The organism is Pseudomonas sp. 37 R 15, from assembly GCF_900004865.1.
Lineage (GTDB): Bacteria > Pseudomonadota > Gammaproteobacteria > Pseudomonadales > Pseudomonadaceae > Aquipseudomonas > Aquipseudomonas fluorescens_AM.
The window spans coordinates 115532-157626 of record NZ_CVTV01000059.1 but is presented as its reverse complement, the minus strand read 5'-3'; the positions used below and the strand labels follow the sequence as shown (position 1 = coordinate 157626).

Annotated in this window: 39 protein-coding genes (1 of these 39 cut by a window edge); 7 read left to right on the top strand and 32 right to left on the bottom strand. The window is 62.4% G+C overall.

The window, feature by feature from the left end; genetic code table 11:
- Window positions 1-36: 36 nt before the first annotated feature.
- The 3 genes from BFQ04_RS24400 to BFQ04_RS24390 form a co-directional block, all read right to left on the bottom strand.
- On the bottom strand, window positions 37-873 hold the full coding sequence (locus BFQ04_RS24400) for an IS3 family transposase (protein ID WP_065949523.1): 837 nt from the start codon (window positions 871-873) through the stop codon (window positions 37-39).
- On the bottom strand, window positions 870-1172 hold the full coding sequence (locus BFQ04_RS30565; RefSeq protein ID WP_065949522.1) for a transposase: 303 nt from the start codon (window positions 1170-1172) through the stop codon (window positions 870-872). Before BFQ04_RS30565 ends, BFQ04_RS24400 begins: the two co-directional genes overlap by 4 nt.
- A gap of 167 nt (window positions 1173-1339) precedes the next feature.
- Window positions 1340-7612 (bottom strand): non-ribosomal peptide synthetase, encoded by a 6273-nt coding sequence (locus BFQ04_RS24390; protein ID WP_065952986.1) that lies wholly within the window; start codon window positions 7610-7612, stop codon window positions 1340-1342.
- A gap of 488 nt (window positions 7613-8100) precedes the next feature.
- On the opposite strand from BFQ04_RS24390, the gene BFQ04_RS24385 reads away from it, so the two are divergent.
- Window positions 8101-8895, top strand: coding sequence for a helix-turn-helix transcriptional regulator (locus BFQ04_RS24385; protein ID WP_065952985.1), 795 nt, complete (start codon window positions 8101-8103; stop codon window positions 8893-8895).
- Window positions 8895-10319 carry an AdeC/AdeK/OprM family multidrug efflux complex outer membrane factor gene (gene adeC / locus BFQ04_RS24380; protein WP_065952984.1) on the top strand — a complete coding sequence of 475 codons (1425 nt, stop codon included), beginning with the start codon at window positions 8895-8897 and terminating at the stop codon, window positions 10317-10319. Before BFQ04_RS24385 ends, adeC begins: the two co-directional genes overlap by 1 nt.
- A 7-nt stretch (window positions 10320-10326) precedes the next feature.
- Here adeC and BFQ04_RS24375 read toward each other — a convergent pair whose 3' ends face one another.
- Complete coding sequence (locus BFQ04_RS24375; protein WP_065952983.1) at window positions 10327-10587, bottom strand: hypothetical protein; 261 nt, start codon at window positions 10585-10587, stop codon at window positions 10327-10329.
- 552 nt (window positions 10588-11139) lie between these two features.
- On the opposite strand from BFQ04_RS24375, the gene BFQ04_RS24370 reads away from it, so the two are divergent.
- Window positions 11140-11415: a DUF6124 family protein gene (locus BFQ04_RS24370; RefSeq protein ID WP_065952982.1), complete on the top strand. Its 276-nt coding sequence runs from the start codon at window positions 11140-11142 to the stop codon at window positions 11413-11415.
- Between the two features lie 111 nt (window positions 11416-11526).
- On the opposite strand, the gene BFQ04_RS24365 is transcribed toward BFQ04_RS24370, so the two are convergent.
- The 8 genes from BFQ04_RS24365 to BFQ04_RS24330 all read right to left on the bottom strand — a co-directional run bounded on the left by BFQ04_RS24365 (window position 11527) and on the right by BFQ04_RS24330 (window position 18831).
- The gene (locus BFQ04_RS24365) at window positions 11527-12459 is read right to left on the bottom strand and encodes a pyridoxamine 5'-phosphate oxidase family protein (protein WP_065952981.1); all 933 of its coding nucleotides are present in this window, start codon (window positions 12457-12459) and stop codon (window positions 11527-11529) included.
- A gap of 79 nt (window positions 12460-12538) precedes the next feature.
- Complete coding sequence (locus BFQ04_RS24360; protein WP_065952980.1) at window positions 12539-13423, bottom strand: LysR family transcriptional regulator; 885 nt, start codon at window positions 13421-13423, stop codon at window positions 12539-12541.
- Complete coding sequence (locus BFQ04_RS24355; protein ID WP_065952979.1) at window positions 13423-14343, bottom strand: LysR family transcriptional regulator; 921 nt, start codon at window positions 14341-14343, stop codon at window positions 13423-13425. Before BFQ04_RS24355 ends, BFQ04_RS24360 begins: the two co-directional genes overlap by 1 nt.
- A 16-nt stretch (window positions 14344-14359) precedes the next feature.
- On the bottom strand, window positions 14360-14989 hold the full coding sequence (locus tag BFQ04_RS24350; protein WP_065952978.1) for a glutathione S-transferase family protein: 630 nt from the start codon (window positions 14987-14989) through the stop codon (window positions 14360-14362).
- Window positions 14990-15131: 142 nt separating this feature from the next.
- A complete protein-coding gene (locus BFQ04_RS24345; RefSeq protein ID WP_065952977.1) occupies window positions 15132-16379 on the bottom strand; it encodes an ATP-grasp domain-containing protein in 1248 nt (415 codons plus the stop codon).
- Window positions 16376-17293, bottom strand: coding sequence for an EamA family transporter (locus tag BFQ04_RS24340; RefSeq protein WP_256544617.1), 918 nt, complete (start codon window positions 17291-17293; stop codon window positions 16376-16378). Before BFQ04_RS24340 ends, BFQ04_RS24345 begins: the two co-directional genes overlap by 4 nt.
- Window positions 17294-17321: 28 nt before the next feature.
- On the bottom strand, window positions 17322-17882 hold the full coding sequence (locus tag BFQ04_RS24335; protein WP_065952976.1) for a phosphoribosyltransferase family protein: 561 nt from the start codon (window positions 17880-17882) through the stop codon (window positions 17322-17324).
- Complete coding sequence (locus tag BFQ04_RS24330) at window positions 17860-18831, bottom strand: cysteine synthase family protein (protein WP_065952975.1); 972 nt, start codon at window positions 18829-18831, stop codon at window positions 17860-17862. The genes BFQ04_RS24335 and BFQ04_RS24330 overlap by 23 nt, the downstream gene beginning before the upstream one ends.
- 410 nt (window positions 18832-19241) lie before the next feature.
- Between BFQ04_RS24330 and BFQ04_RS24325 the strand changes: the two genes are divergently transcribed.
- The 3 genes from BFQ04_RS24325 (at window position 19242) to BFQ04_RS24315 (ending at window position 21735) form a co-directional block, all read left to right on the top strand.
- Window positions 19242-20318 (top strand): aldo/keto reductase, encoded by a 1077-nt coding sequence (locus BFQ04_RS24325; RefSeq protein ID WP_065887222.1) that lies wholly within the window; start codon window positions 19242-19244, stop codon window positions 20316-20318.
- A 69-nt stretch (window positions 20319-20387) separates the two neighbouring features.
- Window positions 20388-20630 carry a hypothetical protein gene (locus BFQ04_RS24320; RefSeq protein ID WP_083218063.1) on the top strand — a complete coding sequence of 81 codons (243 nt, stop codon included), beginning with the start codon at window positions 20388-20390 and terminating at the stop codon, window positions 20628-20630.
- 268 nt (window positions 20631-20898) lie between these two features.
- Entirely contained in the window at window positions 20899-21735 is an 837-nt protein-coding gene (locus BFQ04_RS24315) for a 5'-nucleotidase, lipoprotein e(P4) family (protein WP_065952974.1), read from the top strand.
- A gap of 24 nt (window positions 21736-21759) precedes the next feature.
- Here BFQ04_RS24315 and BFQ04_RS24310 read toward each other — a convergent pair whose 3' ends face one another.
- The 20 genes from BFQ04_RS24310 to BFQ04_RS24215 all read right to left on the bottom strand — a co-directional run bounded on the left by BFQ04_RS24310 (window position 21760) and on the right by BFQ04_RS24215 (window position 41000).
- Window positions 21760-22533, bottom strand: a complete 774-nt coding sequence (locus BFQ04_RS24310) for an OmpA family protein (RefSeq protein ID WP_065952973.1) — start codon at window positions 22531-22533, stop codon at window positions 21760-21762.
- An 11-nt stretch (window positions 22534-22544) separates the two neighbouring features.
- Entirely contained in the window at window positions 22545-22937 is a 393-nt protein-coding gene (locus tag BFQ04_RS24305; RefSeq protein ID WP_065952972.1) for a DUF4398 domain-containing protein, read from the bottom strand.
- Window positions 22938-23115: 178 nt separating this feature from the next.
- A complete protein-coding gene (locus BFQ04_RS24300; RefSeq protein WP_065952971.1) occupies window positions 23116-23538 on the bottom strand; it encodes a RidA family protein in 423 nt (140 codons plus the stop codon).
- 51 nt (window positions 23539-23589) lie between these two features.
- Window positions 23590-25173 carry a flavin monoamine oxidase family protein gene (locus BFQ04_RS24295; protein ID WP_065952970.1) on the bottom strand — a complete coding sequence of 528 codons (1584 nt, stop codon included), beginning with the start codon at window positions 25171-25173 and terminating at the stop codon, window positions 23590-23592.
- Window positions 25174-25184: 11 nt separating this feature from the next.
- Window positions 25185-26108, bottom strand: coding sequence for an ABC transporter substrate-binding protein (locus tag BFQ04_RS24290; protein ID WP_065952969.1), 924 nt, complete (start codon window positions 26106-26108; stop codon window positions 25185-25187).
- Window positions 26109-26126: 18 nt separating this feature from the next.
- Window positions 26127-26900: an amino acid ABC transporter ATP-binding protein gene (locus tag BFQ04_RS24285; protein WP_065952968.1), complete on the bottom strand. Its 774-nt coding sequence runs from the start codon at window positions 26898-26900 to the stop codon at window positions 26127-26129.
- On the bottom strand, window positions 26893-27864 hold the full coding sequence (locus tag BFQ04_RS24280; RefSeq protein WP_065952967.1) for an amino acid ABC transporter permease: 972 nt from the start codon (window positions 27862-27864) through the stop codon (window positions 26893-26895). Before BFQ04_RS24280 ends, BFQ04_RS24285 begins: the two co-directional genes overlap by 8 nt.
- 19 nt (window positions 27865-27883) lie before the next feature.
- Window positions 27884-30277, bottom strand: coding sequence for a TonB-dependent receptor plug domain-containing protein (locus tag BFQ04_RS24275; protein ID WP_065952966.1), 2394 nt, complete (start codon window positions 30275-30277; stop codon window positions 27884-27886).
- Between the two features lie 436 nt (window positions 30278-30713).
- Window positions 30714-32954, bottom strand: coding sequence for a type II secretion system secretin GspD (gspD, locus tag BFQ04_RS24270; RefSeq protein WP_065952965.1), 2241 nt, complete (start codon window positions 32952-32954; stop codon window positions 30714-30716).
- Window positions 32951-33475: a general secretion pathway protein GspN gene (locus tag BFQ04_RS24265; RefSeq protein WP_065952964.1), complete on the bottom strand. Its 525-nt coding sequence runs from the start codon at window positions 33473-33475 to the stop codon at window positions 32951-32953. Before BFQ04_RS24265 ends, gspD begins: the two co-directional genes overlap by 4 nt.
- Window positions 33472-34083: a type II secretion system protein GspM gene (gspM, locus tag BFQ04_RS24260; protein ID WP_057721904.1), complete on the bottom strand. Its 612-nt coding sequence runs from the start codon at window positions 34081-34083 to the stop codon at window positions 33472-33474. Before gspM ends, BFQ04_RS24265 begins: the two co-directional genes overlap by 4 nt.
- Complete coding sequence (locus tag BFQ04_RS24255) at window positions 34058-35101, bottom strand: PilN domain-containing protein (protein ID WP_065952963.1); 1044 nt, start codon at window positions 35099-35101, stop codon at window positions 34058-34060. The genes gspM and BFQ04_RS24255 overlap by 26 nt, the downstream gene beginning before the upstream one ends.
- Window positions 35098-35823: a general secretion pathway protein GspK gene (locus tag BFQ04_RS24250; RefSeq protein WP_065952962.1), complete on the bottom strand. Its 726-nt coding sequence runs from the start codon at window positions 35821-35823 to the stop codon at window positions 35098-35100. Before BFQ04_RS24250 ends, BFQ04_RS24255 begins: the two co-directional genes overlap by 4 nt.
- Complete coding sequence (locus tag BFQ04_RS24245) at window positions 35820-36449, bottom strand: prepilin-type N-terminal cleavage/methylation domain-containing protein (protein WP_065952961.1); 630 nt, start codon at window positions 36447-36449, stop codon at window positions 35820-35822. Before BFQ04_RS24245 ends, BFQ04_RS24250 begins: the two co-directional genes overlap by 4 nt.
- Window positions 36446-36808 carry a type II secretion system protein gene (locus BFQ04_RS24240; RefSeq protein ID WP_065952960.1) on the bottom strand — a complete coding sequence of 121 codons (363 nt, stop codon included), beginning with the start codon at window positions 36806-36808 and terminating at the stop codon, window positions 36446-36448. The genes BFQ04_RS24245 and BFQ04_RS24240 overlap by 4 nt, the downstream gene beginning before the upstream one ends.
- The gene (locus BFQ04_RS24235; protein ID WP_065952959.1) at window positions 36805-37236 is read right to left on the bottom strand and encodes a type II secretion system protein; all 432 of its coding nucleotides are present in this window, start codon (window positions 37234-37236) and stop codon (window positions 36805-36807) included. The genes BFQ04_RS24240 and BFQ04_RS24235 overlap by 4 nt, the downstream gene beginning before the upstream one ends.
- A 9-nt stretch (window positions 37237-37245) precedes the next feature.
- A complete protein-coding gene (gene gspG / locus BFQ04_RS24230; RefSeq protein WP_065952958.1) occupies window positions 37246-37671 on the bottom strand; it encodes a type II secretion system major pseudopilin GspG in 426 nt (141 codons plus the stop codon).
- Between the two features lie 20 nt (window positions 37672-37691).
- On the bottom strand, window positions 37692-38894 hold the full coding sequence (gene gspF, locus BFQ04_RS24225) for a type II secretion system inner membrane protein GspF (RefSeq protein ID WP_065952957.1): 1203 nt from the start codon (window positions 38892-38894) through the stop codon (window positions 37692-37694).
- Complete coding sequence (gene gspE, locus BFQ04_RS24220) at window positions 38891-40621, bottom strand: type II secretion system ATPase GspE (RefSeq protein ID WP_083218062.1); 1731 nt, start codon at window positions 40619-40621, stop codon at window positions 38891-38893. Before gspE ends, gspF begins: the two co-directional genes overlap by 4 nt.
- A gap of 154 nt (window positions 40622-40775) precedes the next feature.
- The gene (locus BFQ04_RS24215; protein WP_065952955.1) at window positions 40776-41000 is read right to left on the bottom strand and encodes a hypothetical protein; all 225 of its coding nucleotides are present in this window, start codon (window positions 40998-41000) and stop codon (window positions 40776-40778) included.
- A 509-nt stretch (window positions 41001-41509) separates the two neighbouring features.
- Between BFQ04_RS24215 and BFQ04_RS24210 the strand changes: the two genes are divergently transcribed.
- Window positions 41510-42095 carry the 5' portion of a beta-glucosidase gene (locus tag BFQ04_RS24210; RefSeq protein WP_065952954.1) on the top strand. Its footprint extends 2165 nt past the window's final position, so the window shows 586 of its 2751 coding nt (coding positions 1-586); it begins with the start codon at window positions 41510-41512; its stop codon lies off the right edge, out of view.

Here is a 42095-nt window from a genome sequence, read left to right as displayed (position 1 = left end):
TGAACTGGTCAAGTAATCTTGGACACTGATTAAGGTTCACGCCGCCAACCTTTCCTTCACGACCGGCGACCGGTAGTCGTTGTAGCTATGAGGCCTGCTGATGTTGTAGCGCGAGACATAGCGCTGCACGTCTGCTCGGGCCTCATGTTCCAGTTTGTAGCCCGTTTCAGGCACCCACTCTGATTTCAAGCTGCCAAAGAAACGCTCCATCGGGGCGTTGTCCCAGCATTCGCCTTTACGGCTCATACTCTGCCTAAACCCCTGTTTCAGCAGCTCGTTTCGGAATTTATGACTGGTGTACTGACAACCTTGGTCAGAATGAAACAACACATCCTGGGGATGGCCGCGTAGCTCAACCGCCATGCGTAGCGCTTCGCAGGTCAGGTTGGCATCAGAAATCATCGAGAACGACCAGCCCACGATCCTGCGAGCGTACAAATCCAGAACGGCGGCGAAGTACATCCACCGCTTGCCGACCTTGATATATGTCACGTCGCCACACCACACCTGATTAACCGCCGTCACATCAAATTTTCGCTTGAGCACGTGCGGCGCCACCAAGGCCTCCACGCCCGGCGACCTGTACTTATGGCGCCTGCGCTGACGGCTGGCGATGCCAGCTTCGCGCATCAAACTGCGAGCCATATAACGCCCGATACGATGCCCTTTGGCTTGTAGCTCCTTGGACAACGTACGTGCACCGGCCGACTCTCTGGACGCCTTGTGGTGCCTGACCAGCGCGGCTTTGAGCTTATCCCTCTCAGGATTTGCTCTGCCTTGGCGCTGGCGCCAGGCGTAGAAGCTACTGCGGTTGACCCCAAACGCCTGGCAACACCTTTTAACGCCGTACTGCTCGTCCAGCTCATCGATCAACGTGAATGATCTTTGGCGTCCAAAAGCAGGAGAGCACTGGCCTTTTTTAGAATTTCGATATCCAGGTCTTTCTCTCTGAGCAGAGCTTTGAGCCTCTGGATTTCTCGTTGATCAGCAGTAATCGCCTTGGCCCCTACCGGGGTCGAGCCCAAGCGTTCTTTTTGCACTTGATCGACCCAGCGGCGCAGGGCTGTGGGGCCGATATCCAGGGTGGCACACACCTCGGTAACCGGCTGACCTTCATCCAACACCATGCTGGCAGCCTTGAGCTTGAACTCACTCGAATAAGATTTACGCATAACCAAACACCTCAGATTTGGGCGCTATCATAGCGCCCGATTGAAGTGTCCAAAATCATTAGGCCAGTTCAGCTTGCCCCCGATGGCGGTGGGTCAGCTGATGCATCTGCTGCTGACACTCCATCATCGGGGGCAAGCCCCCTCCCAAAGTGTCCGCGTTCCACTGCTCAGATTCGGCGGCGGCGGTTGAGTTGGGGGATGGCGGTTTGCGCAACTTCCACCTGCGGTGCTTGCGGCACCGTGCGCGCCGCCAGTTGCGCCAATGTCGGCTGGCTGAACAACGTCCGTGCATCCACCTCCAGCCCGGCCTTGCGCAAGCGTGCCACCAGGTTGACCGCCAGCAACGAATGCCCGCCCAGTTCAAAGAAGTGGTCGTGCCGCCCTACCCGTTCCAGTTTCAGCACTTGTGCCCAGATCGTGGCCATCAGGTGTTCCACCTCGCCCTGAGGCGCTTCATAGGCGCGGCTGACCACCGCCTCCAGCCCCGGTTCCGGCAAGGCCTTGCGGTCGAGTTTGCCGGCAGGGTTGAGCGGCAGGCTCTCGAGTTGCACGAAAGCAGCCGGCACCATGTACTCAGGTAACTGTTCCAGCACATGGGCGCGCAACGCGTCCAGGCTGGGGGACTGCTCGCGCAGGGTGAAATAGGCCACCAGGCGCTCGTCGCGAATCAGCACCGCCACCTCCCGCAAGGCGGGATGAGCGGCCAGGCACGCTTCGATCTCGCCCAGTTCCAGGCGCACGCCGCGCAGTTTGACCTGGAAGTCATTGCGCCCGAGAAATTCCAGGTTGCCGTCCGGCAGGTAGCGCACCAGGTCGCCGGTGCGATACAGCCGGTCGCCGGCGACGAAGGGGCTGTCGATGAAGCGTTCGGCAGTCATCTCGGCCAGGCCCAGGTAGCCACGGGCGACACCGACACCGCCAATGTGCAACTGCCCGCTGATGCCCATCGGCACCGGCCTGTCATGTTCATCCAGCACATACAGCCGAGTATTGTCGATCGCCCGGCCGATCGGCAGTTGCAGCGCGGGCACCGGCGCGCCCGGCTCCAGGGTCCACGCGCTGCTGTCCACCGTGGCTTCGGTGGGCCCATACACGTTATGCAAGCGCACGCCAGGCAAGCGCGCCTGCACCCCGCGCGCCAGGGCCTCGGTCAGCTCGCCACCGCCGCACAGCACGTCGGTCAGGCTGGTGCACAGGGCTGACGCTTCCAATTCAAGAAACTGCTGCAACATCGCCGGCACGAACTTGATCACGCTGATGTGCTGCTCGCGGATCACCTGCGCCAGGTACGCCGGCTCGCGATGCCCGTCGGGCCGCGCCAGCACCAGGCGCATGCCCTGGGTCAGCGGCCAGAACAGCTCCCACACCGAGCCGTCGAAGCTGAACGGCGCGCGTTGCAGCAAGGCACCGCCCGCGGTCGGCGGGCACAGCCGCGAGCCCCAGTGCATGAGGTTGCCCAGGCCGCGATGCTCGATCATCACGCCCTTGGGGGTACCGGTGGAGCCGGAGGTGTACATCACGTAGGCCAGGTGGTCGACAGTCAAACCCGGCACCACCGGGTTGTCGGCCGGAGCCTGGTGCCAGGTGCAGTGGTCGAAATCGATCACCGGCACCGCCACCTCCTGCACACAGTCACGGGTGGCGGCCTGGAGCAGCAGCGCCACCGGCTGGCTGTCTTGCAGCATGTAGGCCAGGCGTTCGCGGGGGTAGCCCGGGTCCAGCGGCACATAAGCGCCGCCGGCCTTGAGAATCCCCAGCAAACCCACCACCAGGTCCAGCCCGCGCTCGACGCACAGCGCCACCCGCGAATCCGGCTTTACACCGTGTTCGCGCAGGTGAAAGGCCAACTGATTGGCGCGTCGGTTGAGTTCGCGATAGGTCAGTTGCTGCGTGCCTGCCTGCACCGCAACGGCATCCGGCAGTTGCCGCGCCTGGGCCTCGAACAGCGCTTGCACGGTGAGGGTTTCGGGATAGGCGGTGACGGTGGCGTTGAAGTCCACCAGGAGCGCCTGCAATTCACTGGAGGGCAGCACCTGCAGATCGCGCACCGGGCTGGCCGGCGCCTGTTCCAACGCCTCGACCAGACCGTTGAGCGCTGTGTCGAGGTAACCCAGCACGCGTTCGGCCCCCACGGTGCGTGGCGCCTTGGCCTTGAGCCGGAAGCCGCTGGCGATGTCGTCCGCCGTAAGCATCAGCGGATAACTGAGAATGTCCTCGCTGCTGAGCATGGCGATACCCGGCACCAGGTTCAACGCCGGCTCGGCGCGGGTATGACGGTAATTGAGCAAGCTGTTGAACAGCGGCGCGGCGCTGCTGCAGCGCTGGGCCAGGGCCAACGAGGCTTGCTCATGCACGAGCAAGGCGCTCAGTTGCTGGTGGGTGTCGGTCAATGCATCCACCACGCTTTGCCCGGCCAGGCGCACACGCAGCGGCAAGGTGTTGATGAACATGCCCAGGGCGCGATCGGCGCCCTCGCCCGCTTGCAGGCGACCGAGCAACACCGTGCCGAACACCACGTCTTCGCGGCCGGCCACGCGGCTGAGCACCTGCGCCCACGCGAGGTGAAACAGGCTGGCGGCACTGACCCCAAACGCGCGAGCCTGGGCACGCAGGCGTTGGTTGAGTGATGCATCGAGCGCCTGCACGCACTCTTCGATTTCAGCCCGATCCGCCTGGCGCTCCTGCAAGCCGAAAGCGAGGGTCGGTTCATCCACGTCCGCCAGGCGCTCGCGAAAAAACGCCTCGTGGGCCGCTTGCCGCTGCGCTGAACGGGTCTGCGCGACCACGTTGCGGTACGGCACCGGCACCGGCAACTGCGCCTGTTGACCGAGCAGATGGGCGCGGATTTCGTCCACCAGCACGGTGGTCGAGGTGGCGTCGTTGACCAAATGGTGAAAGCGCAGCCTGGCCACCCAGCGCTGGTGGTGTGGCTCTTCGGCGTAGTCCAGGGCCATCAGCGGCGCGTGGCGCAGGTCCAGCGGCCGGGCGGGTTCACGCAGCGGTTCGAGCGGCAACCGCGCGTGCCGCCACACCACCTGCATCGGCTGTTCAAGGGCGTCCCACACCAGGCTGGTGCGCAGGATGTCGTGACGGTCGATCACCTGTTGCAGCGCCTGGGCAAACGCGTCCAACTGCTCGCGGCGCGCAAAGCTGAACATCGCCTGCTGCTGGTAGGGATCGCGCTCGTCGGTGATGTGGTGATAGAGCAGGCCTTCCTGCAGCGGCGCCAGCGGGTAGATCTCCTGCACATTGCCGGCGCCACCGGGAATGCCGGCGACGATGCGGTCCAGGCTGGGCTGGTCGAGGTCGGCCAGGGCAAGCATGTCCGGCGTAATCCGCGTGCAACCGGCCGGGATGCGATTGGCCGGTACCGCCACTTCGCTGCCGTCACTGGCCGCCGCCAGCGCTGCCAGGGTGGGCTGGCCGAACAACACCTGCACGTCGGCCTGCAGGCCCGCCTCGCGCATGCGCTGCACCAGTTGCACCGCCAGCAGCGAGTGCCCGCCCAGTTCGAAGAAATGGTCGTGCCGGCCGACCTGTTGCACCTGCAGCAACTCGGCCCAGATCTGCGCCAGCGTGGTTTCGACGCCCTCGCGGGGCGCCTCATAGCGACGGGTGACAAAGGCCGCCTGGGTGGGCGCCGGCAAGGCCTTGCGGTCGAGCTTGCCATTGGCGGTCAGGGGCAACGCCTCGAGGTGAACGTAGGCCGCCGGCAGCATGTAATCGGGCAGCGAGACGTGCAGATGGGCGCGAAGCGTTTCGATGTCCACCGGGTGATGCGCGATGAACCAGGCCAGCAATTGCCCTTCGCGATATTCCACCACGCAGGTCTTGATCGATGGGTGCGTCGCCAGGGCTGCTTCGATTTCCCCCAGCTCGATACGCACACCCCGAATTTTCACCTGGTCGTCATTGCGCCCCAGGTATTCAAGGTTGCCGTCCGAAAGCCAGCGCGCCAGGTCACCGCTGCGGTACATACGGCCGCCGTTGAAGGGGTCGTCGACGAAGCGTTCGCCGGTCAATTCGGGACGATTCAGGTAGCCCCGCGCCACGCCCTGCCCACCGATATACAGCTCCCCCACGACGCCAATCGGCACGGGCCGTTGTTGCGCGTCCAGCAGGTAGATAAGGGCATTGGCGATGGGCGCGCCGATGTGCAACGGCTGGCCGGCGTCTACGCGCCCGGAGGTGGCGACCACGGTGGCTTCGGTCGGGCCGTAGTTGTTGATGACGTTGAAGGTTTGCGCCCGGTTGAACCCGCGCAGGCGGTCGCCGCCGATCAGCAAGGTGCGCAAGGTGGGGTGCGCCAGGTGCTGGCTGAAAGCGTATTCGGCCACCGGCGTGGGCAGGAAACACACGTCCAATGGCTGGGCGCGCCACCACTGGAGCAGCGCATCGATATCTTCCGCACCGTCGTGGGCGGGCGGTAGATGCAGGGTCGCGCCGACGCACAGCGCCGGCCAGACTTCCCAGGCCATCGCATCGAAACCAAACCCGGCGACACTGGCGGTATGGCTGCCCGCGTGCAGGTCGAAGGCCTGGCAATGCCAGTCCACCAGGTTGGACACGCTGTGGTGCTCGACCATCACGCCCTTGGGCAAGCCCGTGGAACCGGAGGTGTAAATCACATAGGCAAGGTGGGACGGCATCACCGCGACCTGAGGATTGCTCTCGGCGCCGTGGTCACTGGACCCGTCCAACGCAAGCACCGGCACATCCAGGGCCGGCAGGCGATGCAACAGGTCGCGCTGGGTCAGCACCGCCACGGGCGCGCTGTCGTGCAGCAGATAATTCAAGCGCTCAGTGGGATGGGCCGGGTCTATCGGCACATAGCAGGCGCCGGCCTTGAGCACCGCCAACAACCCGGCCAAGGTCTCCAGGCCGCGTCGCGCCAGCACCGCGACGCGGTCATCCGGCTGCAGGCCGTGGGCCAACAGTTGATGGGCCAGCGCATTGGCCTGACGGTTGAGTTGCGCGTAAGTCAGTTGCCGTCCCTGATACACCGCCGCGACGGCGTGCGGCGTGCGCGCCACTTGAGCCTCGATACGCCCATGCAGGGTCTGCGGTGTGGTGTTGGGTTGCGCCGTGGCATTCCATTGCTGCAGCCGGGCCTGGTCCTGTGGCGTCAGCAACGCAAACTCGCCCACCGTCAGCGTCGTGTCTGCCAGGCCCTGCTCCAGCAACCCGGTGAGGCGCTGTGCCAACGCCTCTACGTCGCCCTGCTCAAAGTACGCCTCGTTATAGACGCAATGCAGGCACGCCGTGTCCTGGTAACGGTTGCTGCGCAAGTGGATCGCCAGCGGCAGCGGCTCATGGTGGTTGGACACCTTGACCGCACGGGCCTGCACCTGGCCGTAGCGCAGGTCGTGGTCGTCCTGCTCGAACGACACCGACAGGTCGAACACCTGTTCGCGATCCGTACGCCGCAGGCCCAGCTCGCGGTTCATCTCACTGAGGGGGAAGCGCTGGTGGCGCATGTCCTGCTTGAGCTGATCGCGCACCCCGCGCACCAGTTCACCGAAACTCAAGGCTTCGCTGAACTGCAACCGCACTGCGCTGACCTGGGCGAACAAGCCGACCGTGGCGCGAAAGCGCGCGTTGGAGCGGTTCAGAATCGGCAGGCCCACCACCCATTCATTGCGCTGGCCGGTACGGGTGAAATACACATACAGCGCCGCCAGCAACACATGGAACGCCGAAGCCTGGTAACGGTTGGCCACGTGTTCCATACGGTTGAGCAGCGCCACCGGAAAGGGTTGCACGCACGTGTTGCTCGCGGCCTTGGCGGTGTGCCGTGGTGTGAGCAGCGGCTCGGGCAGCACCTGGTATTTGTCCAGCCAATACTCACGATCACGGGCGTAGCGGGCCGATTGCCGGTAGCGCTGGTCGCTGTCGATGAAGTCGATATAGGACGGTGCCAACCCGTCTGCTTGTCGGCCGTGCTGCACGGCGGTGTACAGGTGGGCAAGGGATTGCAGCATCTGGCCGAACCCCCAGCCGTCGAGGATCAGGTGATGGGCCTGGGTGCCAAGGCGGTAATGGTCGTCGTCGAGTTTGACCAGGAAAAAACGATACAACGGCTCGCCGCTCATGGCGTAGGGCCGGGCCATTTGCGCCTGCATCAAGGACTGGGCGGCGGCCTTGGGGTCGGGCACGCCGCAGAAGTCGTACTGCGCCACGTCCACCGTCCATTCGGCGGCGAAGGTCTGCCGGGGCAAGCCATCGGCGCCGCTGTGCAGTTGGGTGCGCAATGCGTCGTGCCGGGCCACCAGCAGCTCGATCGCACGCTGGATCCATTCGGGTGCGATGGCGCCGGGCAGATCAACGTAACCGCCGATGTTGTACAACGGCGAGTGACCCACGCGCAGTTGGTCGAGCCAGATGTCCTGTTGCGCGGCGGTAAGGGGAAAGCTGTCCGGCGGGCTGGAAAGTTGCGTCATAAGATCCTTCTCATGGGGGTCAGGCACTGGCCGCGCAGGGTCGCCCATTACCACGAATTGACCGGATTTGAGCATGGTGAAGCGAGGGCGTCTGACACCCGAAACCCGGACATCCAAACGGATAGAGCGGGCTTGGCGGAGGGTTCACTGCTGAAACGATGAAAGCCTTGTAGGAGATTGGCTATATGTGTCCGACGTTTAATTTGAAAAATGTTTTTCAATTTTTGTGTTTTCTTTAACTATCAATAGGTTAATCACATTTAAAGATTCACCTTTCGTCCTCGTATGCTGAGTTAACTGTGAGAAACGTCGAATTAATGACGCGGATTTTATGGCAGCTTGTGTCCCTCGATTCCGCTACATACGTAGGACAAATCGCTATGGCTAAATGAAATCTCGAACGCCGAGTTACGTTCACGCAGTACGGAATGCCCCGAACAGACCCAGGGCATCCGTTGACGGTTTTCGACATCAAGGATGAGATGGCTATGAGTCTGCCCCCTAGTATTACCGATACCCAGAGCCCACATTTCTATGCCGAAATGGGCGCGCTTATTTCCAGCAGCGGCCAAGAGAATTTCGCCGCGAACATGCTGCATCTGGTGGATAAATGGATACCGGTTCATCTGGTGGACCTCAGCGAGTGGTGCCTCGATGAACTGCGTGACAGCGTGCTGGATATCCAACTGCTGGGCAGTGCGGGCCTGAACGAAGACCTGCCCGCGCCCCAGACACTGCACTCGCTTGACGACCACCCCCTGCTGCGACAGATGCTGCGCATGCAGGACCCGCTGCTGATCCAGATGAAAGCCAAGGCCGACAGCGCACACCCGCGTGGCAGCTCGCACCAGTGCAACCTGGTTTCGCGCCAGGGTCATCGACGCTGTGTGATTTCGTTCTATCGCCCACCTGCCGAGCGCGGGTTTTCCCTGGCGGAACTGTCGTTTCTCAAATGCCTGTCCGAGACCTTGCTGCCGTTGATGGAGCGTCACGTGCTGATCCTGCGCCAGGCGCCGCACGCCGAGGCGGAGCCTGGGCACAACGGGCTGGAGCAGTCGCAATTGCAGCGTGAGTTCTACAAGCGCCTGGCGCTGAGCGACATCACCCTCTCGGCCCGCGAGCAGGAAGTGTGCCTGGGCCTGTTGACCGGCGGCACCGTGCCGCAGATCGCGGAAAAACTCAGTGTGAAAAACAGCTCGATTGAAACCTACCTCAAGCGCGCCGCCGCCAAGCTCGGTGTGAGTGGCCGACACGGCCTGGCCAAATGGATGGTGGGCGCCTGATGCACACACGGACCCTTGCCGCCGTTGGCGTAGCCTGGATGCTCGGCGGGTGTTCGCTGATCCCCGAGTATCAGCGGCCCGACGCGCCCGTGCCGGCCCACTATCCCCACGACGGTGTGTACCGCCAGGCGCAGGCCGGCGCGCTGCCCGACGCCGTGGACTGGCGCCAACTGTTCCACGACCCGGCACTGGCGCCGTTGATCGACGCGGCATTGGTCAACAACCGCGACCTGCGGGTCGCCGCACTGAATGTGCAGGCATTCCAGGCGCAGTACCGCATCCAGCGCGCCGACCTGTTCCCGGCGGTGTCCGCCACAGGGGCCGGCAAGCGTCAGAAATTGCCGGAGGGTGTGACCGGCACCGGTAAGTCGGCGATCACCTCCAACTACTCCGCCACCCTGGGCTTGAGTGCCTATGAACTCGACCTGTTCGGCCGCGTACGCAGCCTCAGCGAACAAGCGATGCTGACTTATCTGGGTACCGAACAAGCCCGGCGCAGCGCACAATTGAGCCTGGTGGCCAACGTCGCCAACGCCTACCTGACCTGGCGTGCCGACCAGGAGTTGCTGGCCCTGGCCGAGCAGACCCTGGCGGCCAACGATCGCAGCTGGCAACTGACCAGCCGCAGCAAAACCGCCGGCAAGGCCTCGGCGCTGGACGTGGTACAGGCACGCACGGCGGTGGAAAGTACCCGCGCCAGCGTGGCCCGCTACGAACGCCAAGTGGCCCAGGACCTCAACAACCTCACGCTGCTGGTAGGCGGCCCGGTGGATGCCAACCTGCCCGCGCGCCCACTGGCCGACGACCTGGTCGCCCGCGTGCCTGCGGGGTTGCCTTCAGACCTGCTGCAACGGCGACCGGACATCCTCCAGGCCGAATACCAGCTGCAGGCGGCCAACGCCAATATCGGCGCGGCCAGGGCGGCGTTCTTTCCGTCGATCACCCTGACGGCCAACGCCGGCAGCACCAGCACGCAACTCTCGGGTTTGTTCAAGGGCGGCGCGGGCACCTGGACGTTCCAGCCGCAAATCAATCTGCCGATCTTCAACGCCGGCAGCCTGCGCGCCAGCCTTGATTACGCCAGGCTGCAGAAGGACATCACGGTGGCGCAGTACGAAAAGTCCATCCAGACCGCTTTCCAGGAAGTCGCCGACGGCCTCGCCGCGCGCCAGACCTTCAACGACCAACTGGACGCGCAACGGGATTTCGTCGCCGCCAACCAGCGCTACTATGACCTGGCCCAGCACCGCTACCGCAGCGGCGTCGACAGCAACCTGACCTTTCTCGATGCGCAGCGCGCGTTGTTCAATTCACAGCAGGCGCTGATTGTCGATCGCCTGGCGCAACTGGTGGCGCAAGTGAACCTGTATACCGCGCTCGGCGGCGCGTGGGATCAGCCGCCAAGCCTTGCAACTGCACGCTAGGGCAGCTTCAGACCAGCAGTTTGGGGATTACGGCCACGGGAGCCGGGGGCGTGTGCGGTGCGTTGTCGTTGTTCATCCAGGTTTTAAGCGTCGTCACTAACGTGCCCAGCAACTTCAACAGCTCGGCTGTTTCCAGATCACTCCGGTTGGACTTGAAAACCTGGCCAATGACATGGTGTGCCGGCACCTGGCCAAAACGCTCGAATTGATCAAGGGTTTTGCCCGCCAGTCGAGAAGTTGCGCCGTCAGCTGTGTTGAGCGTGACCATTGTGTATAGCCTCATTTAACGAAAGGATAGAAATCGCAGTGCGATCAAGGATGCATGACTTGCCCACCGTCACCGTCGGGCATTGAGTTCAACAAGCACTCATGCGTGGCCAGCCGGTAGGAAAGGTTCCTGATGCCAACGTGGGCGTGCGGTAACAACATCCTTCTACTTCAGCCGATTTCTATCGGAAAACTCCGCAAGCCCGGCGTTTTCATCCGAGCGCAGTATTGCGCCGCCCGGCAGCATTCAGTGGGCTGCGGACACATCACGCTTGTCGGACCGCTCTTACGCAACTTTCGGGTTGCGTCCGATGAACCTCGCCGCTAACCTTCGCGAGTCGCTGCAAAATCAGCGAACGGGTGTGGTAGCCCAGTTCTTTCATAGACCCCAAAACGCTCGCGGGCGTTTTTTTGTGCGGGCTGCTTTGTGGCGGCTGTGCATGGGAGGCTTCGGCCTGCCGGGTTTCTATGACCGGTCTACCACCCCGTGTACAGTCGCCTCCCTACTTCGTGTGGTAGCGAAATGGAGGTGCTCATTCATAGGAGCTTCGCCATGAAAAAAGTCACGCCCAATCCCCCGCCATCCCCCTCGGATGACAACCTGCAATTACCCCCCGATGTCATCTTCTCCGTCCGCCCAGGCCTCAGCACCGAAGCCGCCTTGAGCAATGCCAGCGAAATGCTGGAGTCAGCGACCGTCTGCGCCTATGACTGCGCCGAACAGGTTGAAGGCGCCAGTCGCAAGCATGTTTTAGCCGTGGTGCAGATGATCGAAATAGCGAAGTTACTGGTGGATGATGCGCTGAACCGGGAATGTCCGGTGGCCTGATCCGGAACGCCACCCCCCAGCACAGTGCAACCCCTGTGGGAGCTGCCGAGCTTCAGCGAGGCTGTGACAGCGCCCACATCTGATCTGCCGTGCCGGCAAGACGGCACCTGGCTAACAGCTTCCCATCGCCAGGCTATGGGGTGAAAACTCTGCGAACTGCCAACGCAGTGCCAAGGCCGCGGGACGTCGGATCACCTGTTCCACGGTCACCGTCCACAACCGTTGCGCCCCCTCGACCTCGGCCACCTGCGGCCCGCTGAGCATCAACGATGTACGCCCCGCCATTTGCAGCATGTCCCCCGACTCGAAATCGATGAACAACAACCCTGCCACCGGGTTGGCTTGCAGGTTGCCGAGGGTGTTGAAGAACAGGTTGCCGGCAAAATCGGGGATGGTCAGCACGTTGCCCTGCACCCGCACGAACCCGGTGTTCCCGCCCCGATGAGAGACGTCCACCGAGCGCTGGCCGTGCAGGTCGACATAGCTGGCGACGAAGAAGGTGTCGGCGTTGCGGATCATGTGCTGATCGGCGCCATCCAGGCTGTCGCTGCGCTCGGCCACGTTAGCGGGTTTGCGCGCAATCGTGTCGACCGGGCGCAGTTGGATGTATTTGGGACAGTTGCCGAAGCTGTGCACCACGTCCACTGCAAAGCCTTCGTGATCCACTGCGCCAATGCGACCGTTCATGCGATTGCGCCGGCGGGTGTTCAGGTCGATGCCAAGCACGCCGACGGCTGCGCCGGCCGTGATTCCAGCGCGTGCCGGATCGCTGTTGGAGGGCAGGCTGTCGATGTGCAACCGGTACGGATCAGGTGAGTGCGCGAAACCGGGCGCGCCTTCGAGCATCGTCGCCCACGGGGTGCCCTGTTCATCCACCGCGCCCACCACCAGATAAGGCAGCAAGGGATAGAAATCGCGATGTTGCTCGGGCAGATGATCGCGTATGACCTTGGGGCCGATCACGGCCATGCGCTCGGCCGCGCCGGCACTTGCCTGCAGTTGCCGTTCGCCGGCATGCCAGGGGGATTGCTCGATTGAGTTCATGACGGTCACCTCTCGTTGGATAGCTGGATGCTGCGCCTGACCCGACGCCGAGAGAATGACCACCCCGGGCAATCCACTATTACGCCAGCTGAAATGCCGGGTGCCCGCGCAATGCCGCTACACAGTCATCGACAAAACTGCGCACACGCATCGGCGCATGGCGACCTTCGCGGTAGACCACCTGCACCGGCACCGCAGGCAGCTCAAAGCCTGGCAATACGCGATGCAGCCGGCCACTTGCCAGGTGCTCGTGCACCGGATAGTTCAAGCAACGCACCAGCCCCGCGCCCTGCACGGCCGCATTGATCGCGCCTTGCACCGTGGCGCAGCGCAGACGTGCGCGGGCCTTGAGCTGACAGTGCGCGAAGTCCCACTGCACCGGGTCGGCATCGGCGATCAGATGGTGCTGCCTGAGGCCGTCGGGATGCAGCGGCTCGCCGTGGGCGGCAAGGTAGCCGGGACTGGCGCAGAGGATGTGCCGCACATGCCCCACCGGTCGCGCGATCAAGGATGAATTGGGCAACGCGCCCACCAGCACCGCCACGTCCAGCCCTTCCTCATGCAGGTTCGGGTAGTAGTCGTGATAGTGGGCGAACAGGCGCACCAGCGGGTAACGCTCCATGTACGCGGCCAGTACCGGCGCCATCACATAGCGGCTGAACAGCAACGGCATGAATACGCGCAGATTGCCCTGGGCCTGGCTATGCAAGCCCTTGGCCGACGCTTCGGCCGCCTCCACCGCCGCCAGCAACCGCACGCAGTCGGCCATATAGGCAGTGCCGGCGTCGGTGAGGCTGACCCCACGGGTGCTGCGCTGCAACAACCTCACCCGCAAACGCGCTTCCAGACGCGCAATCGCGCGCACCAGGGTCGGGCCCGAGACGTGCGCAACGCGCGCCGCCGCCGCCAGGCTCGGTTGCCCGGCCAGCGTCACGAACAACTGCATATCGCGATAGCGCTCCATCAACCGCGCTGCTTTTTCATCGGTTTGAGGGCCACGTCATGCCCCAGGCGCTCGGCCAGAAAATCCACGAATGTGCTGACCTTGGCCGGCACTCGCCCGGTGTTCTGGAACACTACGCGGATCGGCAGCGCCGCCGGCTCGAAGTCCTGCAGGATAACCTCCAGCTCACCGGCCGCCACGGCCGCCGCGACCTGATAGGACAGCACCCGGGTCATGCCCCACCCCAGCCGCGCCAGGTTGATCGCGGCATGGTTTGCCGTGACCGCCAGGCGCGGTTCGATCGGCACCGTCAGCGGCAGGCCGCCGTCGACGAAGGCCCATTCACTCACCCGTTGGCTGGCGGATGAGGCGACGATCTTCGCTTCACGCAAGTGTTCAGGCCGCTGGGGTCGCCCATGCCGAGCCAGGTAAGCGGGCGACGCGCACACGACCCGGCGCACCTCACCGACCTCGATCGCCTGCTGCCCCGGCTCGGGCAGATGACCGATGCGCACGGCCACATCGACACCTTCGTCGCTCATATTGACGACGCGGTCGACCAGCAGAGCATTGATGTTCACCTGGGGAAAACGGTCGAGGTACTCCCCCAGCGCCGGCGCCACAAACAACTCGCCGAACAGCACCGGGGCAGTCACGTTCAGTTGCCCGCAGGGGATCGAATAACTGCCCGCCGCCGCTTCCTCGGCTTCGTCCAGCTCGGCGAGGATCCGCCGACAGTCTTCCAGGTAACGCTGCCCAGCTTCGGTCAGGTGCAGGCTGCGGGTGGTGCGCGCCAGCAGTTGGGTGCCGATGCGTTGTTCCATGGCGGCAATCGCCCGGGTCACGCTGGGCGGCGAGGTGTTCAGACGCCGCGCGGCGGCGGCAAAGCCGGCCTCTTCGGCCACCGCAAGGAACACCTGCATTTCATGAAAACGGTCCATCGACACCCCTTGAAGATTACTCTGATTGCAGCCCCACCACGGTGCGCGGCATGCCGACGAAACCCGGCAATGCTTCAATGCTGGCGAGCCAGGCGCGCACCTGAGGATAGTCGGCCAGCGACACGTTGCCTTCCGGCGCATGGGCCACGTAGGTGTAGAAGGCAATATCGGCAATGCTCGGCAGGTCGCCGGCCAGAAAGCGGCTCTCCTCGCCCAGTTGCTGCTCCATCACGTTCAGCAGGGCGTGGGCGCGGTTGATGGCAACGGCTGTGTCCACCTCGGCACCAAACACCGTGGCCAGGCGCGCCGTGGCAGGCCCGGCATGCAATTGACCGGCCGCCGCCGAGAGCCAACGCTGCACACGTGCCTGCCCCACCGGGTCAGCGGGCAGCCACTGGCCATTGCCATACGTGTTGGCGAGGTACACCAGGATCGCGTTGGAGTCGGCCAGCACCGTGCCGCCGTCGTCGATCACCGGCACCTGGCCGAAGCGGTTGAGGGTGGCGAGGAATTCGGGTGATTTATGGGCGCCTTGCTTGAGATCCACCAGGATAAATTCCATGGGCAGGCCCAGCAGGGATAGCATCAGCTCGACCCGGTGGGAGTGGCCGGACAGGGGAAAACCATACAGTTTGATCGCAGGCATGACGAACTCCGGGGCGTTCTCGACCGAGTATTCGTGTCGATGGCCGCAATGTTCTTATGTGCCAACCGTCAATGGAATGGCCAGATTTTACAATCCAGCATTTCATAAAATGAAACAGTAACGCACTCCACACTCTACGCCGCTATCTGGCAGCCAGATAAGCGCCCTGCAATTCAAGTGTGCGAATTCTGCGGTAATCCGCCTCGATCACTGCAGGGTCGGGGTGTACCAGATACACCGTGCCGGGTTGGCTGAAAACATCCTGAGTCACGTCTATCTGCTGGCCGTTCTCAACGTAAAACACGGCCTCGAAGAACGATTCAAGTTTGAGCAGCTCCCTCAAAAATACGTCCTTTTCGAAATAGCCTTCCGAGCGGTTGATCAAGCAGACATTGTAAGTAGGCTGCAGACGCTGGTAACCCACCTCACCCGCTGAACGCTGCTCAAATGCCGCAGGTTGCATGAGGGATAGAACCACAGCATCGATCTGACCCAAGCCAGTGGTCAGCTTTGAAACCCCGGGTCGAAGAATGCCGTCAGTGCGAGCAGCGATTTCCACCAGTTTCGGACCGTCTTCGGTGAGCATGACCTCTGCATGGCTGGGGCCGTTTCGAATGCCCAGGCACCGCACCACGGCTCGCGTGTAGTCGACAAGAATTGAATAAACCGGCGAGTCGGGTCCAATCAGTTCATCAATATCGTAGAGAATGCCGCCGGTCGGCGTTCGCTGCTTTCGGTAACGTACGATTTCAGTGACAAGCTGTCGCCCGTTGAGGGAGACCATATTCACCACATACTCCACCCCCGCCAGGTACTCCTGAATCAGGACCTGCGTGTTGGGAATATTCAATTTGTTGGTCGTCCCCAGCAAACGCTCGACAGCAGCCTTGCAGGCGTACATATCTTCACAGATGAACACACCATCGGCGCCTGCGCTTTCAAGCGGCTTGATGACCACAGGGAAGCGTCCGTGCTCATCGATCCAGTGTTGAACAGGCTCCCAGCCGTCAGCAATGAACTGCCGTGCCGCAGGCAGTTGCGCCTGGGCTATACATTGAATCATTTCGTACTTGTTTCGCCGTGCGTTGGTTTTATCGAAGCGATTGCGATAAGGCAGTTGCAATTGCTCGTTCAATTGGTCAGCCAGCAGCACACCCGTTTCTGCACCTGCAAGAATGAACTGCGGTTTGAAACGTTCGAGTTGCGCCAAGGTCATTTCAACGTCGCGATTGACGATCATCCGCTCATAGAGCGCACAGTCAAAACCCTTGTAATAGTAGCTGTCCAGCGTGTCGGATGAGGCCACATGCACCAGTACACAACCTTCATCTTTTAATTGCTTGGCCAGGAATTTCCCGGATGAAAACCCATCGACCATCACCACTCTCATAACGCCTCCCTTTTCAAGGCATGCAGCGATCTACCCAGCAGCAGGAAAACAATCACAATCACTGCTGCGACGCTGGCGACGGAGAATTCAACTCTCGCATCCAAGTACTGGAGCAACAGGACGAATACAGGAAGCGTCAGCAATACCAGTGAGACGTGAATAGGCGTGAGGTAATAGATCGTTTTCTGGATCAGGTAAATGGGCAGCAAATGCCCTAACACCACCAGCACCACGATAGGCACAAGCCACTCACGATCGAGTATAAAACTGCCTCCCGTGGCAGGAATTGCAACGGCACAAACGCCAACCATCGCGATGTTTCTGATACCCAGAATTTCGTATACGGTCCATTGACGAGCGAACATCTCCTTGGAAAAAACCGTGTACATGACCGTGCCCAATGCGCACGCCAACACGCTGGCGATACCAAGCACTCGCTGGCCATCGGTGGTAGTCACTAGGCCGCTGTCTCCCACAAAGGAGTTGAACAACATGACCGCTACCGAGACGAGCACGAGCCATGAAACCACCGCGTCCGCAAGAGCGACCTTGACGCCACGTTTGTTGAACAACGAAATAATCAAGGTCAGCGCCGGACCACAGGCTACCGACGCAACCCCGACTACCGCAGGTTCCAGATAGCGCAATGCGTAGAACAACCCACCCCAATTGAGCAGTACCGCCAGATTGACGATAACGATTAATCGCCATTGAGCGCTTAGTTTCGAAACCAGTGAGCGCCTGTTTCGATAGAGCGCCCAGGCACCAAAAAAACAGGCAGACGTCATGAAACAATAGAAGACAACGTTCAGCGTACTGAGCGACTGAGTGATCAATGCAACGTAGACGTCGAACGCTGCGCTAATCAAGCAAAACACCAAGCCGATGATTACGCCTGTCCGCTGCATTAACATTTAGCCACCCATGCGTTGTCGATTGTCCTCATTCAATCGTTACCCGGTCTTCGCCAACCGCCACTTTAATAACGGTTTTTACGAGTAATCCAGTCGCATCCCTCACATTATCGGCACCCGCATTTCCAATTTTTTCCACAGCACAGACAATGTCTACCACTTCAGCTCCAGCCCCCTTAACAGCATCTACCAGTGCAATCACCGCACCACCGGAACTTAGTGTATCGTCAACAATAATGACCCGATCACCCGCTTCAATACCATTGAGATACAATTGACCTTTAAAATACTCAGAGTCAATAGACACCACTTGTTCGTTGGCATCACCTAGACTATAGGAATACCACCTGGCCATGGCCAGTGGAATGCCTGTCAGCAAAGAGACTGTGGTTGCCAGCGCAGCGCCCTTATCTTCTTCCGTGACAATCTTCGAAACGTCAAGATTGGCCAACTTGATAACCTTATGAGCGACTTCCATTAGAACTGCTGGGCGCAAAGCAGGTATTTGATCAGTGAATTCATTCACCGTCGTCAAAGACTTTCCAGACCTCACAACCCTCGCTTTTTTATAAATCTCTTCCAGCAACATGGCGCACCTCACCGTACTCAGGGTAGAAGCCGTCCCAACGGCTCGCATATTTCCAAGAACTATCAAAAAACAAAGTCACTATGTTCTTATTTTGGAAAAGTTTAACAATTTCATCACACATCAGAAGATTGGCTCCACACGTAGGCCCAATGGGGAGCTTTTCAGATTCGATAAACTGCTTCATCCGAGGCCACGCGTCGGCGCCATCAATTACGCTGATCTCATCAATCAGACCGGGGTCCGTGTTAGCCGATATAACGCCAGCCCCCAAGCCCATTAAATTGTGGGGTTGGTGATTAAATGCCAGGTTGTTTCGCTGTGCAAATAAAGGCGCCGAGCTGCTAACCTCCAGCGCTATGGTTTTGATTCCGACGTACGCTTGCTTGAGCACCTCAGCAATACCCGAGAACGTGCCCCCCGTACCGATTGAACATACGAAAAAGTCAGGCACGACATTTTGCATGCTCAACTGTTTTACCAACTCGTTCCCACATACTATCCAGCCCTCTTTATTTAACAAGCTACTGGACTGATCCAGACAGTAGCAATCTTTGGATGAGGTTTTCAACACATAATCTTTCGCTCGAAGCACTGCCCCCTGCAAGAAAAACTCTTTTGGAGTTTCTACTATTTCCGCACCATAAGAGCGTATTTGTATTTTCCGCTCCTCGGTCATACCCTCTGGCATAAATATCTTTACTTTATATCCTTTTAACCTACCGATCCATGCCAATGCTGCCCCTCCGTTTCCGGTAGAACTGTCAACCAGCGTGATGCCCGGACTAATGGTCCCAGCCTCTTCCAATCGATTGATGATATTTAAATACGTACGATCCTTATGACTTCCCGACGGATTCAAATACTCACACTTAGAGAACACCCTGTTTCCATTTGCGCAAAGCGTAGCCAATTCGACCAACGGCGTATTGCCAATATCCTTCAGCTCCATATCCAAGCCTCTGTATCGTTCGCGGCAGTCTTAGACGCTAGCAAATCACTTGGAAAAATAATAGCTAGCAAAACGGATAGGTAGCAACAGGCAAAACGCAAACTTATTAATTCGGGAAATATACGTAGGAACTTTCCGTCAATGCTCACTGAACTACGTGACAGCTCAATGATTAATACATACAAACAAGACCTTTCTTACAAACCGTTAACTTACAGAAGCTATTTCAGCCAATTCAGGTGAGTTCGCCCAAGCACATAAACGCGCGAATTTCTGCCCGTGCGCTGGCGGATGAGGTGCCTCTGTGAAGGCAATGGCGCGGCAGGCACAGGAAGGCTGCATAAAAAAATTCAAACTATCGCCCCTCCCATCGTTCACACCTTCACGTGCAACGCAATGTAGGAGGCAACATGCAATACCGACAACTGGGCCATTCCGGCCTGCTGGTCTCGGAAATCATCCTGGGCACCGTGCCGTTTGGCGGTCGTGCCGAGTTCGAGAAATGCGGCGCGGTGGACGTGCCTCAGGCCAGGCGCATGTTCGATATCGCGTTCGACGCCGGGGTGAATATGATCGACACCGCCGACCTGTACTCCCATGGCCTGGCCGAGGAAGTGGTCGGCAAAGCCTTGGGCGACAAGCGCAACGACATCCTGCTGGCGACCAAAGGCCGCAGCCCGGTGGACGAGAACCCGAACAATTCCGGCTCGTCGCGCTACCACCTGATTCGCGCCTGTGAAGCCAGTTTGAAGCGCCTGGGCACCGACCATATCGACTTGTACCAACTGCACAACTGGGACGGTCTGACGCCCATCGAAGAAACCCTTGAAGCGCTGCGCCTGTTGGTGGGCTCGGGCAAGATCCGCTACTTCGGCACCAGCAATTTCACCGCCTGGCAAATGATGAAAGCCCTGGGCAAGGCCGAGTTGCACGGCATGCTCAAGCCGATCACGCAGCAGATCTACTACACCCCCGAATCCCGCGAGGCCGAGTATGAGCTGCTGCCTATGGCGCTGGACCAGAATATCGGCACGCTGGTGTGGGGACCGATGGGTGAAGGCCTGCTGACCGGCTCGACCCGGCGCGGGCATAAGCCACCGGCCAATACCCGCCAGGGCAGCGGCTGGCCGGAACCCTACGTGCATGACCAGGAACGGGCGCTGGATATCATCGAAACCCTGGCCGCCGTGGGCGACGAGCACGGTGTGTCGGTGGCGCGCACCTGCCTGGCGTGGCTCAAGGATCGCCCGGGGATCACCTCGCTGATTGTCGGCGCCCGCACCGAAGCGCATCTGCGCGACAACCTTGCGGCGACCGAGCTGAAACTGACCGAGGAGCAATCCTCACGCATCGAGGCCGTGACGCGCCGTCAGCCGCTGTATCCTTACTGGCATCGCTTTACTGCGGGGATCGATCGCTTCGATCCGGCAGAACAGCCGTTCCTTGCCGAGCATCAAAAAACCATGGATGCGCGCAAGGACAAATAGCGCCTGCACGCAACAGATCAACAGGTGGGAGAGGCTTGCGCCCTCTCACCTTTGGTAAGGGAGATCGCGTTGATCGCACAGCTCATGATCGCCGCCCTCGGCGTCGTCGCCATCTGGTTCAGCCAAAGCAAACGCCTCAAAGTGCGCCGTTATGCCTGCCTGTTCGGCATGGCCGGGCAGCCGTTCTGGTTCTGGTCGTCGATCAATGCCGAGCAATGGGGCATTGTGCTGCTCAGCTGTTTCTACACGGTGGCCTGGGCCAAGGGCATCAAGACTCACTGGATTGATCGCAAGACTGATGAACCCGTCTAGCCGCACGCCACCCGACCGCGTGGCCAGCAATTCCCCCCTATTGACGCCTTGGCAATGAAACCGCCCAAGACACGCGTCAGGCCTGCTCAGCCCGGTTGGCGAAGCGCCATCGACTAGGCTTCCTCGTCAGAGGAGCCTTCCATGATGAGCTCGATGATGGCTTCTCTATATTCCTTCACATCTAAAGGCATACCGGTTCTATTCGCCTGATAGCATGAGTTCCGAATGCCGCCTGAGCCAAAACTGCTTTCATCTGCGAGACCACACTATGCGTAACCTGATTGTCGCCGGCGCTTGCCTTTTATCCATCACCCTGACCGGCTGCCAGCACACCCCACCGGCCAACGACCAACTGGACGCCGTACTCTGGACCCAGACCTCCATCGAGCACGAGCTGATCTACCGTCAGCTCTTCGCCAACGCCACCCGCCAACTGGATGTCGCCCTGGCCGATCCCGGCTGGGACGCGCTGCCCTTTCCCGCGCGAGATCTCACAGGCCTGCCGCCGGCGGTAGTGGTCGATATCGACGAAACCCTGCTGGACAATGTGCCGCTCAATGCCCGCGACATTCTAAACAACCAGGTCTATTCCTATGACCGCTGGAACACCTGGGTCGACCAGGCCAAGGCCCAGGCGCTGCCCGGTTCGGTGGCGTTCCTGCAGGCAGCCCGGCAAAAAGGCATCAAGGTCTATTACCTCACCAACCGCGAACACAGCCAGGTTGCGGCCACGGCGCGCAACCTGCGCCTGCGCGGGTTCCCGATTGAGAGCGATGAACACATCCTGGCAGCCAGCACGCCTACCGGCCACTGCGAAAGCGCCGGCTATGGCAAGAACTGTCGTCGCCAGTGGGTGGCCAGCCATGCGCGGGTGCTGTTGATGGCCGGTGATTCCCTGGGCGACTTCGTGCAGGCCGAACACAACACGCTGGCGGCCCAGCGCAAGGCGGTCGAACCCTATATGAACTGGCTGGGGCAGCGCTGGTTCCTGCTGCCCAATCCGAGTTACGGCAACTGGTACAGCGCGCCCTATGGGGATAATGAGAAGTTGGCGTTCGAGCAAAAGCGCAGGCTCAAACAGCAGGCGTTGCAGTTGCAGGAGTAGCAGCGTGCGCTACTCCCGCCTGGCTCAGCGGCGTGCGCTGACGGCTGCGCCGTCGTTGGACACGATCACTTCCACACGGCGGTTCAACTGGCGTGACGGCGCGCTCAGGTTATCGGCCACCGGGTACTGCTTGCCGTAGCCCACCACGGTGATGCGTTCGCTGCCCACGCCGAACCGCTCCAGGCCACGCGCCACGGCCTGGGCGCGAAGTTCGGACAAGCTCTGGTTGAAAGCGTCGCCGCCGGTGCTGTCGGTAAAGCCTTCTACGCGAACCTGGCGTTCAGGGTTCTGCAACAGAAAATTCGCCAGCCCCTGGAGATCGCGCTGGCTGCCCGGCTTCAGCTCGGCCTTGGCGGTATCGAACAGCACATCGCCAAAGGTAATCACCTGGCCGCGCTCCGACGGCTGCGCCTTCATGGCCTGCAAGGCCTTGAGCTGTGCGGTCCTGACGTCAAGCTGGACCTGGGTGCGGTCGACTGCGATGTTGTCGAGCCGCGCATCGATTTTGCGGCCGGCAATGGTCTGCTCCGCTACCGCGATTCGCTGCGACGCCAGGTACGCCAACTGGTCGATCTTCGGATCGGTTCGGTCATGCAGCGACACCTGGTTGGCGCGGTCCAGCGCATTGGAGGCGATACGCGTCTCGACTGCCGCCAAGGTGGTGGACTCAGGCTTTTGCTGCAAGCTGGAAAATTGACTGCGCGCTTGCAGCAGTTGCGCGTTTTCCGGTGGCGTGGCGCAACCGGCCACGGCCAGCGCCAAGGCGGACAGAACGGGAATGAAGTAAGTGGCACGCATGGGGAGAATCCTCAGTGGGTAGTCGCGGGAGCGTTGAGCATTTCCTGCTTGAGCACCTGGATGCCCTCACGTGCCTGCTGCAAGACCTGCTGTTTACGCACCGTGTTGGCCTTCGTCTCGGCGAGGTTGGCGTCGACTTCGATCTGCTCGGCCAGCGCGTCCACTTCCACGTAGTGTTTTTCGCCGATGGCTTGCTCCATACGCGCCAGTTTGTCTTGGGCGGTCTTCATCTCCAGCGGTGCGAATTGCGTGGCTTGCGCCGCCAGGGCGCGGCCCACCGAATCGCGGGCCAGGGAGATTTTTTCCGTCGGTGCCAGCGGCGTGGCGCAGCCTGCCAATGTTGCCGCAACGATCACCGCCCAGGCCGAGCGGCGCAGGCGTTTGCTCACACGGGTGATCCTCATGTTTTGACTCCTAAGCCTATTCGTATGGCTGTGGGGCCTGTTAGACAGGCCCCTTGCCGTCTCGCTTGTGGTCAAGCGATGGCGCCATCCTAGGAGGAAAAACACGGGCGAGAAGAATGAAAACTCCCAGATACCTGTAGGGGATTTCTCAGAGAAAGGGTGACAGTCTGCCCTGCGCTCACACCGCCCTGGCCGCCACCGCCTCTACTTCCACCAAGGCCCCGGGCAATGGCAATGCCACCACCTGCAACGCCGTGCGCGCCGGTTTGTTCGGTTGTTCAAGGGTGCCAAAGAACTGCGTATACCCGCGCTGCAATCCGGCGAAATCCAACTTGCCGTCGGTTTGCGCGGCGCCCACCAGGAACACCCGCAACTGCACGATATCGCCCAGGTCCAGATCCTGCTGCCCAAGGATGTTGCGCAGCTTGTTGAACACCGACACCGTTTGCACTTCGGTGTTGCCGTACACCCCGGGAACGTTCGGGTCGACCAGGTCCGGCAAGGTGCCGCTGACGAATACCAGGCTGGCCGAGGCCGGCACGGTCACGGTTTGCGAGATGGGGAAATCGCCGACGCTGGTGCGTTGGATACTGTCGCTCATGGTGTTGCTCCTTATTGGATGTCTACCCAGGTTTTAAAGGCCGCCGCAGCGTTATGACGCCGCCAGTGCCGCACGGTGACGTTGCCGGCTCACCCGTTCGGCCAACTGCGCGACCACATGCCGCGCCGAGTTGGCTGCCGATTCCTGCCAGATACCCACGCCGCTCTGCACCAGACCGTCGCCGGCGAAGTACACGCGGCCGTGGGCCTGTTCCAGCAACGCGCTGGCCTCGGCGGTAAAGTGCTCGCGTTGCAGCCAAGGGCCTTCGCTGTAGGGGATCTGCTCCCAGGCCACCGCCAACGGGTGGCGCAGCTGCGTGGAATAACCGGGGTGCAGCAGTTCCACGGCGTGTCGGGAGGTGGCGTACTGCGCGGCGAACGACTGCGCGCCGAACGCGCCGGCGCCCTCCCCGGTGACATAACCGGCCACCAGTACCCCGTCGCGGGTGTTGAGGTCGTTGCTTGGGTACCACAGCAGGCGCGCCGGATGTTCAACCCAGGACAGCCCGCCGTAAATGCGGTAATCGGTTTCCCAGAAGCGCGGCGATTGCCACGCCACTTTCGTCGCCTGGTCGCTGCGGGTGCTGAGCAAGGCGGCTTTGACCGGCTCGCTGAAGTCGGTGTCAAGCCTGGCCAGCAATGGCAGGGGCAAGGTGGATACCAGGTAATCGGCACGCACCACCTGTTCACGGCCGCTGTGCTGGTCGTGATAAGTCACCGCGACGCCGTCTTCCAGTTGGCGAATCTGTCGCACCTGAGCGCCCAGTTGCACCTGCTCGCGCACACGTTGATAGAACGCCTCGGTGATGCGGTCCATGCCGCCCACCGGCTGAAACATGGTCGCCGAGAACTCCGGAAATTCGGTGTGCAGCAGCGCGCCCCACAGCTCGGGATGCAGCAGGCGCTCAAGGCCGATCGGCTGCGCGCTGGCGGGCAGTGCGCCGGGATGCACGGGCGATTCACGGTGGCCGGAACGCAAGCTGCCTTCGTAGGCCAGCGCCTGGGAGAGGTCGCCATACACTTGAAGGAATGCCAGCAAGCGCGTGCGTTCCTCGCCGCTCAATACGTCGTCGAGCGCATCACGCTGCACCGCCTTGGCCAGCAAGCCGGACAGATGGCCGCGTGCATCATTGACCGCCTGGCCGACGGTGAACGCCGGTTGTTGCAGGTCCGGCCGCACTTGAGCGCCATGGCTGCTGTTGACCAGCACTTGCAGCGGCACGCCCAGTTCGCTGCAGTAGTCGAGGATGGTGCGGTGCTGGCTTGGAATGCGCGCGGGGCCGGCGTTGAAATACTGGCCCGGATCGAACGCTACCGTTTGCGCGCGGCCATCGGTGTAGTCCACGCGGTCGCCGTTGCGCAGGGTCCAGGTGCGCCCACCCACGCGGTCGCGTGCCTCCAGCACCTGCACGGTGAACCCGGCACGGCTCAGTTCCAGCGCGCTGACCAGCCCGGCGATCCCGGCGCCCAGCACCAGCACGCGGGTGCCCTGGCCCAGGCCGTCCTTGAGTTGCAGCGGTTGCGGCCGCCGGTGTGAAGACGGCCCCAGGCCCAATGCGGCCAATGCGTCTTTGGCCGCCTGCTCACCGCCGACGGCGGCAATACTGGACAGCGCTTCACGTCGTGTCAGTCCCATGTTCGTTACTCCTAATCCGGCAGGCCCGGTGGGTTGATCAGCGATTTATCGACGCGCTCCACATCCAGCCCCCAACGCTGCAAGACCTGGGCGTATTGGCCGCCGGCAATCGCACCTTCCAGGGCGGTATGGATCGGCTTGACCAGGCCGTTGTCCTTGCGCGTGGTCACGGCGATATCGGCCTGCAACGGCCAGCCGCCGTTGACGGTGCCGACGCGCTTGATGCCGCCGGTGATCGCCGCCGAATAGGCGTACACCGAGTTGGGCCCGAACAACGCATCGCTGCGCCCCGACTGCACCGCCAGTTGCGCGGCGGCCTGGTCGTCGAAGTACTGCAACAGCGCAGGCGTGAGGCCCGCTTTTTCATTGGCCTCGTTCCACGCCAGCAGGACTTTTTCCTGATTGGTCCCGGAGCCGACGATGATCTTGAGCCCGGCAATGTCGGCGGCCTGTTTGATCTCGCTGACGGGGCTGGTGCTCTTGACGTAAAACCCGAGCACGTCCTGGCGATAAGTGGCGAAGTCAAAACGCTTCTTGCGCGCTTCGGTCACGGTGACGTTGCTGACCACCGCGTCGTACTTGCCCGAACTGACGCCCAGGGGCCAGTCCTCCCAACTGGTCTGCACCACATTGAGTTGCAGGCCGAGACTGTCGGCGACCAACTGCGCGGTGTCGGCTTCACTGCCGATGGTGGTCTTGTCATCGCTGGCCAGCAGCGCCAGAGGCGGCCCGGCCACGCCGGACACGGCCACCGTGAACTTGCCCGGTTGGGCGAACTTGAAGCCCGGCGGGATCTGCGCAATGGCCGCTTCGTTACGGGGCGCATGAATGCGCGGGCGGTCGGGGCTGAGGTCGACCTGCTGCACGGCGAACGCCTGTTGCGCGGTGGCGACGGCGAGCGCCAGCACGGCCACACGCAGGGGGTGGTTAAACATGGGCAGTCACTCCTTGAACTAAAGCACTTTGCCGAGAAAGGCCTGGGTGCGGGGATGTCGGGGTTGGCGGAAGATTTGTTCGGGCGGGCCTTCTTCGATCAATTGGCCGTCGCAGAGAAACACCACGTGGTCGGCCACTTCGCGGGCAAAGCCGATTTCATGGGTGACGATGACCAGGGTCACGCCCAATCGGGTCAGGCCCTTGATCACGTCGAGCACTTCGCCCACCAGTTCCGGGTCGAGGGCCGAGGTGGGTTCGTCGAACAGCAATACCTTGGGGTCCAGCGCCAGGGCACGGGCGATGGCGACGCGCTGTTGCTGGCCGCCGGAAAGCTGACGCGGGTAGGCATCGAGCTTGTCCGCCAGACCGACCTTGGTCAGCAACTCGGCGGCGTTGTAACGCGCCTGGGCCTTGCTCCAGCGTTTGTGCGCCAGTGGCGCTTCGGCAATGTTTTCCCAGGCGGTGAGGTGCGGGAACAGGTTGAAGTTCTGGAACACGAAGCCCACGTCGATGCGCCGTTTGAGAATCTCGCGCTCCTTGAGCTCAAACAGCAGATCGCCCTTGCGCCGATAGCCGACGTACTCACCGTCAATGGTGATATGCCCGCTGTCGATCTTCTCCAGGTGGTTGATGGTGCGCAGCAAGGTGGACTTGCCCGAGCCGGACGGCCCGAGGATCACCGTGACCTTGCCCGGGTCGATCGTCAGGTCGATGTTGTCAAGCACCTGCTGGTTGCCAAAGCGCTTGCCGACGCCCTGGATCTGGATACGTCCTGCGCGTGCTTCAGCCATGGGATTTCTCCTTGAGCCAGTGGCGCAGCCGTTGCAGCGGTGTCGGCGGCAGCACGCGCGCAGTGCCACGGGCGAAATGGCGCTCGACGTAATACTGGGCGCTGGTCAGTACGGTGGTGATGATCAGGTACCACACGGTCGCCACGATCAGCAGCGGGATCACCGCCTGGGTGCGGTTGTAGATGACCTGCACGGTGTAGAACAGCTCCGGCAGCGCCAGCACGTAGACGATGGAAGTGCCCTTGACCAGGCCGATGATTTCGTTGAACCCCGACGGCAGAATCGAGCGCAGTGCCTGCGGCAGGATGATGCGAAAGATGCGTCGCGAAGCCGGCAGCCCCAAGGCCGCCGCCGCTTCATGCTGGCCGGCTTCCACACCGATCAGGCCGCCACGGATGATCTCCGCCGCGTACGCCGCCTGCATCAGGCTCAAGCCCAATACAGCCACGGTAAATTGGCTGAGCACGTCCACCGTCGACCACTCGGCGAACACCACCTCAGTGAAGGGCACACCGACCACGATGTGGTCGTAGAGGTAGGCAAAGTTGTAGAGGATGATCAGCACCAGCAGCGCCGGCATCGAGCGGAAAAACCAGATATAGCCCCAGGCAAGCGCTGCCAGCAACGGCGAGCCGGACAACCGCGCCAGGGCCAGCGCGGTACCGAGGATGATGCTGAACAGCGTGCTCAGCAGCGTCAGCAACAACGTCTGCCCCAAGCCACGCAGCACCGAGGGCGAGAAAAACCACTGGCCGAACACGCCCCACTCCCAGCGCGGGTTGGTGGCCAGGGAATGCACAATGGCGAGCAGCACCAGCGCGGCAAAGATCGACCCGGCCCAGCGCCAGGGATGCCGGGCGGGCACTACCTGCAAGGCCTTGATCGGCGTAGCGACACGGCGCTGGTGACGCGGGTAAGGGTTGACTTCATCGATCAGGTCGAAGGGTTTGGCGACAGTGGGCATGGTCTATTCCTCGCAGGCCTTAGAAGGCATAAGTCAGCCGGGTGTAGTAGTACCCGCCAGTAAAACCGTAGGGCGAATAGGTGCCGTAGCTGGCAAGCATGGTGCTGCTCGGCACGCCTTGTTTCTTGGGGTAGAGGTCGAAGAGGTTCTTGGCGCCGATGGCCACGTTGAGGTCTTTGGTGAGGGCGTAGCCGAGGTCGAGGTCGGTGATCCATCTGGCGCTGTAGACCCGGTCCAGCTCGCGATTGGCCGAAGCATTGACTTCCTTGTAGGCGCCGTAGCGCGTCAGGGCCAGGTTCAGGTTGAAACGCTCGAAGCTCCAGTCGCCGCCGAGGATCAGCTTGGTCGTGGGTTGCACGCCGGTGATCAAGTTGCGCGCCTCCCGGTCCATCCGCTCATAGGAAGTGCCGAGGATGTTGGTCGACTCCTTGTAATTGCGGATTCTGGTCTGGTTCCAATTGAACGCGGCAGTCCACTTCACGGCACCGAACGCGCCCAGGTCCTGGTGGTAGCTGCTGACCAGGTCCAGGCCCTTGGTGCGGGTATCGGCGCCGTTGATGAAGTACTGGCCGCCGGAGGTGGAGTTGACGCCGTTGTTCTGCAACACCTGGCTGACTTCGGGCCCGAGCAGGGTGCCGGTGAGGGTGATGCGGTCGCGCAGGTTGATCACATAGGCGTCGGCGGTGAAGCTCAGGCGGTCGGTGGGGGTGAGGGTCAAGCCCAGGCTGAAGTGGGTCGAGCGTTCGGGCTTGAGGTCCTCGGCGCCCAACGCCCTGGCCGCCGCCGAACCGACCGGCAACACGCCGTAGTTGATCGACTGGTACACCCCATCCACCACGCCATAGGTGGTCGAGCGCGCGCTGAACAGGCTGTTGGCCAGGGACGGCGCACGAAAGCCGTTGCTCACGGTGGCACGTACCGCCACTTGCGGCGTGAAGTCATAGCGGGTGGTCAGCTTGCCGCTGCGGGTGGCGCCCACCCCTTGATTGTAATGCTCATAACGCACGGCGCTGCCGACGTACCAGTCCGGCAGCGGGTTGAAGCCCGCATCGACATACCCGGCGACGCTGTTGCGCGAGGCGCTGCTTGCTTCGTCGGGGGAAATGCCGTTGGTGACCTGGGCCCCGGACGCGGCGCAATTGCCCGGCGCCACGCAGTAACCGCCGTCGGCATAGGACGCGTAGTCTCCGGCCTGCACCTCATAGGTGTCGCGCCGGTGCTCGAAGCCATAGGACAGGTCCAGCGGCTTTTGCAGGCCGATGTCGAAGCCGCGCTTGACGTCCAGGTTGGTGGTCAGCTCGGTGGAAATCCACGTGCCGGAGGTGAAGCTGTTCGGCGTGGCCTCGCCCAGGGACGGGTTCTGGTTGTGGGTGGTGCCCTGCTCCGCTTCGTTGCGCCCGTAGGTGGTGGACAGGTCCCAGTCCCACTCGCCCACGGTGCCCTTGCCGCCAAAGGCCGCCTGGAAATCGTCTTCGTCGATGTACCAGGTGGGCGTGTAGCCGGAAGGATAGCCATTGGGCCCGGTGGTGATGGTGTTGGTGATGGTCGGCAGGCGGAAGTTCTGGCCCTGCTCGGCCTTGCGCCGCGAGTAGGTGGTGAAGGAGTACAGGCTGAGGCTGTCGTCGATCGGCAGTTCGGCGTTGTAGCCCAGGGTCAGCAGGTTGGTCTTGGGCGTGCCGTAGCCACCGTAGGTGGACTTGCCGGCCAGGCCGTAGGCTTGTTCATAGGTGTAGCCGTTGGCGCTGGCCTTGTTGTCGTCATTCTGGCTGCGCGCATCCAGGGCCAGTTGCACGATACCGCCGTCGCCGATTTCGAAGCCTTTGTTGAGGCTTTGCTGCACGGTCTGCTTCTTGCCGTCATAGCCCAAGCCTGCGTTGGTCACCGAGGTGCCGCGGGTGTCGGCCTTGAGGATCACGTTGATCACACCGGCGATGGCGTCGGAACCGTATTGGGCGGCGGCGCCATCGCGCAGCACTTCCACATGGTCGATGGCACTGATGGGGATCAGGTCCAGGTCCGCCGGCGCGGCGCCGGTGTTGATGCCGTTGATGTTCAGGGTGGCGCTGGTATGGCGGCGCTTGCCATTGACCAGTACCAGCACTTCGGCGGCGCTCAAGCCACGCAGGTTAGGGGCGCGGGCAATGCCGCTGGCGTCCCAACCGGTTTTTTCCGGCAGGGTCAGCGACGGGATCACCGCGCTCAGGGCCTCCATCAAACCGGGCTTGCCGGTGCTTTGCAGTTGCTTGGCGCTGACCACATCGATGGGCACCGGGCTGCGGGTGACGGTGCGCTGCTCGGCGCCTCGGTTGCCGGTGACCACCACGGTGGACAGGGTGCTGTCATCCTGGGCCTGGACCGCGGCGGCCAACAGGGACAAGGTAAAGGCGGCGGTGGGGGGTAGAACATGCTTCATCGCTATTCCCGGCTTTTTTCAAATCGCAGAGTCGGGCAGGCACGCGCCTGGCGCGGCATGGCCGATGTTCAAGGTGCAGGTGCGGTTTGAACTAGGTGTGGGGCGAGCGAGGGGGTTGAAGGGGCAACATACGTCGAACTCCGTTCCAACGATTCTGCTGCGGGGGGATTACCCGGTCAGGTGCGCAGAATCTGAATCACGCTGGGTACCATCCGGGGTCAGGGGTAGGCTGTTGCAATCAAACATAACGGAATGGATTTCAAAAATATAATGCTATTTGGGCATAAGCTAATATTCTTGAATTTCATTATTTTTAAAAATGTTTATTCATATAAATAATAACTAACCTGCCAATCCCAGCCCGGATACACCTGACACAAAGAGGATCAACTGTGGGAGGGGGCTTGCCCCCTCCCACATTTTCAACCACGTTCCTTCAGTTAGCGGGCTTCAGCAGTTGCATCTGCTGGCGATAATCATCCGTCACCTGCCGCGCCTGGCTGCTGCTGGTGATCACCCGGGGCGTGATCAGCACAATCAATTCGGTGCGGTCCTTGGATTTGCTGGTGTTGCCAAACAACCAGCGCAAGCCGGGGATCTTGCCCAGGTACGGCACGGCACTGACGGAGTCCGCATTGTCCTGCTTGATCAACCCGCCCAGCAGCACCGTCTGCCCACTCTGCACCGCCACCTGCGTCGACACCGACCGTGTGGAGATACGCGGATTATTCGGCGTGTCATTATTCGACGACGCCTGATCCTGCGCATCACTGACCTGCTGCTGAATATCCATATACACCAGACCTCCCGGATTGATCCGCGGCACCACATCCAGAATCACCCCGGTCTGCACATACTCCACACTGCTCAAGGTAGTGTCAGAAGTCCCCGTGTTCACCGTGGTCTGGCTGATGGGAATGTTATCGCCCACCTGAATCTGCGCCGGCTGGTTGTTCATCACCACCAGCGACGGCGCCGACAGCACCTGGGTGCGGCCGTTGGTTTCCAGGGCGTGCAGGGCCACTTGCAGGTTGGAACTGACGAAGGAATAGAACAACGAATCCGCCGCCCCCAGCCCGGCCCCGCCACCGCCCAACGCGCCCTGGCTGCCGGCGGCGTTCGCCACCGTGGTGCTGGTGGAATTGCCGGCCAGGCGACCGAGGTACCACTGCACGCCCAGGTCCAGTTCGCCGGTGAGTTTGACCTCAAGGATGCGCGTCTCGATCTGCACTTGCAGCGGCGGATTGTCGAGGCGTTTGATCGCCGATTCGATCTCCTTCCACTGCACCGGGCGCGTGCGCACCAGCAACTGGTTACTGCTTTTTTGCGCGGTGATGCGCGTACCGGCGTCGAGGCTTTTGGCCGGCGCGTCAGCCGTGCTGCCGTCGTCGGCGCTGTCGGTGTCTTCGCTGGCTTGGGCGTCTTGCTCGTCATCCTCGCGGGTAGGCTGGGTGGTGTTGCCCATGCCGCTGCTGTTGCCGCCCAGCCCGCCAGGCGTGCTGCCGGACGTGCTGTTGGTGCCGGGCGATGACAGGGTCGCGGTGCGCAAACCGGGCGCGACCTTGGCCGGGGCGTCGTCCTTGATTGCGCCGCTGCCGTAGATCTGCCGCAGGTACTTGGCCAGGTCGGTGGCCTTCATGTTGCGCACGTCGTACACATACATCTGCGGCTCGTTACCCCCGCCTTCGTCGATGGTGTGAATCCAGTCACCGACTTCGCTGAGGTACTGTGGCTGCGACGAAATCGCGACCACCGAGTTGGTCCGCTCGATCGGCAAAAAACGCACCATGCCCGCCAACGGCATGCCGCTGTCAGGACCGAACATTTTTTGCAGTTCGGGCATCAGCTCGGCGACGGAGGCGCGTTGCAGGCCGAACACACCCACCGACATGCCCTTGAGCCAGTCCACGTCAAAGGTGTCGATGGTGTCCTGATAGTTGGCCAGCTCTGGCGGGGTACCGGCCAGGCTCAGCACATTGCGCGCCGGGTCAACCAGCAGAAAGGCATTCTCGCGGGCAAACGGCTTGAGCAGTTTCTGCATTTCGGTGGCCGAGATATAACGCAGTGGAAAGAGCCGGGCCGACAGGCCGCTGGACGGTTGCGACACGCGCATCTGCGGCACCAGCTTGCCCGCTACGGCCTGATTGGCCGGCAAAATCACATAGCGGTTGCCCTGCTTGATCATGGCGTTGTCGGTCCACGACAGCAGGGTTTCCAGAATCGACAGCGCCTGCTCCTTGTTCACCGGTTTGGAGGTGGAAAAGCTGACATTGCCCTTCACCCCCTGGGCAATGCTGTAATTCTCATGCAGCAGGTCGCCCATCACGCTGTTGATCACCGCTTCGATCGGCTGGTCGGCGAAGTTGAACACGATGTCGCCGCCCGCCTCTGCCTTGCCAGCCGGCGCTGCTGTTGGTTGGCGCACGAACTGCTGGTTGCCGCGAATCAATTGGCGCTGGGGGGGTGTCTTGGCCTGGGGCTGGCTGCTGTCGACCGAGGCCTGTTCGCTGGCCGGGTCCACGGGCGGGCGTTGCGCGCCGGTGCCCTGCATCGCCTCGTGCAACAAGGCCTCGTCCGGGTCCAGATGCTCGGGGAATGTGCCGCAGCCACCGAGGGAAACGGCGGTGGCCAGGCAAAACACAGTGGTGCGCAAAGCGCCGGGGAATGTATCGATCAAGGGGCGGACTCGTGAGGAAGGGTAATCGGGGGTGTGGTCGACGGCGGCGGCAGGCGCAGGCCTCGCAGGCTCAGGGTCTGCGTGCGGCCGTCGAGTACAAAGCGGGCTTCGCGGGGTGTCAGGTGTTCCAGGCGCCAGCCGTTGGGCAGGGTCTGGTCCTGGTGGACTTTCAGTGGCGGGCCGTCCGCGCGCTTGAGCAGTGCGACGCGCAGGTCGCCGTCCAGCACGATGCCGGTCAGCGTCAGGCTCGACAGGCTGGAGACGGCGGCTTGGCCCACCGCGCGGTCAGGGCTGCGGTCAGGGCTGAACAGCGGCGCCTGCCAGGTGCCGGCAAGGCTCTCCAGGGTTGCGCTCGGGGCCACCAGTGCCTTGGCCGTGGCGTTGGCGCGCGCATCGGGTTCGGGCGCCGGCAACCACTCGGGCGCATCGCCGATGCTGCTGAGGATGCCGACCATCAACAGGCCCAACAGCCCGGCCACGCCGAGCAACAGCCACTCCAGGGGACGCAGTGCGTTGATCATCGGCGCACCTGCGCGGCAGAAGCCGGTTGCAGGTAGCCACGCACCAGCAGGTGCACCACCAGTTGACCGGCGCCACCGCTGGCGGGCGCGTTCGGCCCTCGGCGGATGCTCATCTCATCGACAAACAGAAACGGGCGCTGGTACTCCAGCTCATGCAGGATCGCGGTCAAGGGTTCGATGGCGCAGTTCAGGGTCAGGCTGACTTTGACTTGGCGGTAGGGTTCGCTGTCGTCCTGCTCGGGGGTGATCGGCATGCGCTGCGTGAGGCTGCAGCCGCCACCGAGGCCGGCGCGGCTGTTGATCAGGTCGGCGATGCGTTGCATCAGGTCCGCCGCCACGGCGCTGGGGTCATCGCCTGGCAGCAGGCTGGTGCTGCTGGCCGGGTCCTGGCGGGCCTCCTCGAGTTGCTGGCGCAGGGAGTCGCCCTGGCGCAATACGCCGGCGTAGCGTTGCTGCTGTTCGCGCAACTGCTCGGCCTGCTCGCCCATCTCGCGCAAGGGGCCGGCGAACCAGCTGTCGACCAACAGCCAATACGCGGCGCCGAGTACCAGGGCCAGGCCGATCAGGGCGGCGCCACGACGTTCACGGGGTGTCAGTGGTCGGCGCATCGGCGGCCTCCTGGTGCAGGTGGGCGCGCAAGGAAAATTGATCCTTGCCGGTTTGCGCATCGGGTTGGATCACCCCTTCGAACTGGGCGTTTTCCAGGCTGTGGCAGCCCTTGACCCGGGTGATCAGGGCGCTGGCCTTGGCGCTTTGCCCGGAGAATGAAACGTCGGCGCCGTCGTTGACTTCCAACTGGTCGATCCAGGTGTCGGACGGCAGGCAGGCGGTCAGCTCGTTGAGCAGCCCGGCCAGCGGCGGCTGTGCGGTCTTGCGGCGGATCAGGTACTGCGCGGCGCCACGGGTATTGAGCAGTTGCTGGCGCAGGGCCTGGATCTGGGCGACCTGGGTTTTTTGCGCACGCACGCTTTGCTGCATGCTGTCGAGCACGCGCTGGCGGTCGTTGAGCCACAGCAGCATGGCGGCAATCAGCAAGGCGCCGCACAGCCACGGCAGGCTGCGTTGCAGGCCTTTGCCCGCCGGGCGCTGGCGTGGGCGCAGCGGTACCGGCAGCAGGTCGATGCCCATCGGGACGCCCGCCGCGTCCGCCACATCCACCGCGTGTGGCTGCAAGCCGAGGGCGGCGCACTCCGTGAGGATCTGGTCGAGGCGCTCGCGCAGGATCGCCACCAGCGTCACGTGCACGTGGGTTGGAGTGCGCCGCTCCTGGCGCGCGACGAAGTACAACTGCGCCGCATCGAACGGGGTAAAACGGTCCAGTTCATACCCCACCACCGTCGCCAGGTTGCGCGCCGCCGCCGGGGGCAGTTGCAAGGCTTGCACCAGCACCGCCGAGGGCGCCAGCAACAGCACCTGGCGCGCGTCGCCGGCCACGGGGGACACAGGCGCGGTCAGCGGCCATGGGTACACATGCTCGGGGATGTCCTGCAGCGACAGCCACGCCGGCAGGCAGCCACGCAACTCCTTGAGCCACAGCCGCCAGCCCATTTGCAGCAGGCTGCCGCGCCAGCGCTGGGTGATGGGCTCCGTCAGCAGCTGCAGCCGTGCGGATAAGTGTTCGTTCATTCTTGCCAACGTAAGACTCGATAAGGTTGTGCGCTGCCTTGCGCGGGGCTCAATAACACGGTGGCCTGCAACTGGGCGTGGTGGCCGCCGGGGCGTTGCGCGCGACTGTCGATCACCAGCACTTCACCAGGGTCGGCGCCCACCGCACTCAGGTGCGGCAGGTTCAAGGCGCGGCGCATCAGCGCGCTGGCGAAGGCCGGATCGGGCCGGTCCAGGCCACTCCACAAGCTGATCTCGGGGACCAGCGCGCTGTACAGCGCCTGGGTCATGCCCGGCAACTGCCGCACTTCTTCTATGACCCTGAACGGCGCCAGGCCCTGGTTGCGTCGTACCTCCAGGTCCTTGGCGAGCTGGCTGGCCTGGGCCTGGGTCGCGCCGCAGGCCAGGGCCAGCCGCGCGAAATCGCCGACTTCGGCGCTGTTCAAGTACAACTTGCCGCGCTCACTGCGCAGGCTGACGTGCAGCTGCGCATCGTCGAACACCAACGGGATTTCACGCCCATCGGCGATCCACTGTTTGCGCTGCAACGGGTCGGCCAGGCCCTGTATCGCCAGCGCCACGCCCGCTTCGGCGGCCAGCACGGCCTGGGTGTGCTGGCGGTGCCACACCGCCTGGCGGGTTTCCAGTTGCACCCAGCCGGCCAGGCCGCCGAGCAACAGGCTGAGCAACGCCAGCACCCACAGCACCAGCAGCAGCGCGACACCGCGCTGATGCCGGATCATTCAGGGCCCCCACCCGACAGGTTCAACCGCAGCGCGACCACCTGGGTGACCCAAGGCACCGGCCCGTTGACGCGCGCCGCAATCCGCACCGCCGAGGGCAAACGCTTGGTCCACGGCCACTCGCTGATCCAGCCGGTGGCCTGGCCCTTGGGCGACACGCCGCGATAGCTGAACTGCAGATCTTCGACACCTTTCAATAACACCTGTGGCTCACTGCGCGACGCCGGTACGCTGACCTGCGCTGGAGACTCAAACCGCGCGAACGCCACCTGCAAATCGCGCTGCGCCTCGGCGCCGGTCAACTGCAGCGTGAAGCGCTGAATCCCGCCACCGAGCACGCCCGGCAGAGTCGCGACAAACTGCATGCGCTGCGGGCTGCCGGCGAAAAACCCGTCGGTCTGGCTGTCGTCCTCGGTCACGTCCAAGGGCAGCGCCTCGCTGATCGCAGTGCGCAAAAACTGCTGCGCAGCCCGCATTTCATCCAGGCTGACCGTATAGCGCTGCGCCTTGAGCACCGCGCGATTGGCCCCCAGCAGCGCGCCACCGACCAGGGTCAGTAATACGCCGAGCAGGCTCAGCACGATCATGATTTCGAGCAGGGTAAAGCCCTGCTGACGGCGCTTCACAAACCGGCCCCTGCCGCACGCAGTTTCAAGGTGCTGAAACTGGCGTGGCGCGGCCCTTCGCTGACCGTCAGGTCGAGACGAAACACGTGCGGCTGGCCGATCCGGGTCGGCTGTTGGGCGATGCGCAGTTGCCAGGCGATGCCGTCCAGATCGCCGTGGCGCACGCCATTGGCCAGGGGGCCTGCTGCTTCCTGGTCCATCACGCTGACGGCAGCATGGCTCAGGCGGTCGCTGTGGGCGACTTGCAACAGCGCGCGCGCGCTCTGGCCGAAGGCGACCAGCAGCACCGTGCTGCAGATCGCCATCAGCGTCAGCGCGGCGAGCATTTCCAGCAGGGTGAACCCGGCTTGCCGCTTCATGGCAGCGCCCTGGACTGCACGCTGCCGGTCAGCCAGCCAATATCGATGCGCCAGCGCCGGCTGCCATTGGCCAACAACAGGTTGCCGCCGGTGGAACTGCCGTCGGGGTAGAACTCCACCGCCGAGCCCGCGTGTTCGGCCGTGTGCAAGGTGACTTGCAGGTCGGCCGGCCAGTGTTTTTTCGGTCGGCCAGGGGCCTGGAAGCTGAGGCTGCGCAAGTCGAACAACGTGCTTTGCGCGGTGCCGCTGACAATCGCCCGCGCCCGCGTGCTGCGCAACGCCTCGACCATCTGCCCGACCGCCTGGCGCTCCTTGGCGGCGCGCAGGCCTTGTTGCAGGCCAAAACCCACCAAGCCGGCCGCGATGCTGATCAAGACGATCACCACCAGCATCTCCAGCAAGGTAAAACCACGTTGGGCGTTGGCCATGTGCAGTCTTTATTCCCAGTTGCCCAGGTCGGCGCTGTAGCCTTCGCCACCGGGCTGGCCGTCCTGACCGTAGAAAATCAGGTCGAACGCGCCGTGCTCGCCGGGGAAGCGATAGCCGAAGGCATGGCCGAACGGGTCCTTGAGGTCCGACGGCTTGGCATACGGGCCGGCCCAGCCGGCGGTGTTGCCCGGCTTGTCGACCAGTTGCTGCAGGGACTTGGGCGGCGAGCCGACATCCAGCCCGTAGCTTTCGATTTTCATGCTCAGGCTCGCCAGTTGCGCCTTGCCCGCGCCGTACTTGCCCTTGTCGACATTGCCGCCGACCTGGCGTACCACGATGGTCGCGACGATGCCCAGCAGCACGATCACGGCGAGCATTTCCAGCAGGGTAAAACCGCCCTGGCGGCGGGCAGACTTGAATCGGGTATGGCGCATCGGCTTGCTTCCTTGAGGGTTCATATATTGCTGGTCAGGCTCATCAGCGGCAGCATGATCGCGAGCATGATCACCGCCACCAGCACCGCCATGACCACGGTCAGCGACGGCACCAGCGCGGCGAGCAGGCGGTCGATGCCGCGCTTGGCTTCAACGTCGAACACATCGGCGACCTTGAGCAGCATGCTGTCGAGTTCGCCGGCCTGTTCGCCGACTTCAATCATTTGCAGCGCCAGGTCGGGCAGCAGCGGCTGCGCGCCAAAGGCACTGGCGAGGGTGCCGCCGCCCTTGACGGATTCGGCGGCCTGGGCGACTTGCGCTTGCAGCGCGCGGTTGGTGCACACCTGCCGGGCGATCACCAGCGCCTGCAGCAGCGCCACGCCGTTACTCAGCAGGGTGCCGAGGGTGCGCGTCAACCGCGCCGCTTCGACCCGTTGCAGCAGCGGGCCGATCACCCGAATGCCGAGCACGCGGCGGTCATAACGTTCACGGCGCTGTGGGTCACGCAGGCGTGCGGCCAGTGTCCAGATCATCACAATCAACCCGGCCAACACTGCCAGGCCGTAGGCCCCGAGAAACTGGCCGAGCCCGAGAATCACTTCAGTGATCAGCGGAATGGGCACACCGAGGTCTTTGAAAATGGGTACAAACTGCGGCACCACATAGGCCAGCAGCAGCGCCAGCGAACCCAGTACGCCGACCACCAGAAAAGCCGGGTAGATCAGCGCGTTGATCACCTCGCCCCGCAGTAATTGGCTGCGCTCCAGGTAGTCACTGAGCTGGCGCAGGGTGTTTTCCAGGGCGCCGCCCGCCTCGCCCGCGCGCACCATGCTCAGGTACAGCGGCGAGAACGTGCTGCCCTCTTCCTCCAGCGCTTTGGATAACGGCTGGCCGGCTTTGACCTGTTCGCGGATACGCTCGATGAGGGCGCGGGTCTGCGGCTGGCCAGGTTGCTTGAGCAGGATGCCCAGCGAGCGCTCCAGCGGCTGGCCGGCGCCTAACAGGGTGGCCAGTTGCTGGGTGAAACTGACCAGCGCCGCGCCGCTCAACTGACCACGGCCAAGGGCATTGAGCAGCCCTTGGGCACCGGCGACGTCAACCTGCAACACCAGCAGCCCGCGCTTGTGCAAGAGGGCGACGGCGGCGTCGAGGTCCTTAGCGTCGAGCGTGCCGTTTTGCGCAGCGCCCTGGCTGTCGAGCGCGCGGTATTTGAACAGGCTCACGTGCCCTCCCCGCGGGTCACGCGAAGCACTTCTTCCAGCGAGGTCACGCCGGCAACGGCCTGGCGCAGGCCTTCTTCATGCAAAGTGCGCAAGCCGCCACGGCGGGCGGCGGCTTCGAGGGTGGCGGCGTCGGCCTGGCGCATCAGCAGGCCGCGCAGTTCTTCATTCATCACCAGCAATTCGGTGATTGCGCTGCGACCGTGGTAACCACCGCCCGGCGCATTGGCACCCGGGCGATAGAGCATGATCGGTCGCGCATCGGTAAAGCTGTCCAGGCCATGCTCGGCGATCAGTTCGGGCGGTGCTTCAAAAGCTTCGCGAGTGGCAGGGTCGAGGCGGCGCACCAGGCGCTGGGCCAGGATGCCGTTGACGGTCGAGGCAATCAGGTAGCTCTCGACCCCCATGTCAAGCAGCCGCGTGATACTCGCCGCCGCGCTGTTGGTGTGCAAAGTAGAAAGCACCAAATGCCCGGTCAGCGACGATTGAATAGCGATGCGGCAGGTTTCCAGGTCGCGGATTTCGCCGATCATGATCACGTCCGGGTCCTGACGCACGATGGAGCGCAGCGCGCCGGCAAAATCCAGGCCGATGGCCGGCTTGACCTGAATCTGGTTGATGCCTTCCAGTTGATATTCCACCGGGTCTTCAACCGTGATGATCTTGCGCTCGGCGGTGTTGAGCCGTGACAGCGCGGTGTACAGCGTGGTGGTCTTGCCCGAGCCGGTCGGGCCGGTCACCAGCAGAATGCCGTGGGGCCGCTCCAGCACTTCAAGGAAGGTTTCCAGGCGCTGTCCGTCGAAGCCCAGGCTCTGGAAATCGAACTGAACGGTCTGCCGGTCAAGCAGACGCATGACCACCGATTCGCCAAAACTAGTGGGCACGGTAGACACCCGAAGGTCGAGCTCCTTGCCCTGGATGCGCAGCATGATCCGGCCGTCCTGGGGCAGACGCCGTTCGGCGATGTCCAGGCGCGCCATGATTTTCACCCGCGAAATCACCGCGGCGGATGAGCTCGACGGTGGCGCCTCGGCCTCGTGCAGCACGCCGTCGATGCGGTAGCGCACCTTGAGCTGGTTTTCGAAGGGTTCGATATGGATGTCCGAGGCGCGATGTTCCACCGCGCGCTGCAGGATCAGGTTGACCAGGCGAATCACCGGCGCCTCGGAGGCCATGTCCTTGAGGTGTTCGATGTCTTCCAGCGCACCGCTCTGCTCGTCGAGGTTTTCGATCAGCGTGCCCATGGCCGAGCGCCCCTGGCCGTAGTAGCGCTCGATCAGGGTTTCGACCTCGTTGCGCGGGCCGACCGCCAGCCACACGGGCACGCCGCAGGCATAGGCCATGGCCTGGAACGGGTAGACCCGCGACGGGTTGGCTGCCAGCACGCGCAGACCACCTTGGCTCCAGCCCACGGGCACCACCTGGTAGTGGCGCATAAAGCGCTCGGTCAGGTTCGGTAAAGGGTCAAGCAAGGGTGGCGCGGCGTCGGCCAGCAGCAGCGGCGCGCCGAGCAGGTCGGCCCAGGCGCGGGCCAGTTCGACTTCGGAGACCAACCCCAGGCGGGTCAGCAGGCCAAGTAATTCAGTGTCGGCGCCCTCTTGGGACAGGCGACGGGCGCGCTCCAGGTCCACCGTTTTCAACCCGGCCTGTTGCATCAGCCACGCGCAGACCTGTTCGGTATCCGGGACGTGCATCTGGCAGGCATCGATGGGCGTTGAGGGACTTGGCATAAGCAGCTATCTGAGGGGCAATGTTCTACAGAACTGCAGGAACCCTTGTGGGAGGGGGCTCGCCCCCGATAGCAGTGGACCAGTTGGCGCATGTGCTGGCTGATACACCGCTATCGGGGGCAAGCCCCCTCCCACAGGGGACCGCGTTTCCAGGTTAGTTCGAGGTCTTCGGCGCGGCCTGGCTGCTGCTCAGCGGTCGGCCGCCCTTGGTGGTTTCGGCTTTCTGTTTTTTCGCCGCCTTGGCGTCGTGGGTCTGGGTCAGCACGGTGGAATCGGTAGCACCCGACGTCGCATCGGCGTCGGTTGATTCAGCGGCCATGGCCGCGCCACTCAGTGCAACGCCGAGCACGAGGCCGGCACCCATCAGGGACATTTTCATAAACATTCTCCAGTTCAAAAACAGCGGACAGCTCAAGTGGCGCCTTGAATTCGATCAAGACCCTACACCAAAGCGTTGTGAATGACAGCTTGTATAAAACATGGCCTTTTAGAACTACCGGGCAACGCCACTAGTTCGCCATGCCGCCATAAATTTTATTAAACCAATCGACTGGTAGGTTTAACCTTAGTTCCAAAACGTAATGAAATATTTCTTATTTCACGCAAAAATTAGCTTTTGTTTGACTTATAACCGCAAGAATTGCCTTAATTATGCAGTTTTAGCGGTTCAAAACGCCATCGCGTGATGCCACTTAGACACTACCCATAACAACAATCACTACAATTATTAAACTTTTAATACTGCAAAAACTGCCAAGTAGTTGCAATTAGCCATTGGTTAAAAATTGCGATCAAGGCGGACTATTGCCCGTGAAAAAGTGACGAGCGCGCTGTGTGAAGCGCGCGTTTTGGCGCCCTATTTTCAATAAACAGTTGTCGGAGAAACCCATGAACAAACGCAAATTGATCGGTGCGCAGTCGGCATTTGCCCTGCTGGCACTGGCCGTGTCCCAGGTGCATGCGGCCACCAGCCCGGCCCTGGACGAGGGCCGGGTGAGCCGCGCAGAAAAGGCCGCGGACAAAACCCTGGCGAAGATGACCATGGAAGAAAAACTCGCCTACATCGGCGGCACTGGCGGTTGGGACGTCAAGCCGCTGATCCAGTACGGCGTCCCGCAGATCCACGGCGCCGACGGCGGTGTCGGCGTGCGCTACACCAGTGAAGGCAACGCGCAGGGCGTGGTATACCCGTCCGGGCCGAACCTGGCAGCCAGCTGGAACCCGCGTCGCGCCATCGACCTGGGCCGCGCCCTGGGCTACGACACCGCCAGCGGCGGATATCAGTTCGTCACCGGCCCCGGCGTCAACCTGTACCGCATGCCGTACAGCGGCCGTGCGTTCGAGTATTTGTCGGGTGAAGACCCCTTCCTCGGCGCCAGCCTGGGACCGGCAGTGATCAACGGGATTCAGTCGCGCGGGGTGTGGGCCAACGCCAAGCATTTCGCCGCCAATGACCAGGAAAGCAACCGCTTCC

Bases quoted from the DNA above. Each gene is read 5' to 3' on its own strand.
- BFQ04_RS30565 (WP_065949522.1), bottom strand. From the start codon at position 1,172: ATGCGTAAATCTTATTCGAGTGAGTTCAAGCTCAAGGCTGCCAGCATG.
- BFQ04_RS24390 (WP_065952986.1), bottom strand. From the start codon at position 7,612: ATGACGCAACTTTCCAGCCCGCCGGACAGCTTTCCCCTTACCGCCGCG.
- BFQ04_RS24385 (WP_065952985.1), top strand. From the start codon at position 8,101: ATGAGTCTGCCCCCTAGTATTACCGATACCCAGAGCCCACATTTCTAT.
- adeC (WP_065952984.1), top strand. From the start codon at position 8,895: ATGCACACACGGACCCTTGCCGCCGTTGGCGTAGCCTGGATGCTCGGC.
- BFQ04_RS24375 (WP_065952983.1), bottom strand. From the start codon at position 10,587: ATGGTCACGCTCAACACAGCTGACGGCGCAACTTCTCGACTGGCGGGC.
- BFQ04_RS24370 (WP_065952982.1), top strand. From the start codon at position 11,140: ATGAAAAAAGTCACGCCCAATCCCCCGCCATCCCCCTCGGATGACAAC.
- BFQ04_RS24365 (WP_065952981.1), bottom strand. From the start codon at position 12,459: ATGAACTCAATCGAGCAATCCCCCTGGCATGCCGGCGAACGGCAACTG.
- BFQ04_RS24360 (WP_065952980.1), bottom strand. From the start codon at position 13,423: ATGGAGCGCTATCGCGATATGCAGTTGTTCGTGACGCTGGCCGGGCAA.
- BFQ04_RS24355 (WP_065952979.1), bottom strand. From the start codon at position 14,343: ATGGACCGTTTTCATGAAATGCAGGTGTTCCTTGCGGTGGCCGAAGAG.
- BFQ04_RS24350 (WP_065952978.1), bottom strand. From the start codon at position 14,989: ATGCCTGCGATCAAACTGTATGGTTTTCCCCTGTCCGGCCACTCCCAC.
- BFQ04_RS24345 (WP_065952977.1), bottom strand. From the start codon at position 16,379: ATGAGAGTGGTGATGGTCGATGGGTTTTCATCCGGGAAATTCCTGGCC.
- BFQ04_RS24340 (WP_256544617.1), bottom strand. From the start codon at position 17,293: ATGTTAATGCAGCGGACAGGCGTAATCATCGGCTTGGTGTTTTGCTTG.
- BFQ04_RS24335 (WP_065952976.1), bottom strand. From the start codon at position 17,882: ATGTTGCTGGAAGAGATTTATAAAAAAGCGAGGGTTGTGAGGTCTGGA.
- BFQ04_RS24330 (WP_065952975.1), bottom strand. From the start codon at position 18,831: ATGGAGCTGAAGGATATTGGCAATACGCCGTTGGTCGAATTGGCTACG.
- BFQ04_RS24325 (WP_065887222.1), top strand. From the start codon at position 19,242: ATGCAATACCGACAACTGGGCCATTCCGGCCTGCTGGTCTCGGAAATC.
- BFQ04_RS24315 (WP_065952974.1), top strand. From the start codon at position 20,899: ATGCGTAACCTGATTGTCGCCGGCGCTTGCCTTTTATCCATCACCCTG.
- BFQ04_RS24310 (WP_065952973.1), bottom strand. From the start codon at position 22,533: ATGCGTGCCACTTACTTCATTCCCGTTCTGTCCGCCTTGGCGCTGGCC.
- BFQ04_RS24305 (WP_065952972.1), bottom strand. From the start codon at position 22,937: ATGAGGATCACCCGTGTGAGCAAACGCCTGCGCCGCTCGGCCTGGGCG.
- BFQ04_RS24300 (WP_065952971.1), bottom strand. From the start codon at position 23,538: ATGAGCGACAGTATCCAACGCACCAGCGTCGGCGATTTCCCCATCTCG.
- BFQ04_RS24295 (WP_065952970.1), bottom strand. From the start codon at position 25,173: ATGGGACTGACACGACGTGAAGCGCTGTCCAGTATTGCCGCCGTCGGC.
- BFQ04_RS24290 (WP_065952969.1), bottom strand. From the start codon at position 26,108: ATGTTTAACCACCCCCTGCGTGTGGCCGTGCTGGCGCTCGCCGTCGCC.
- BFQ04_RS24285 (WP_065952968.1), bottom strand. From the start codon at position 26,900: ATGGCTGAAGCACGCGCAGGACGTATCCAGATCCAGGGCGTCGGCAAG.
- BFQ04_RS24280 (WP_065952967.1), bottom strand. From the start codon at position 27,864: ATGCCCACTGTCGCCAAACCCTTCGACCTGATCGATGAAGTCAACCCT.
- BFQ04_RS24275 (WP_065952966.1), bottom strand. From the start codon at position 30,277: ATGAAGCATGTTCTACCCCCCACCGCCGCCTTTACCTTGTCCCTGTTG.
- BFQ04_RS24265 (WP_065952964.1), bottom strand. From the start codon at position 33,475: ATGATCAACGCACTGCGTCCCCTGGAGTGGCTGTTGCTCGGCGTGGCC.
- gspM (WP_057721904.1), bottom strand. From the start codon at position 34,083: ATGCGCCGACCACTGACACCCCGTGAACGTCGTGGCGCCGCCCTGATC.
- BFQ04_RS24255 (WP_065952963.1), bottom strand. From the start codon at position 35,101: ATGAACGAACACTTATCCGCACGGCTGCAGCTGCTGACGGAGCCCATC.
- BFQ04_RS24250 (WP_065952962.1), bottom strand. From the start codon at position 35,823: ATGATCCGGCATCAGCGCGGTGTCGCGCTGCTGCTGGTGCTGTGGGTG.
- BFQ04_RS24240 (WP_065952960.1), bottom strand. From the start codon at position 36,808: ATGAAGCGGCAAGCCGGGTTCACCCTGCTGGAAATGCTCGCCGCGCTG.
- BFQ04_RS24235 (WP_065952959.1), bottom strand. From the start codon at position 37,236: ATGGCCAACGCCCAACGTGGTTTTACCTTGCTGGAGATGCTGGTGGTG.
- gspG (WP_065952958.1), bottom strand. From the start codon at position 37,671: ATGCGCCATACCCGATTCAAGTCTGCCCGCCGCCAGGGCGGTTTTACC.
- gspE (WP_083218062.1), bottom strand. From the start codon at position 40,621: ATGCCAAGTCCCTCAACGCCCATCGATGCCTGCCAGATGCACGTCCCG.
- BFQ04_RS24215 (WP_065952955.1), bottom strand. From the start codon at position 41,000: ATGAAAATGTCCCTGATGGGTGCCGGCCTCGTGCTCGGCGTTGCACTG.